The organism is Alkalihalobacillus bogoriensis ATCC BAA-922 (assembly GCF_000621445.1).
GTDB lineage: Bacteria > Bacillota > Bacilli > Bacillales > Bacillaceae_F > Bacillus_AO > Bacillus_AO bogoriense.
In genome coordinates this window covers 1-54,328 of record NZ_JHYI01000033.1, presented here as the reverse complement: position 1 = coordinate 54,328, position 54,328 = coordinate 1, and the positions used below count along the sequence as shown (strand labels likewise).

56 protein-coding genes, 1 tRNA gene, 3 rRNA genes and 1 other annotated feature are annotated in these 54,328 nt (G+C 37.4%); of the genes, 59 read left to right on the top strand and 1 reads right to left on the bottom strand.

Going from position 1 to position 54,328, the window contains the following annotated elements; genetic code table 11:
- From T323_RS0113115 to rsmI, 11 genes are all read left to right on the top strand, one after another.
- Nucleotides 1-131 (top strand): 23S ribosomal RNA (locus tag T323_RS0113115); the annotation flags it as partial.
- 97 nt (nucleotides 132-228) lie between these two features.
- A 5S ribosomal RNA gene (rrf, locus tag T323_RS0113110) occupies nucleotides 229-344 on the top strand.
- Nucleotides 345-777: 433 nt separating this feature from the next.
- A complete protein-coding gene (locus T323_RS28425) occupies nucleotides 778-981 on the top strand; it encodes a sigma factor G inhibitor Gin (RefSeq protein WP_169737901.1) in 204 nt (67 codons plus the stop codon).
- 92 nt (nucleotides 982-1,073) lie between these two features.
- Entirely contained in the window at nucleotides 1,074-2,504 is a 1,431-nt protein-coding gene (locus T323_RS0113105) for an aminotransferase class I/II-fold pyridoxal phosphate-dependent enzyme (RefSeq protein WP_035178633.1), read from the top strand.
- 15 nt (nucleotides 2,505-2,519) lie between these two features.
- Nucleotides 2,520-3,152, top strand: coding sequence for a dTMP kinase (tmk, locus tag T323_RS0113100; RefSeq protein WP_026673702.1), 633 nt, complete (start codon nucleotides 2,520-2,522; stop codon nucleotides 3,150-3,152).
- A gap of 44 nt (nucleotides 3,153-3,196) precedes the next feature.
- Nucleotides 3,197-3,526 (top strand): cyclic di-AMP receptor DarA, encoded by a 330-nt coding sequence (darA, locus tag T323_RS0113095; RefSeq protein WP_026673701.1) that lies wholly within the window; start codon nucleotides 3,197-3,199, stop codon nucleotides 3,524-3,526.
- Nucleotides 3,527-3,545: 19 nt separating this feature from the next.
- Entirely contained in the window at nucleotides 3,546-4,532 is a 987-nt protein-coding gene (holB, locus tag T323_RS0113090; protein ID WP_026673700.1) for a DNA polymerase III subunit delta', read from the top strand.
- Between the two features lie 4 nt (nucleotides 4,533-4,536).
- Nucleotides 4,537-5,364, top strand: a complete 828-nt coding sequence (locus T323_RS0113085; RefSeq protein ID WP_026673699.1) for a PSP1 domain-containing protein — start codon at nucleotides 4,537-4,539, stop codon at nucleotides 5,362-5,364.
- A gap of 15 nt (nucleotides 5,365-5,379) precedes the next feature.
- Nucleotides 5,380-5,733, top strand: coding sequence for a DNA replication initiation control protein YabA (gene yabA, locus T323_RS0113080; RefSeq protein WP_026673698.1), 354 nt, complete (start codon nucleotides 5,380-5,382; stop codon nucleotides 5,731-5,733).
- Nucleotides 5,734-5,786: 53 nt separating this feature from the next.
- Nucleotides 5,787-6,533 carry a tRNA1(Val) (adenine(37)-N6)-methyltransferase gene (locus T323_RS0113075; protein ID WP_035178631.1) on the top strand — a complete coding sequence of 249 codons (747 nt, stop codon included), beginning with the start codon at nucleotides 5,787-5,789 and terminating at the stop codon, nucleotides 6,531-6,533.
- Nucleotides 6,534-6,535: 2 nt separating this feature from the next.
- Entirely contained in the window at nucleotides 6,536-7,405 is an 870-nt protein-coding gene (gene rsmI, locus T323_RS0113070) for a 16S rRNA (cytidine(1402)-2'-O)-methyltransferase (RefSeq protein ID WP_026673696.1), read from the top strand.
- 41 nt (nucleotides 7,406-7,446) lie between these two features.
- Here the strand turns inward: rsmI and abrB are convergent, their stop codons facing one another.
- A complete protein-coding gene (gene abrB, locus T323_RS0113065) occupies nucleotides 7,447-7,734 on the bottom strand; it encodes a transition state genes transcriptional regulator AbrB (protein ID WP_026673695.1) in 288 nt (95 codons plus the stop codon).
- Between the two features lie 430 nt (nucleotides 7,735-8,164).
- Nucleotides 8,165-8,398 (top strand) — a binding site (T-box leader).
- 57 nt (nucleotides 8,399-8,455) lie between these two features.
- On the opposite strand from abrB, the gene metG reads away from it, so the two are divergent.
- The 48 genes from metG to T323_RS0112825 form a co-directional block, all read left to right on the top strand.
- Entirely contained in the window at nucleotides 8,456-10,447 is a 1,992-nt protein-coding gene (gene metG / locus T323_RS0113060; protein WP_026673694.1) for a methionine--tRNA ligase, read from the top strand.
- A 64-nt stretch (nucleotides 10,448-10,511) separates the two neighbouring features.
- A complete protein-coding gene (locus T323_RS0113055; RefSeq protein WP_026673693.1) occupies nucleotides 10,512-11,279 on the top strand; it encodes a TatD family hydrolase in 768 nt (255 codons plus the stop codon).
- 229 nt (nucleotides 11,280-11,508) lie between these two features.
- Nucleotides 11,509-12,732 (top strand): G5 and 3D domain-containing protein, encoded by a 1,224-nt coding sequence (locus T323_RS0113050; RefSeq protein ID WP_026673692.1) that lies wholly within the window; start codon nucleotides 11,509-11,511, stop codon nucleotides 12,730-12,732.
- Between the two features lie 139 nt (nucleotides 12,733-12,871).
- A complete protein-coding gene (gene rnmV / locus T323_RS0113045) occupies nucleotides 12,872-13,432 on the top strand; it encodes a ribonuclease M5 (protein WP_026673691.1) in 561 nt (186 codons plus the stop codon).
- On the top strand, nucleotides 13,425-14,300 hold the full coding sequence (gene rsmA, locus T323_RS0113040) for a 16S rRNA (adenine(1518)-N(6)/adenine(1519)-N(6))-dimethyltransferase RsmA (RefSeq protein ID WP_026673690.1): 876 nt from the start codon (nucleotides 13,425-13,427) through the stop codon (nucleotides 14,298-14,300). The genes rnmV and rsmA overlap by 8 nt, the downstream gene beginning before the upstream one ends.
- Nucleotides 14,301-14,350: 50 nt before the next feature.
- Nucleotides 14,351-15,214 (top strand): sporulation peptidase YabG, encoded by an 864-nt coding sequence (yabG, locus tag T323_RS0113035; protein WP_026673689.1) that lies wholly within the window; start codon nucleotides 14,351-14,353, stop codon nucleotides 15,212-15,214.
- Between the two features lie 270 nt (nucleotides 15,215-15,484).
- Nucleotides 15,485-15,745 carry a biofilm formation stimulator Veg gene (veg, locus tag T323_RS0113030; protein WP_026673688.1) on the top strand — a complete coding sequence of 87 codons (261 nt, stop codon included), beginning with the start codon at nucleotides 15,485-15,487 and terminating at the stop codon, nucleotides 15,743-15,745.
- A 99-nt stretch (nucleotides 15,746-15,844) separates the two neighbouring features.
- The gene (locus T323_RS0113025; RefSeq protein WP_026673687.1) at nucleotides 15,845-16,018 is read left to right on the top strand and encodes a small, acid-soluble spore protein, alpha/beta type; all 174 of its coding nucleotides are present in this window, start codon (nucleotides 15,845-15,847) and stop codon (nucleotides 16,016-16,018) included.
- 253 nt (nucleotides 16,019-16,271) lie between these two features.
- On the top strand, nucleotides 16,272-17,135 hold the full coding sequence (gene ispE / locus T323_RS0113020; RefSeq protein WP_026673686.1) for a 4-(cytidine 5'-diphospho)-2-C-methyl-D-erythritol kinase: 864 nt from the start codon (nucleotides 16,272-16,274) through the stop codon (nucleotides 17,133-17,135).
- A gap of 60 nt (nucleotides 17,136-17,195) precedes the next feature.
- On the top strand, nucleotides 17,196-18,065 hold the full coding sequence (gene purR / locus T323_RS0113015; RefSeq protein ID WP_026673685.1) for a pur operon repressor: 870 nt from the start codon (nucleotides 17,196-17,198) through the stop codon (nucleotides 18,063-18,065).
- Nucleotides 18,043-18,420, top strand: a complete 378-nt coding sequence (locus T323_RS0113010) for a RidA family protein (protein ID WP_026673684.1) — start codon at nucleotides 18,043-18,045, stop codon at nucleotides 18,418-18,420. Before purR ends, T323_RS0113010 begins: the two co-directional genes overlap by 23 nt.
- A gap of 262 nt (nucleotides 18,421-18,682) precedes the next feature.
- The gene (gene spoVG / locus T323_RS0113005; RefSeq protein WP_026673683.1) at nucleotides 18,683-18,976 is read left to right on the top strand and encodes a septation regulator SpoVG; all 294 of its coding nucleotides are present in this window, start codon (nucleotides 18,683-18,685) and stop codon (nucleotides 18,974-18,976) included.
- A 305-nt stretch (nucleotides 18,977-19,281) separates the two neighbouring features.
- Nucleotides 19,282-20,667, top strand: coding sequence for a bifunctional UDP-N-acetylglucosamine diphosphorylase/glucosamine-1-phosphate N-acetyltransferase GlmU (gene glmU / locus T323_RS0113000; RefSeq protein WP_026673682.1), 1,386 nt, complete (start codon nucleotides 19,282-19,284; stop codon nucleotides 20,665-20,667).
- 19 nt (nucleotides 20,668-20,686) lie between these two features.
- Nucleotides 20,687-21,637, top strand: a complete 951-nt coding sequence (locus T323_RS0112995) for a ribose-phosphate diphosphokinase (RefSeq protein ID WP_026673681.1) — start codon at nucleotides 20,687-20,689, stop codon at nucleotides 21,635-21,637.
- A 70-nt stretch (nucleotides 21,638-21,707) separates the two neighbouring features.
- Complete coding sequence (locus T323_RS0112990; RefSeq protein ID WP_026673680.1) at nucleotides 21,708-22,352, top strand: 50S ribosomal protein L25/general stress protein Ctc; 645 nt, start codon at nucleotides 21,708-21,710, stop codon at nucleotides 22,350-22,352.
- A gap of 79 nt (nucleotides 22,353-22,431) precedes the next feature.
- The gene (gene pth / locus T323_RS0112985; RefSeq protein WP_026673679.1) at nucleotides 22,432-22,989 is read left to right on the top strand and encodes an aminoacyl-tRNA hydrolase; all 558 of its coding nucleotides are present in this window, start codon (nucleotides 22,432-22,434) and stop codon (nucleotides 22,987-22,989) included.
- Nucleotides 22,990-23,068: 79 nt separating this feature from the next.
- Nucleotides 23,069-23,299, top strand: coding sequence for an anti-sigma-F factor Fin (gene fin / locus T323_RS0112980; protein WP_026673678.1), 231 nt, complete (start codon nucleotides 23,069-23,071; stop codon nucleotides 23,297-23,299).
- A gap of 175 nt (nucleotides 23,300-23,474) precedes the next feature.
- On the top strand, nucleotides 23,475-27,011 hold the full coding sequence (gene mfd / locus T323_RS0112975) for a transcription-repair coupling factor (RefSeq protein ID WP_026673677.1): 3,537 nt from the start codon (nucleotides 23,475-23,477) through the stop codon (nucleotides 27,009-27,011).
- 199 nt (nucleotides 27,012-27,210) lie between these two features.
- Nucleotides 27,211-27,750 carry a stage V sporulation protein T gene (spoVT, locus tag T323_RS0112970; protein WP_026673676.1) on the top strand — a complete coding sequence of 180 codons (540 nt, stop codon included), beginning with the start codon at nucleotides 27,211-27,213 and terminating at the stop codon, nucleotides 27,748-27,750.
- 270 nt (nucleotides 27,751-28,020) lie between these two features.
- Nucleotides 28,021-29,625, top strand: coding sequence for a putative polysaccharide biosynthesis protein (locus T323_RS0112965; RefSeq protein ID WP_035178626.1), 1,605 nt, complete (start codon nucleotides 28,021-28,023; stop codon nucleotides 29,623-29,625).
- Entirely contained in the window at nucleotides 29,622-31,091 is a 1,470-nt protein-coding gene (gene yabN, locus T323_RS0112960) for a bifunctional methyltransferase/pyrophosphohydrolase YabN (RefSeq protein ID WP_026673674.1), read from the top strand. The genes T323_RS0112965 and yabN overlap by 4 nt, the downstream gene beginning before the upstream one ends.
- Before the next feature lie 14 nt (nucleotides 31,092-31,105).
- Entirely contained in the window at nucleotides 31,106-31,372 is a 267-nt protein-coding gene (locus T323_RS0112955; RefSeq protein WP_026673673.1) for an RNA-binding S4 domain-containing protein, read from the top strand.
- Nucleotides 31,373-31,459: 87 nt separating this feature from the next.
- On the top strand, nucleotides 31,460-31,771 hold the full coding sequence (gene yabP, locus T323_RS0112950; RefSeq protein WP_051556519.1) for a sporulation protein YabP: 312 nt from the start codon (nucleotides 31,460-31,462) through the stop codon (nucleotides 31,769-31,771).
- Nucleotides 31,768-32,364 (top strand): spore cortex biosynthesis protein YabQ, encoded by a 597-nt coding sequence (gene yabQ, locus T323_RS0112945; protein WP_026673671.1) that lies wholly within the window; start codon nucleotides 31,768-31,770, stop codon nucleotides 32,362-32,364. The genes yabP and yabQ overlap by 4 nt, the downstream gene beginning before the upstream one ends.
- Nucleotide 32,365: 1 nt before the next feature.
- Nucleotides 32,366-32,746, top strand: coding sequence for an FtsB family cell division protein (locus T323_RS0112940; protein WP_026673670.1), 381 nt, complete (start codon nucleotides 32,366-32,368; stop codon nucleotides 32,744-32,746).
- A 74-nt stretch (nucleotides 32,747-32,820) separates the two neighbouring features.
- The gene (locus tag T323_RS0112935; protein ID WP_026673669.1) at nucleotides 32,821-33,276 is read left to right on the top strand and encodes a S1 domain-containing RNA-binding protein; all 456 of its coding nucleotides are present in this window, start codon (nucleotides 32,821-32,823) and stop codon (nucleotides 33,274-33,276) included.
- A gap of 132 nt (nucleotides 33,277-33,408) precedes the next feature.
- Nucleotides 33,409-33,485, top strand: a tRNA-Met gene (locus T323_RS0112930).
- A gap of 339 nt (nucleotides 33,486-33,824) precedes the next feature.
- Nucleotides 33,825-36,317 (top strand): stage II sporulation protein E, encoded by a 2,493-nt coding sequence (gene spoIIE, locus T323_RS0112925; protein ID WP_026673668.1) that lies wholly within the window; start codon nucleotides 33,825-33,827, stop codon nucleotides 36,315-36,317.
- Nucleotides 36,318-36,395: 78 nt separating this feature from the next.
- Nucleotides 36,396-37,136, top strand: coding sequence for a VWA domain-containing protein (locus T323_RS0112920; protein ID WP_026673667.1), 741 nt, complete (start codon nucleotides 36,396-36,398; stop codon nucleotides 37,134-37,136).
- Nucleotides 37,102-38,070, top strand: a complete 969-nt coding sequence (gene prkT, locus T323_RS0112915; protein WP_026673666.1) for a serine/threonine protein kinase PrkT — start codon at nucleotides 37,102-37,104, stop codon at nucleotides 38,068-38,070. Before T323_RS0112920 ends, prkT begins: the two co-directional genes overlap by 35 nt.
- Nucleotides 38,071-38,090: 20 nt before the next feature.
- Nucleotides 38,091-38,849, top strand: a complete 759-nt coding sequence (locus T323_RS0112910) for a threonine/serine exporter family protein (RefSeq protein WP_026673665.1) — start codon at nucleotides 38,091-38,093, stop codon at nucleotides 38,847-38,849.
- A gap of 13 nt (nucleotides 38,850-38,862) precedes the next feature.
- Nucleotides 38,863-39,309, top strand: a complete 447-nt coding sequence (locus T323_RS0112905; protein WP_026673664.1) for a threonine/serine exporter family protein — start codon at nucleotides 38,863-38,865, stop codon at nucleotides 39,307-39,309.
- Nucleotides 39,293-40,675, top strand: a complete 1,383-nt coding sequence (gene tilS / locus T323_RS26670) for a tRNA lysidine(34) synthetase TilS (RefSeq protein WP_035178623.1) — start codon at nucleotides 39,293-39,295, stop codon at nucleotides 40,673-40,675. The genes T323_RS0112905 and tilS overlap by 17 nt, the downstream gene beginning before the upstream one ends.
- A 47-nt stretch (nucleotides 40,676-40,722) precedes the next feature.
- Nucleotides 40,723-41,262: a hypoxanthine phosphoribosyltransferase gene (gene hpt, locus T323_RS0112895; protein WP_026673663.1), complete on the top strand. Its 540-nt coding sequence runs from the start codon at nucleotides 40,723-40,725 to the stop codon at nucleotides 41,260-41,262.
- Between the two features lie 69 nt (nucleotides 41,263-41,331).
- Entirely contained in the window at nucleotides 41,332-43,365 is a 2,034-nt protein-coding gene (gene ftsH, locus T323_RS0112890) for an ATP-dependent zinc metalloprotease FtsH (RefSeq protein ID WP_026673662.1), read from the top strand.
- Between the two features lie 164 nt (nucleotides 43,366-43,529).
- Nucleotides 43,530-44,297, top strand: coding sequence for a type III pantothenate kinase (locus T323_RS0112885; protein WP_026673661.1), 768 nt, complete (start codon nucleotides 43,530-43,532; stop codon nucleotides 44,295-44,297).
- 22 nt (nucleotides 44,298-44,319) lie between these two features.
- On the top strand, nucleotides 44,320-45,201 hold the full coding sequence (gene hslO, locus T323_RS0112880; RefSeq protein WP_026673660.1) for an Hsp33 family molecular chaperone HslO: 882 nt from the start codon (nucleotides 44,320-44,322) through the stop codon (nucleotides 45,199-45,201).
- A gap of 111 nt (nucleotides 45,202-45,312) precedes the next feature.
- Nucleotides 45,313-46,236, top strand: coding sequence for a cysteine synthase A (cysK, locus tag T323_RS0112875; protein WP_026673659.1), 924 nt, complete (start codon nucleotides 45,313-45,315; stop codon nucleotides 46,234-46,236).
- Between the two features lie 150 nt (nucleotides 46,237-46,386).
- On the top strand, nucleotides 46,387-47,796 hold the full coding sequence (locus T323_RS0112870) for an anthranilate synthase component I family protein (RefSeq protein ID WP_026673658.1): 1,410 nt from the start codon (nucleotides 46,387-46,389) through the stop codon (nucleotides 47,794-47,796).
- Nucleotides 47,797-47,798: 2 nt separating this feature from the next.
- The gene (gene pabA / locus T323_RS0112865) at nucleotides 47,799-48,386 is read left to right on the top strand and encodes an aminodeoxychorismate/anthranilate synthase component II (RefSeq protein ID WP_026673657.1); all 588 of its coding nucleotides are present in this window, start codon (nucleotides 47,799-47,801) and stop codon (nucleotides 48,384-48,386) included.
- Nucleotides 48,383-49,237: an aminodeoxychorismate lyase gene (gene pabC, locus T323_RS0112860; protein WP_026673656.1), complete on the top strand. Its 855-nt coding sequence runs from the start codon at nucleotides 48,383-48,385 to the stop codon at nucleotides 49,235-49,237. The genes pabA and pabC overlap by 4 nt, the downstream gene beginning before the upstream one ends.
- Nucleotides 49,234-50,055: a dihydropteroate synthase gene (gene folP / locus T323_RS0112855; protein WP_051556518.1), complete on the top strand. Its 822-nt coding sequence runs from the start codon at nucleotides 49,234-49,236 to the stop codon at nucleotides 50,053-50,055. Before pabC ends, folP begins: the two co-directional genes overlap by 4 nt.
- 1 nt (nucleotide 50,056) lies before the next feature.
- Complete coding sequence (folB, locus tag T323_RS0112850; RefSeq protein WP_026673654.1) at nucleotides 50,057-50,425, top strand: dihydroneopterin aldolase; 369 nt, start codon at nucleotides 50,057-50,059, stop codon at nucleotides 50,423-50,425.
- Nucleotides 50,418-50,945: a 2-amino-4-hydroxy-6-hydroxymethyldihydropteridine diphosphokinase gene (gene folK / locus T323_RS0112845; protein ID WP_026673653.1), complete on the top strand. Its 528-nt coding sequence runs from the start codon at nucleotides 50,418-50,420 to the stop codon at nucleotides 50,943-50,945. Before folB ends, folK begins: the two co-directional genes overlap by 8 nt.
- Nucleotides 50,897-51,097, top strand: a complete 201-nt coding sequence (locus T323_RS0112840; RefSeq protein WP_026673652.1) for a helix-turn-helix domain-containing protein — start codon at nucleotides 50,897-50,899, stop codon at nucleotides 51,095-51,097. Before folK ends, T323_RS0112840 begins: the two co-directional genes overlap by 49 nt.
- Nucleotides 51,098-51,129: 32 nt before the next feature.
- Nucleotides 51,130-52,128, top strand: a complete 999-nt coding sequence (gene dusB, locus T323_RS0112835; protein WP_026673651.1) for a tRNA dihydrouridine synthase DusB — start codon at nucleotides 51,130-51,132, stop codon at nucleotides 52,126-52,128.
- 115 nt (nucleotides 52,129-52,243) lie between these two features.
- On the top strand, nucleotides 52,244-53,746 hold the full coding sequence (lysS, locus tag T323_RS0112830; RefSeq protein WP_026673650.1) for a lysine--tRNA ligase: 1,503 nt from the start codon (nucleotides 52,244-52,246) through the stop codon (nucleotides 53,744-53,746).
- Between the two features lie 345 nt (nucleotides 53,747-54,091).
- Nucleotides 54,092-54,328 (top strand): 16S ribosomal RNA (locus tag T323_RS0112825); the annotation flags it as partial.

Below are 54,328 nucleotides of genomic sequence, written 5' to 3'. Positions count from 1 at the left end.
CCCTCAAGATGAGATTTCCCATGGAGTTAATCCAGTAAGACCCCTTAGAGATGATGAGGTTGATAGGTCTCGGGTGGAAGCATGGCGACATGTGGAGCTGAGAGATACTAATCGGTCGAGGACTTATCCAAGAATAAAAAAGGCGAAGTCTTTTTGACATAATTCAATACACACACTATCTAGTTTTGAGGGAATCATTTAGATGAACTCAATTTTTTAAATATTAGGTTTAGTGACGATAGCGATGAGGTCACACCCGTTCCCATGCCGAACACGGAAGTTAAGCTCATCAGCGCCGATGGTAGTTGGGGGCTTCCCCCTGTGAGAGTAGGACGTTGCTAAGCCAATGGAAAACACATGATGTCAGTAGACGTCATGTGTTTTTTTCTATCGGACATCTATTCCGCTATTTTATAAAAAACAAGCCTTTTTCTAATCGTATCGGACATCTGTTCCGTTACTTCAGTAAAATGAGGGCGTTCCATGCCCGTTCAGGGGAAATAACGGAACAGACGTCCGATCGCATCCTGAAAACAGCCCTTTCTCGTAAAATAGCGGAACAAATGTCCGTTAGCCTCACCCTTCCTGTCAGCTCGCATCCGTGACACTAAGCCCCCACCTCAATCAAAGATAATATGAAACTTTTGTTATATAGACAGACACACTATCCATGATAAACACATATAGTTAAACAACATAGGAATTAAAATATGAAGTTAGTAAGTAAGTATAGATTTTCATATTTTCGGTAATGAATGAGTAGTGGAGGTGAAAAGTGTGAAACCATTAGCACAAACTACTTCATTAAGATTAGAAAAGTGTATCGTCTGTAATCAATCCCATCATAATGGTATTCATTTGTTTAGTCATTTTATTTGTTCTAGCTGTGAAAGAAGAATGGTAGAAGCCGAACCTCATGAGGAATACTATAAGTATTGTTTAGAAAAATTAAGGATTATTAAAATACCGAAGAGTGGATAAAAAGAACAAGACAACATGCTTGTTCTTTTTTTCTATCATCCAACTAGAAAAATCATTTATAATAGAAAGTAAACGAACAGAAAGGTATCATTATGGTAGAAATTCCTTTATATAATAGATTATTAACACATAGTCAACAAACGGTAGCATCTTTTCACGTACCTGGACATAAGAATGGGCATGTTTTTTTTGAAGAGGCGATAAAAAGCTATATGCCATTATTACAACTTGATGTAACAGAACTTTCGGGATTAGATGACCTTCATGATCCATCTAGTGTCATACAAGAAGCACAACGGTTATGTGCCTCTTTATACGGTGTAAAGCATTCCTATTTTTTAGTAAATGGCTCTACGGTTGGTAACTTAGCTATGATTTTAGCAGCTTGCGGTGAACATGATAACGTATTAGTACAAAGAAATAGTCATAAATCCATTTTTCATGGAATTCGCCTAGCGAAAGCAAATCCCATCTTTTTAACACCGATGTATGATGAACAGTTGAATATGGCGACTGGATTATCATTAGACATGGTAAAAGAAGCGATTGAAAAATACCCGTCAGCAAAAACGTTGATTATGACAAGTCCTAATTACTTTGGTGTTACTCTTGATGTTAGTGAGGTCATTTCGTACGCTCATGAAAAAGGGCTAATAGTACTTGTTGATGAAGCACATGGTGCCCACTTTCATTTAGGACAACCATTTCCGACATCGTGTGTTCAATGGGGAGCTGACGTTGTTGTACAATCCGCACATAAAACATTACCTGCTATGACGATGGGATCCTATCTACATATAAATAGTGAACGTATTAATCCAAATCGAATTCAAATGTATCTTTCGATGCTCCAGTCCAGTAGTCCATCGTATCCGATTATGGCATCGCTAGATTTAGCAAGGGCATATTGTGAAAGTGTAACAGCCGAAACAATAAATGAAATTTTTATGTCGATTATAGAATTTAAGACAGAACTTCAAACGATACCACAACTCGAAGTAATAGAATCGAACGCCACATACTTGCAAATGGACCCATTAAAAATTACAGTAGAAACGAGATGTGAAAAAAATGGTGTAATCTTACAACGGCGATTAGAGCAAGAAGGAATCTATACGGAATTGGCAAATGATTCTCAGCTTCTCTTTGTACTACCGTTAGCGCCTTTAAGAAATGGCAAAGAGATAGCGGCAAAAATAAAAAAAGTCGTTTCCCCTTATCAGGTAAACGAACAAAAGCAAATTAAAAAAATGAAATTAAATGAAACAAAAATAAGTAATCTTCATATTCCCTGGGAGCAATTAGAGGGATGGAAACAAAAAAGTGTATCTCTAGAAGAAGCAATAGGTAAAATTGCTGGAGAGGATGTCATTCCTTATCCTCCAGGCATACCTATATTATTAAAGGGCGAAATCATTACACATGAAATAGTCAATGAGATAAAGTATTTACAAAACGCTAATGCAACTTTTCAAGGCTTTTGTAATGAACAACGAGAACTTAAAATATATCGTGAACCGTAGAAACGAGGAGCAAGCATGAACAAAGGTATTTTTATTACGATTGAGGGCGGAGAAGGAGCAGGAAAAACAACTATATTAAAAAAAGTAGCTGACCAATTACAACACCAAGGGATTAAAACGATCGTAACACGAGAACCCGGTGGAATAAAAATTGCTGAAGCGATCCGCTCTGTTATTTTAGATAAGGCAAATACAGCAATGGATGCAAGAACAGAAGCATTGCTCTATGCCGCAGCAAGAAGACAGCACTTAGTTGAAAAAGTCATCCCAGCCATAAATGATGGTTACGTTGTTTTGTGTGACCGATTTATTGATAGTAGTTTAGCTTATCAAGGCGTAGCAAGGGGTATAGGAATACATGAGGTAAGGACCATTAATGAATTTGCCATTGAAGGATATATGCCTGACCTGACATTGTTTTTTGATATTGACCCTAGTGAAGGGCTTAAACGCATTTCAAAAGATTCGAATCGCGAAATCAATCGGCTGGATCTAGAAGCAAATGCATTTCATGAAAAAGTAAGAAAAGGATATGAACAAGTAGTCAATGAATATAGGGAACGAATTATTGTCATAGATGCAAATCAACCGGTGGACGTAGTTTTTAAAGAGGCGATGGCTGTGATTGAAAATCGAATCTTGCAATAAGCTTCAATTTGCATGATAATAGTGGACAATAAGGAGAGATGAAGATGAAGTTAATTATTGCTGTAGTTCAGGATAAAGACAGTAATCGTTTGTCAGAGGCACTAATTCATACAAATTTTCGTGCGACAAAATTAGCAAGTACAGGTGGTTTTCTAAAAGCAGGAAACAGTACTTTTTTAATTGGAACAGAAGATGAACATGTTGACGAAGTGTTAAAAATTATAAAAGAAAATTGTAAAAGTAGAGAACAATTGGTTGCACCTATTTCACCGATGGGTGGAAATGCAGATTCCTATGTACCTTATCCTGTAGAAGTTCAAGTTGGTGGAGCTACGGTCTTTGTTCTTCCAGTTGAGCAATTTGAACAATTTTAAGTAAGAAGAAGGTAGTATAATGAGCTGGAAAACACTCGAACAATCTCAAGAAAAAGTTGTAAAAATGTTAACGAATAGTATTCATAGAGACCGACTCGCCCATGCTTATATTTTTGAAGGTGCACGAGGAACAGGAAAAAAAGAAGTAGCTTTTCAATTAGCGAAAAGCTACTTTTGTAAAGAGCGGACAAGCGTGGAACCTTGTCAACGCTGTTCTGATTGCAAAAGAATAACAAGTAAAAACCACCCAGATGTCCATCTTATCTCTCCGGACGGCCAATCGATAAAAAAACAACAAGTGGAACATTTACAAAAAGAGTTTTCATATCGTGGTGTTGAATCTAAACAAAAAGTATATATCGTTGAACATGCTGAAAAGATGACAGCTAGTGCAGCCAATAGTTTACTAAAGTTTTTAGAAGAACCAAACTCTCCGACTATTGCCATTTTGCTTACGGAAAATATCCACCAAATTCTACGAACCGTCTTATCAAGAAGTCAAGTCTTAACATTTGCGCCTTTAAAGCGAGAGCAATATGTGGATCAACTTGTTGAAAGTGGAATGACGAGAGCAATGGCAGTTTGTTTAGGGACAATCACGACAAATATTTCCGAAGCTGAAAAATTTTCTCAAGATGACTGGATTGTACAAGCACGAAATGTAGTGTTACAATTAACGGAAGAGGTACATTCTCGACCTCAACATGTATTATTTACATTACAAGAAAAATGGCTGCCTCTTTTCCAAGGAAAAGACCAAGCGGACATAGGGTTAGAATTATTGCTCTTATGGTACAGAGATTTATTATATATACAAATGGACAACAAGGCTGAGTGCGTATTTGTTGACCAAGTAGAACGGCTTGAGCAACAGGCATTGTATTCGTCGCAAGATAAAATTCAAAGGCAAATGACGGCGATATTTGAAGCAAAGCGACATTTGCATGCTAATGTGAATCCACAACTTTTAATGGAAAAACTGTTGTTTAAGTTACAGGAGGGATAATACTTTGCATCACGTCGTAGGTGTTCGGTTTAAAAAAGCAGGGAAAATCTATTACTTTTCTCCTGGTGAACTTGAGTTACCAAAAGGCGAGTGGGTGATTGTCGAAACATCACGAGGGATTGAGTACGGTAAAGTCGTGATTGAGAAAAAAGAAGTTAGTGACCAAGATGTAGTCTTGCCATTAAAACAAGTCATTCGCATTGCTGAAACAAAGGATAAAGTAATAGTAGAAGAAAATAAACAGGCGGCAAAAGATGCCTTTGGGTTATGTATTGAAAAAATAAATGAACATAATCTTGATATGAAATTGGTCGATGTAGAATATACGTTTGACAGAAATAAAGTGTTGTTTTACTTTACAGCGGATGGTCGAATAGATTTCCGTGAATTAGTAAAAGATTTGGCTGCCATTTTTAGAACAAGGATTGAGCTCCGTCAAATTGGTGTTCGTGATGAAGCGAAAATGCTTGGTGGGATAGGCCCGTGTGGACGTATTTTATGTTGTTCATCTTTCCTAGGAGATTTTGAGCCGGTATCTATTAAAATGGCAAAGGACCAAAATTTATCATTAAATCCAGCAAAAATTTCAGGGCTGTGTGGCAGACTTATGTGCTGTTTAAAATATGAAAACGACCATTATGAATCAGCCAAACAAGCACTTCCCGATATTGGGAAAGAAATTGCAACACCAGATGGTCGTGGTCGTGTCGTTGGTTTGAATATACTCGAAAGTTTAGTTCAAGTTGATGTTTTTGAGCAAGAACGTGTATTGGAATATTCACTACAAGAGCTAATAGACAAAGGAGCAGTTCCGACGCAAACCACAGAATAATGAGGTGGGCTTATCGTGGGTAAACAAGAAATTTTTTCTCAAGTTAGTCATATTGAAGAAAGAATAGGTGCATTGCACAAGGATTTAAAAGAATTAAAGGAACAACTGGCATTTCTAATTGAAGAAAATCATCATTTAAAAATAGAAAATGATAATTTAAGAAAACGATTAGATGAGCCCGTTGAAACAAAAAAGACAAACGAAGTAGCAACGGAAGACAAAGACCGACAAAAGCTCATTTTTGGCGAAGGATATGATAACTTAGCGAGGCTGTACCAAGAAGGGTTTCATATTTGCAATACTCACTATGGAAGCATCCGCTCGGACGGAGATTGTCTATTTTGCCTTTCATTTCTTAATCAAAAATAAAACGGTCTTTCTTTATGAAAGACCGTATTTTTTATCCAAAAAGGAGAAAAAAGATGGAAAGAGTGGACTATCTTCCATATGGAAAGCTAAAAATAATTCAAAGTTCTCATGTTTTTTCATTTTCGATTGATGCCGTATTATTAGCGAGGTTTGTATCGGTTCCCATTCAAAAAGGAAAAATAATTGACTTATGTACGGGAAATGCAGTCATCCCGTTGTTGTTAAGTGAACGGTCAAAAGCAAGCATAGTAGGGGTAGAAATTCAAGAAACGTTGTATAACATGGCCATTCGAAGTGTTCACCTTAACAAACTCAAATCAAAAATTAATATCATTCATGCCGATATTAAGGAACTTTCACAGTACATAAAAGGTGGAGAGTTTGATGTAGTTACTTGTAATCCCCCTTACTTTGAAGTGAACAATGAAACCGACTATAATCAAAATAAACACTTAGCTATAGCAAGGCATGAGTTGTTTTGCACACTAGAAGATGTCATTTTGGAGTGTAGTCGACTCGTTAAACAAAAAGGAAAAGTCGCACTTGTTCACCGTCCTGAGAGACTAGGTGAAATTATCACATTAATGAAAATGTATCGGATTGAGCCGAAACGAATTCAATTTGTTCATCCTAGAAGTGATAAAGACGCAAATATCGTGTTAGTGGAAGGCATTAAAGATGGTCAAAAGGGGTTTAAATGTTTACCACCTATTTTTGTTTACGACGTTAACCAGCAATATACAGAGCAGTTTAAACAATGGTATGGGATTGAAATAAAGAGCGAAAGCGAAGGTGAATGACAATGTGGCAGCAACAAAGCTATAAAACGGATGGGTATGGGGGCGTTTTATATTTAGTTCCAACTCCAATTGGAAATTTAGAAGATATGACATTTCGAGCAATTCGAACATTGAAAGAAGTTGATCTTATTGCTGCGGAAGATACAAGGCAAACAATAAAATTACTAAATCATTTTGAAATTCAAACAAAACTAATTAGCTATCACGAGCATAATAAAGAAACGAGTGGTGAAAATATTATTTCTCAAATTAAAGAAGGAGCTAATGTAGCGCTTGTCAGTGATGCCGGAACGCCAGCCATATCAGATCCAGGATATGAGTTAGTTCGAGATTGCATTAAAGCAAACATTGCGGTTATTCCTTTACCAGGAGCAAATGCGGCGATAACCTCTTTTATTGCCTCAGGCTTTCCAACGAATCATTTTTTATATTATGGGTTTGTGGAACGGCAAAAAAAACACAAGCAAGCAGAACTTAATACATTAAAAGCCATTCCAGTTCCGATTATCTTTTATGAGGCTCCACATCGCCTGAAGGAAACATTACATATTATGAGGGATGTGTTTGGAAACCGAAATATTGTGATTTGTCGAGAATTAACAAAAAAATATGAAGAAATTATTCGCGGAACGATGGATGAAGTTATCCAATGGTGTGAAGTTGGAACGATTAAAGGAGAATTTTGTTTTATTGTTGAAGGAAATCTAGCAGAAGCCGAAGAAGAACAGGATTCCTGGTGGACAAATCTAACGATTGAACAACATGTCAATCATTATGTCTCTCTTCATATGGATACAAAAGAAGCAATTAAACAAGTGGCAAAGGAAAGAAATTTACCAAAACGCGAAGTGTATAGTGTTTTTCATACATAAAAAAAGGAAGACCATCGAAGAGGATGGCCTTCCTTTTATAATTATTTAGAGGCTTTTTCTACAAATGATTGAAGTTCATTAATAATTTCTTTTGCACCTTGTGGACTTAAAATAATTTTGCCTTGGGCAAGTGATAAGTTATCGTCTGATACCTCACCAGTGATTTGACATGTCATATTTGGTTTATATTTCTTTAAAATAATACGGTCGTTATCAACATAAATTTCTAAAGCATCTTTCTCGGCGATGTCAAGAGTACGACGTAACTCGATTGGAATAACAACGCGGCCTAACTCGTCAACTTTACGTACAATACCTGTAGATTTCATAATGTTTTCTCCTCCCAAAGATAAAACGCATTTTTTATTTGATGTTGCGTCAATTTTCGACAAATTTTTCTTACAAACTTAGAATACCAATGTTTCCAAAACAAGTCAATTTATTTTTTTTGCGATTTTGTTACAATTTCAAATATTTTTTTGAAAAAGGTTAGTAAATAAGCAAAATATACTGTAGTATAATCAAGTCCTTTCTAAGAATAATCCATGAACTAGGAAAACTTGTTAAAAGCTTACAAACTAATTACCCTGTTATACTGGAAATGAAACATGTTTTTTAAAGTATAATTCGACAAAATTCGCATAATACTTTTGTCGCAATGTCGAATTCATGTCGAGTATATCTCTTCCCTTGACACATATAGTGAGATTCGGTATATTTTTGGTAAAGATGTGGAATGATTGAAATAGTTTACATACACCAAATCCGATGACGGGATGAGTACATTAATTTCCTTATTTTCAGAGAACTGGGGTAGCTGAAAACCAGTATAAGGTGTTATTGGAACATGGTCCTTTGAGGAATTGCTTTCGAGTTGGGTTCAATAAGGGAGCAACGTGATCTAGCGTTAATAGAAGTCTTTGACTATAAGCTGTTATTTGTGAAAATAACAGAAAATAGGGTGGTACCGCGTGAGCTTCTCTCGTCCCTTGCTGGATGAGAGTTTTTTTTGTATGTATAAAAGTCAAAATTCAAGGAGGAATTGATGAAATGAGTAATAATAAGACGTTTTATTTAACAACCCCAATTTATTATCCAAGTGATAAACTGCATATTGGTCATGCCTACACAACGGTAGCAGGTGATGCTATGGCAAGGTATAAAAGATTACGTGGGTATGATGTTATGTATTTAACTGGCACTGATGAGCATGGTCAAAAAATTGAAAGGAAAGCAAAAGAGAAAGGGGTGACGCCCCAACAATTTGTCGATGAAATTGTCAGTGGTATTCAAAACCTTTGGAACAAACTTGATATTTCTTATGATGATTTTATACGAACAACAGAAGAAAGACATAAAAAAGTTGTCGAACAAATTTTTGAAAAGCTCGTTGAAAATGGAGATATTTATCTTGATGAGTATGAAGGATGGTATTCTGTCCCTGATGAAACGTATTATACAGAGCGTCAATTAGATAACCCTATTAAAGATGAGAGTGGTAAGGTTATCGGAGGACAAAGTCCAGATAGTGGCCACCCTGTTGAAAAAGTAAGAGAGCAGTCCTATTTCTTTAGAATGAGTAAATATGCAGACAGATTATTAGAGTATTACGAACAAAACCCACAATTCATTCAACCAGAGTCAAGGCGAAATGAAATGATTAACAACTTTATAAAACCTGGTCTAGAAGATTTAGCCGTGTCTAGAACCTCATTTGAGTGGGGAGTTAAAATACCTAGTAATCCTAAACATGTTGTTTATGTTTGGATCGATGCTTTATCTAACTATATTACAGCTTTAGGCTATGGAACCGAAAACGATGAGAAGTATAAAAAGTATTGGCCAGCTGACGTACATTTAGTAGGGAAGGAAATTGTTCGTTTCCATACGATTTATTGGCCAATTATGCTAATGGCTCTAGACTTACCTTTACCTAAAAAGGTCTTTGGTCATGGGTGGCTACTTATGAAAGATGGAAAAATGTCAAAGTCCAAAGGCAATGTTGTTGACCCTGTTCCATTAATTGATCGCTATGGATTAGACGCTCTTCGGTATTATTTACTACGAGAGGTTCCTTTTGGGTCAGATGGTGTATTTACACCAGAAGGATTTATTGAGCGCATCAATTATGATCTAGCAAATGACCTAGGAAATTTACTTAACCGAACAGTAGCGATGGTATTAAAATATTTTGATGGCCAGTTACCGTCATATCAAAAGGATGTTACACCTTTTGACAGTCAGCTCGTTGATATTGTACAATCCACGGTTACAAAAGTAGAAAATGCGATGGAAGACATGGAGTTCTCTGTTGCGCTAACAGCGATTTGGCAGCTTGTTAGCCGAACAAATAAATATATTGATGAAACACAACCATGGGTTCTAGCCAAAAGTGAGTCAGGTAAAGAACAACTCGGGTCAGTTATGTATCATTTAGCGGAATCACTGCGTCATATATCGATTATGATTCAGCCGTTTATGACAGAGGCTCCCGCAAAAATGTGGGAACAGCTCGGTTTAGATCCTGCTGCGCAAACATGGGATACGCTAAAAACATTTGGTTTCATTAAAGGTGGAACAACGGTGAAAAAAGGTGAACCCATCTTTCCTCGACTAGATGCGAAAGAAGAAATTGCATATATCGTTGATAAAATGGGTAGTACTGTTAAAACAGAAGAGAAAGTAAAGCAAGAAGCTGTGGAAGAAGTTGAGCAAATTCCAGAAATAACAATTGATGATTTTATGAGTGTCGATTTAAGGGTAGCTGAAGTCATTCATGCTGAACCGGTTAAAAAAGCTAATAAATTATTAAAAATTCAATTGGATTTAGGTTTTGAAAAAAGACAAGTCGTATCGGGTATTGCAAAATACTATAAGCCTGAGGACCTAATTGGTAAAAAAGTAATTTGTGTCACGAATTTAAAACCAATTAAATTACGTGGTGAATTGTCTCAAGGAATGATTTTAGCTGGTTCAAGTGGAGATGAATTAACATTAGCGACAGTTGAACAAAGTTTACCAAATGGAGCAAAGGTAAAGTAATAATGTAGAAAAAACGTGAGAGCGATTATGCTCTCACGTTTTCCTAACAGAAAGAGGGATTCCAATGTTATTTGATACACATGTACATTTAAATGCAGACCAATTTAAAGATGATATTGTCACTGTTATCGAACGTGCAAAGGATGCAGGCGTCCATAATATGGTTGTTGTTGGCTTTGATGAAATTACGATAAATCGGGCTTTAGAACTAGTTGAAAAATACGACTGGCTTTATGCTGCTGTCGGATGGCATCCCGTTGATGCGATAGATTTTAATGAACAATATTTAAATTGGCTTGAACAGTTATCTTCTCATCCTAAAGTTGTTGCTTTAGGGGAAATGGGCTTAGATTACTATTGGGATAAATCTCCTAAAGATGTGCAAAAAGAAGTGTTCCGAAAACAAATTCAGTTAGCCAAAAAAGTGAAATTGCCAATTATTATTCACAATCGCGAAGCTAGTGAAGATATTGTGACGATTCTTAAAGAAGAAAACGCACAAGAAGTTGGTGGTATTATGCATTGTTTTAGTGGGAGTTTAGAAACGGCGAAGCAATGTTTGCAGATGAATTTTCATATTTCCTTTGGAGGGCCTGTAACGTTCAAAAATGCAAAGAAGCCAAAAGAAATTGCCAAACAAATCCCACTCGATAAATTGCTAATTGAAACAGATTGTCCATATTTAGCGCCTCATCCGTATCGTGGTAAACGAAATGAACCTGCTTATGTAAAACTCGTAGCAGAACAAATTGCTGAATTAAGAGAAATGTCTGTAGAAGAGTTAGCGAAAATAACTACAGCAAATGCAAAAAAATTATTTGGCATTTCTTGATAGAGAATATTGTAAAATTTTAATAGAGCTTGTCTCATTTTCTTTTTATTCGAAATGGTTCTACATACTAGAGCCTATGCATAGATTGGACTTGTCGATAAGTTTTTGTTTCTTTTTTTTGAAACATTAGCGATAATAATAATCAAGCCAAAAAAACCAAAATCAATTGGCTTGACAAAGTGAGGTGAAGTGTTTATAATTCGTACCTTGAGGAGGGTGAATAGTTAACATGGAACCCAGTAGGACAAATAAACTTTTTTCTTTTTTCAAAAATAGGAAAAAGTTATCCATTACTGCCGCTAGTTTAGTAGTTGTTATGCTTGTAGTTTCACTAGTAGTTTATGAAACTTCGAAAGCAATGGTGACAATAAACATCGACGGGGAAGAAACTATTTTAACAACTCATGCTTCAACCATTGCTGAGTTACTGGCTGAAAATGAATGGGAGATAAATGAACATGATAAGATTACCCCATCACTTGAAACAGCTATTTCGAGCAATATGGAAGTAGAGTGGAAAAAAGCAAAACTTGTGACCCTTACTGTTAATGATGATTTACAAACAGTATGGACAACAGCTGATTCAGTAAATGAACTCTTTGAGGAATTAGCTATTGAGGTAAAAGAACAAGATGAAATTAATCCTAGTCTAGATACAGAAATTACTCCAGATATGAATGTCTCATATGAATCTGCATTTTTGGTACAACTCATTAGTGATGGAGAACAACAAGAGATTTGGACAACTTCGACTACTGTCGCTGACTTTTTAGAGAAAGAAAATATAGCCCTAGGTGAGCTAGACCGAGTTGAACCAGCCAAAGATGAGCTGTTGGATAAAGAAACGAAAGTGGATGTTATTCGCGTAGAAAAGGTCACCGATGTAGTGGAAGAAAAGATTGCCTTTGCGACTGTAACAAGAAAAGACGATTCACTTGAAAAAGGGAAAGAAAATGTCGTTGAGTCAGGTCAAGAAGGTCTTGTGAAGAAACATTATGAAGTCATTTTTGAAAATGGGGAAGAAGTTTCTAGAGAACTTGTCAAAACAGAAAATGTTCGAGATAGTAAAGATCGAATCGTTGCTGTTGGAAACAAACAACCCCCTGCCCCTGTAAGCAGAAGTTCTTCGCCTTCGTCATCATCGTCTTCAGGTGGAGGAGAAGGGAAAACAATTACGGTTACGGCAACAGCTTATACAGCTAATTGCTCCGGTTGTAGCGGGATAACAGCTACAGGAATTAATTTAAACAATAACCGTAATAAGAAAGTAATCGCTGTTGATCCAAGCGTGATTCCACTCGGTTCACGAGTGCATGTCGAAGGCTATGGTGAAGCGATAGCTGGTGATACAGGTGGTAATATTGTCGGCAATAAAATTGACGTCCATGTCCCTACTCGTTCAGAAGCACAACGTTGGGGTGTTCGTACAGTTAAGGTCACAATTTTAGATTAATGGCTCATTTGCACAGAGGAAAACTCTGTGCTTTTTCTTTTGCTTTTTTATACAAAATCATAAACAAATAGTTTTCTTTTTCTAATGATTAGACGACAATAGAGAAAGAAAAGTTTCATTTTTATTGGAGGCTTTAATGATGAAAATAAAAGAAGTAATCGTTGTAGAAGGTCGTGATGACTCTGTAGCGATAAAAAGAGCTGTAGAAGCCGATACGATTGAAACGAATGGCTCAGCTATCGGTGAAACTGTTTTGAAGCGCATTGAGCTTGCTCAGGAGCGTAGAGGTGTGATTATTTTTACCGATCCTGATTATCCAGGTGAACGGATTCGAAAAATTGTGAGTCAGCACGTCCCTGGTTGTAAGCATGCCTTTATACAAAAAGAAGAGGCATTATCAAAAAACGGAAATGATTTAGGTGTAGAAAATGCATCACCAGAAGCCATTCGAAAAGCTTTAGCCGAAGTGAAACAAGAGATGATTGAACCTGTACAAGCCATTACGTGGGAAGATTATGTTCAAGCGGGTTTAACGAGTGGGGAAATGGCGCGAAAACGTCGTGAAAAACTAGGAAAAAAACTTAATATTGGCTATGCGAATGGGAAACAACTATTCAAAAGGCTAACGATGTTTCAAATTACAGAGAAAGAGTTTGTTGACAAAGTGAAAGAAATTTTATTGGAGGAACAGAATGAATAAAGATATTGCAACACCACTTCGAACAAGAGCGATATTAGAAAAATATAATTTTTCATTTAAAAAAAGTCTTGGACAAAACTTCTTAATTGATTTAAATATATTACATAATATTGTAAGTGCAGCAAACGTTCAGTCAGAGACAGGTGTCATTGAAATAGGACCTGGTATTGGTGCATTAACAGAACAACTGGCCAAGAAAGCAAAAAAAGTTGTAGCTTTTGAAATCGATAACCGATTAATACCGGTTTTAGCAGACACACTTTCCCCATATAATAATGTGAAGGTTATTCATCATGATGTGCTTAAAGCAAATGTTCATGAAGTCATTCAAGCGGAGTTTGAGGAGCAGCAACAAATTATGGTTGTTGCAAATTTGCCATATTATGTAACGACCCCAATTTTAATGAAATTGTTAGAAGAACAACTTCCGATTCAGGGTATTGTCGTAATGATTCAAAAAGAAGTAGCTGAGCGAATTGCGGCAAAGCCTGGAACGAAAGACTACGGCTCGTTATCAATTGCAGCACAATACTATGCAACGGCCAAAACAGTGATGACCGTCCCAAAAACAGTTTTCGTCCCACAACCTAACGTTGATTCCGCCGTCCTACAGCTTATGATTAGAGAACAACCCCCTGTACAATTAGAAGACGAAACATTCTTTTTTGAAACGGTCAGAGCTTCCTTCACTCAACGTCGGAAGACGATTTATAATAATTTGCTCCACCATTTTGGTAAAGACAAAAAAGAAGAAATAGTATTCGTATTATCAGAAGCTGAAATTGACCCCAGTCGAAGGGGTGAAACATTATCTATTGAGGAATTTGCTCTGTTAAGTAATACATTATATTCCAGAATGAAGAAATAGCACCGTTTTCCTCTTTCTCACATATCTTATCAGGTGAGGAGGAGTGTTTCATGAAGCTGAATATTGGAGATATAGTTGGGCGTAAATCTTATAAATGTGATTTGCTCTTTCGAGTAACCGCAATTCATGATGATACCGTGGAACTTAGTGGTGAAGCAGTAAGGTTACTGGCTGACGCACCTTTAGATGACATAGTACTCATTTCTGATAGTGAGAGAAAAGCAAGAAGAGAGAAGGAGAAGGAACAAGAGGAAAACTGTTACCACCTTTTCCGTCAAGATTATCGCCTTCATAAGCAGCGTGGCGAATATGAAACAACATCTGGCTACGCAACAGAAGATGCTTTTTTTGAAATGCGGGGACGTGTACTTCATGTTGATGGTGACCGAAGTTATTTACAAAAATGTACTGACGTATATAATAAGCTCGGAATACCGGTATACGGTGTTCATATCAAGGAAAAAGAAATGCCGGAGCAAATGGAGTCACTCGTTAAGATGGTAAGGCCGGACATTCTTGTTATAACCGGTCATGATGCCTACTTAAAGTCTAGAGGATCACGCAAAGATGTTAAATCTTATCGACATTCAAAATATTATGCTGACGCTGTTCGTGAAGCTAGAAAAGTTGTTCCTCACTTAGATGACTTAGCTATCTTCGCTGGAGCATGTCAATCTCATTTTGAATCGATTATTAAAGCAGGAGCGAATTTTGCAAGCTCACCAGAAAGGATTAATATTCATGCGCTTGATCCTGTGTACCTTGTTTCTAAAGTGAGTTTAACTCCTTTTATGGATCGTGTCGGTATTTGGGAGGTCCTTCGCAATACGATAACGGGTGACCGAGGAATAGGTGGAGTGGAGACAAAAGGATTTCTCCGAAGAGGAATGCCATTACAAGATGATATAGATTAACAAAGGGAACCATTGATTTGAAGAAAATCAATGGTTCTTATGCGTAAAAATGGAGAGGTGAGTAAATTGTCGAAAAATCTGACGAATTTATACATATTTACTTTTAATATAGAAATACTAAGAGTACAAATAGCATGGATGTAGAAAAAATCGAAAAAACAAACTTTGTCGTTGACAAAAATCTCAGATTGCTGATATAATTCTTAGTTTATTTGACAAAATTCGCTGTTACATGCTATAATTCTACGTACAGTGAGGTGGGATGTATAAATGGGAAAAACGTTGATTGAGATTAAGCGTGAGTTAGACGCAAACGTAGGAAAACGGATTTCGATTAAGGCCAATGGTGGTCGTAGAAAAACGATTGAACGCTCAGGCTTCTTAGAAGAAACATACCCGTCTGTGTTTATTATTAAATTGGACGAGCAACAAAACTCGTTTGAACGGGTTTCATACAGCTATGCAGATATATTAACGGAAACTGTTGAATTAACAGTGTTTGATGACGAAAATCCATTAGTCGGAGTTTAAGTCAGGTAAGATTAGTATAAATTGGACTGTTACAGTAATGTAATCTGTCACATACTAAACATGTCGTAACACGATCTCGAAAAAGGGGTTGTTGTTTCTATGAGCAGAAGACGCGGAGTTATGTCGGAACGCTTTAAAGAAGAACTTGCAAAAGAACTGGGATTTTACGATACAGTTCAAAAAGAAGGCTGGGGCGGAATAAGAGCACGGGATGCCGGTAATATGGTAAAACGAGCAATTGAAATAGCCGAAAAACAGCTGCAACAACAATAATAACGATATGTTACGACAGCCGAGGCGATACGCTTCGGTTTTTTATTTTCATATTTTCGTAAAAACTATTGCTATCCATTAGTAAATATAGCGCGATGGAACGAGCTTGTGACTAGATTTTAGTCCGATAAAAATAACAAAGTATATGACGACAGCTTAATTTTTTTCTTTTCAATTGCTACGGGGTGGTATGGAAAGGAAACTAATGATAAAATAACCTAAGCAAATGGAACGATAAAAGGTGGAAGGTCTTGTGAAAATTTCGGTTAAAGCACCAGCAAAAATAAATTTGTCTCTTGATGTTCTACATAAACGTGAAGATGGCTTTCATGAAGTAGAAATGATTATGACAACAGTTGATTTAGCAGATCGGATTGATTTACTTGAATTAAAAGAGGATAAAATTTTAGTTGAAGTATCAGAGGGATTTGTGCCTAATGATAGCCGCAACTTAGCATATCAAGCGGCAGATAAATTAAAGCAACGATACCATATTAAAAAAGGTGTTTCTATTTATATTTCAAAAAATATCCCTGTTGCTGCAGGACTTGCTGGTGGGAGTAGTGATGCTGCAGCCACTCTACGAGGGTTAAATGATTTATGGGAATTAGGCCTTTCTCTCGATGACTTAGCTTCAATTGGTACCGAGATTGGTTCGGATGTTGCCTTTTGTGTGTATGGTGGCACAGCTCTTGCTACTGGACGAGGGGAAATCATTCATTCTATTGCTTCACCACCACCATGTTGGGTTATTTTGGCGAAGCCACCTATTGGTGTTTCAACCGCAGATGTGTATCGCCGTTTGCAAGTAGACAAAATTCAACACTGTGATACACAAAAAATGATAGCAGCGATTGAACGAAAAGATTATAAAGGCATATGTGATAACTTACATAATGTGTTAGAAGACGTGACATTTTCTTTATACCCACAAGTTGAGCATATTAAAGCTCAAATGAAACGATTTGGTGCCGATGGCGTACTTATGAGTGGTAGCGGACCAACGGTATTTGGTCTTGTTGAAAAAGAGTCTAGAGTTCACCGAATTTATAATGGACTTCGAGGATTTTGTAAAGATGTGTATGCAGTTCGATTGATTAGTCACCCCCACTCTTGATAAAATACGGATAAAAATGGTATATTACAACTAAATATTCGGATTTTGCTGGAGGGTATAATGAAAAAATTAAAACGTAGTGGCAGACTCGTTGATATGACTAATTTTATGTTACAAAACCCCCATAAATTAATCTCATTAACACATTTTTCTGAGCGTTATCAATCAGCTAAATCGTCAATAAGTGAAGATTTAGCGATTATAAAGGAAATTTTCGAAAGTCAAAGCATTGGTTCGTTATTAACGATTCCTGGAGCAAGTGGGGGAGTAAAGTTTATCCCTATGGTGAATAAAAAAGAAGCTTCCATGAAGATTGAAGAGCTTTGTCAAATGCTAGCGGTTTCAGATCGGATTTTACCAGGTGGCTATTTGTATATGATGGATATATTAGGAAACCCTAAATTAATGCATGAAATCGGTCGTCTCTTTGCAACTTTTTTTGCGACAAAAGGGATCGATGCAGTTATGACTGTGGCAACAAAAGGGATTCCTATTGCCTATGCAGTAGGGCACTATCTAGATGTACCGGTGAGTATTGTTCGACGAGACCATCGAGTTACAGAAGGCTCAATGGTGAGTATTAATTATGTGTCAGGCTCATCAAAACGGATTCAAACAATGTCGCTTGCAAGAAGAAGTCTTGAACCCGGAGCGAATGTTCTTATTATTGATGATTTTATGAAAGCGGGCGGAACTGTTCGGGGTATGATGGATTTATTGGAAGAGTTTCAAGCAAATGTCATTGGCATTGGTGTACTCGTTGAATCAGAAGGGGAAGAAGAACGGTTAGTTGACAACTATATTTCCATTACACGGTTATCAAAAGTTGACGTCAAAGAAAAGGAAATTTCCGTTGAACCAGGCAATTTTTTAGAAGAATTTACTTTAAATATGGAGGAATTACAATATGAAAATCGTACATACGAATAAAGCACCACAAGCAATTGGACCATACTGTCAAGGGATGATCGTTAATAATATGTTTTATTCTTCAGGACAAATTCCATTGACAGCAGAAGGAACATTAGTCGATGGGGATATTGAAGAACAAACACATCAAGTTTTTAAAAACTTAAAAGCGGTATTAGCAGAAGCAGGATCATCGCTTGAAAATGTTGTTAAGGCAACAGTGTTTATAAAAAATATGGACGAGTTTCCATTGCTAAATGAAGTGTATGGTGAGTATTTTCATACACATAAACCAGCTCGTTCATGTGTTGAAGTAGCTAGACTTCCAAAGGATGTTCTTGTTGAAATCGAAGTTATTGCATTAGTAAAAGAATAACAATACCTTACATTTTAAGGTTCCGAGCTGTCGAGAAAGAATCGACAGCTTTTTCGTATTAAAATGATGGGTGGAAAAGACAAAATAAGATTATTTTAAAGGAAAACGCCAGTCAATACGACTTGAAAATATGAACATTTTGTGAACAATGAATAAAAATCATAAAAATGTTAGAATTTTCTTTTATATAAGAAGGAGATTTCTTTTTTTAGGCGAATTAAAACGGTATGATTTATTTATTGTAAAAAAGGTGGTGACATTCATGGAAGTGACAGATGTGAGACTACGCCGTGTTAACACGGAAGGAAGAATGCGTGCAATTGCATCCATTACGATTGATAATGAGTTTGTGGTTCATGACATTCGAGTGATTGATGGAAACAATGGGTTATTTGTAGCAATGCCAAGTAAACGTACTCCAGATGGAGAGTTTAGAGATATTGCACACCCAATCTCTTCTCATACAAGAGAAAAAATTCAAACAGCCGTACTTGCTGAATACGAGCGTGCTGGTGAATTAGAAAAAGTCGAATTCGAAGAAGCAGGTGCTTCTTAAACCTATTAATAGAAATAACGATTTTGTCAGAAATGGCAAAATCGTTATTTTATTTTTTTATCATTTAATAAATTATAGAAAACTTGGGAATAGCAGCTTTGAAAGTTTGTTCTAGCAGAGCGAAGGTTACGGACCTGCGCGTTTTACCCCAAAAAGAGCACTTGGGCTTCACTGTTAAAAGCGAGCAGGGCTTCGTACTTCGCTGGAAACGAAAAATATGTACAACGTAATCCATTAAGATTTCCTTGAAATAAATGAATATTTAAGATATATTCGTAAGGGAAAACGAACAGTGGAGGATGATTATGAGCAATAAGTTTGCGGTAATTCTGGCAGCTGGTCAAGGAACTAGAATGAAATCCCAATTATATAAGGTGCTGCATCCAGTATGTGGTAAACCGATGGTCCAGCATGTTGTAGATGAGGTTACTACATTAGGCTTATCTGAAATTGTGACCATTGTTGGTCATGGGGCTGAAAAAGTGAAAGACCAGTTAGGTCAGAGTGTTACATATGCACTTCAAGAGGAACAACTAGGAACTGGGCATGCTGTAATGCAAGCCGCATCGTTGTTAGAAGGGAAAGAAGGAACAACTCTCGTGTTATGTGGAGATACGCCTTTAATCACGAAGGAAACAATGAATGCTCTACTTGAACTCCATGAAAAAGAAGATGCAAAAGTGTCGATATTAACCGCACATACAACGAATCCTACAGGATATGGACGGATCGTTAGAAGTGAGGATGGCTTTGTTGAACGTATAGTGGAACAAAAAGATGCAACAGAAGAAGAACAACAAATTCAAGAAATCAACACAGGAACATATTGTTTTGATAATATTGCGCTTTTTCAAGCATTAAAAAAAGTGACAAATGAAAATGCTCAAGGAGAGTATTATTTACCAGACGTCATTGAAATATTACAACAAGAAGGGGAAAATGTTGTAGCTTACCAAACACCATTGTTCGAAGAGACGCTAGGAGTTAATGATAGAGTGGCACTAGCTGAAGCAGAAAAAATTATGAAAAGAAGAATAAACGAATATTGGATGAAACAAGGTGTAACGATTGTTGACCCAGATGCTACGTATATTGAAAAAGACGTTATAATTGGGCAAGATACGGTTCTTTGTCCTGGTGCGATGATTCGAGGAAATAGTAGGATTGGCTCAGATTGTATCATTGGGCCCCATAGTGAAATACTATCAAGTACGATAGGTGATAAAACCGAAGTGAAACAATCGGTTGTGAGAGATAGTCATGTTGGCTCAAGTGTAGCTGTTGGTCCTTTTGCACATATTCGACCGGAATCTAATATCGGTGATGATGTTAAAATAGGAAATTTTGTTGAAATTAAAAAAACAAGCTTTGGCAAAGGAAGCAAAGCCCCACATCTCAGTTATATTGGAGATGCTGAAATTGGGGAACGAGTCAACTTAGGGTGTGGTTCGATTACGGTCAATTATGATGGTTCGAATAAACATAAAACAAAAGTAGGGGATGATGCTTTTGTTGGTTGTAATTCAAATTTAGTCGCACCAGTAACAGTAGGGAAAAATGCGTATATTGCTGCAGGTTCGACCGTGACTGACGATGTACCAGATTCTGCGCTATCGATTGCACGCTCAAGACAAACAAATAAAGAGGGCTATGTGCAAAAAATAAAAGAAAAAAAGAACAAAGATAAATAGGTGGAGGTAACGAAGCGAAATGGCGAAATATGGTGATCCGCATTTAAAGGTGTTTACATTAAATTCAAATCCAGACTTAGCTTATGAAATTACACAACATATTGGGGTAGAAATGGGCAAGAGCTCTGTATCGCGCTTTAGCGATGGAGAAGTTCAAATTAACATTGAGGAAAGTATTCGAGGTTGTGATGTATACCTTGTCCAATCTACATCGGCTCCTGCTAATGAACATATTATGGAATTACTCATCATGATTGATGCACTAAAAAGAGCATCTGCTCGTACAATTAATATTGTGCTCCCTTATTACGGGTATGCTAGACAAGATCGAAAAGCTCGTTCACGAGAACCGATTACAGCAAAACTTGTCGCAAACCTTTTAGAAACAGCAGGCGCTACTCGTGTATTGACATTAGATTTACATGCGACACAAATTCAAGGTTTTTTCGACATTCCAGTTGACCAATTAATGGGGGTTCCGATTTTAGCGGATTACTTCACAGAAAAGCAACTAGAAGATATTGTTGTCGTATCACCAGACCATGGCGGTGTAATCCGTGCACGTAAAATGGCTGACCGCTTAAAAGCACCAATCGCAATTATCGATAAAAGACGTCCAAAGCCTAATGTATCAGAAGTGATGAATATTGTCGGACATATTGAGGGGAAAACGGCTATCATTATTGATGATATTATCGATACAGCAGGAACGATTACGTTAGCAGCTAATGCATTAATTGAACATGGTGCAAAAGAAGTATATGCTTGCTGTACTCATGCTGTTTTGTCAGGACCAGCAATAGAACGAATTCAAAATTCAAAGATAAAAGAATTAGTCATTACTAATACAATACGCCTTCCTGAAGAGCGCAAGATTGATAAAATTACACCTCTATCTGTGGGGCCATTAATGGCAGAAGCGATTATACGTGTACATGAACAAGCATCTGTCAGTACGCTATTTGATTAAGATGATGTTTAAAAACCTCTATTTAGGGAACGTTTATAAAGAGCCCAAAAAATAAATAGAGGTGATTAAAATGGCTACGGCATTACAAGCAAAAGTAAGAACAGACTTAAAACGTTCTGCTACAAAAGAATTTCGTCAAAATGGACAAGTTCCTGGCGTTATTTATGGAAAGAAATTAGATAGTAAACCGATTGCTGTTGATAGTGTTGATTTTATAAAACTTATTCGCGATAATGGACGTAACGGAATTATTTCATTAGGGGTAGATAATAACAATCATCAAGTCATGGTTTCGGACATTCAAACAGACCCTTTAAAAGGAGAAGTCGTTCATGTCGACTTTTTTGAAGTCGATATGAAGTCTGAAATTGATGCAGATGTTCGTGTTACACTAGAAGGAGAAGCACCTGGAGAAAAAGACGGTGGAATTGTTTCTCACCTTCTATATAATGTAACGGTCCGGTGCTTACCAAACGAAATTCCAGAAGAAATTAAAGTTGACATTTCACATCTTTCAATCGGTGATTCGATTCAAATCAGTGATATTGTACAAAGTGTCAACGTAGACATAGTAAATGAACCTGAGGAAACGATTGTGACCGTACAAGCTGCTGCAGCGGAAGAAGAGCCAGGTCAAGGCCAAGAGCATGCTGAAGAAGTAGAACAGGCAGCAGAAGAACAAACGGAAACTGAAAATAGCGAAGAGCAACAGTAACTAACGAGGAAAGGTATAGCCTGAAATGGCTATGCCTTTTTTGACGAAAGTTACGATTGTTCCAGATTGGGGGAAAACAATGAAACTAATTGTCGGTTTGGGAAATCCAGGAGCTCAGTATGATAAAACAAGGCATAATGTAGGCTTTGACGTGATTGATCGATGTGCCGAATTGTTTAAAATAGAGGTAAGTGAAAAGAAATGGAAAGGTGTATTTGGCTCGACGGTAATTGGTGGAGAAAAGGTATTTTTATTAAAACCACTTACATACATGAATTTATCAGGAGAAAGTGTTCGTCCTTTATTAGATTATTATAATATGACAAATGATGACCTTCTTGTTATATATGATGACCTTGACTTGCCAGTTGGAAAAATCCGTTTGCGACAAAAAGGGAGTCCAGGAGGGCATAATGGGATGAAGTCAATTATTGCTCATTTAGGTACAAATGAATTTAAACGAATTCGAGTTGGAATAGACCGACCTGCTCCAGGTATCCCGATAACGAACTATGTTCTAGGTAAATTTACACCTGATGAAAAGGAACCAATCCTAGAAGCAATTGAGCAATCAGCAAAAGCATGTGAAGCTTGGATAGAAAAGGATTTTCTCCAAGTGATGAACGAATTTAACTAACAGAAAATGTGAATAATTAATCTCCTTGAGGTTATACTAACCATAAAAATATGCATTTTTTTCAAGGAGGATTATTATAATGACTATATATTATCGTTGCCGTCACTGTCAGCTTCATGTAGGCAGTATTCAAGAAGAGCAAATTTCATCAGAGCAATTAGGATTTGACCACTTAACCGGTGAAGAGCGTCATGATATGATTACTTATGATAGCAACGGTGATATTCATGTAAAGGTCATTTGTGAAGACTGTCAAGAAGCGTTAGAACGGAATCCATTGTTTCACGAACAAGAAACGTTTATTCAATAATGACATGACTTTACAGCTTTGGTATAAGTAGTGCCAAAGCATTTTTTCTTTTTATTTTTTTCCTTTACTAGGCAAAAGTAAGGATTTTTATGTTTATCATATTTAAAGAGAGGAAAACAATGAGCTTCATAGAACATACTACTATAGTAGATATAGGAATCTAGGGGGAACATCAATGTTAGGTTTGCAACATTATTTTTTAGATAATGATGATATAAAAGCGGTTTCCGATAGTGTAACCGCTAATTTAAAAGAGCAAATGGTAGCGGGTTTAACGGGTTCTGCGCGAACTTTGTTTATGTCTGCTTTGTATAAAGAAACAAAGAAAACACAACTTGTAGTCACACATAATTTATTTCAAGCTCAAAAACTCTATGAGGATTTAACGGGTTTAATGGGCGGAGAAGAAGTATTTCTTTACCCCGTTAACGAACTTATTTCCTCAGAAATTGCTATCGCTAGTCCAGAAATGAAATCACAACGGATAGAAGTATTAAATAAACTAACAAGCAATTTTTCAGGTATTATTATTGTCCCGATGGCTGGACTAAGAAGATTATTACCACCAAAGGAATTATGGATCAAGAGCCAATGTCATTTTACTGTCGGAGGAGACATTGACATTGAATCAATGCTTTCAACATTAATTACAATTGGTTACCATAGAGTCGACATGGTGTCGGCACCAGGTGAATGTAGTATCCGTGGGGGAATCATTGATATTTACCCTTTAACAGAAGAGTTACCCATTCGAATTGAATTATTTGATACTGAAATTGATTCGATTCGATATTTTAACGTTGATGATCAACGCTCCCATGGAAAGGTACAAGAGGTCACAATCGGTCCAGCGAGTGAAGTTATCTTGTTAGAAGAGCATTTTCAGACTGGGGCAAAAAACTTAGAAGAGAAACTAGCGTCCAGTTTAAAAAAGATAAAAAATAATAAAGTAAAAGAAAAAATGACCCAACATATCACTTATGAAATCCAGCAATTGAAAAGTAACACTACTTTTCAGGGTATGTATAAGTATATGTCTCTTTATTATGGAGCGGAAACAAGTCTCGTTGATTACTTAGATCAATCAAGTATTATGGTAATTGATGAAATTAGCAGAGTTCAAGAGATGGCGGAAAGTCTTGATAAAGAAGAAGCCGAATGGTTAACCGCTTTGCTTGAACAAGGAGAAATGGTTAGAGATGTACATATATCTAAAGAGTTTGAGCAATTAGTTATTCGCTCGGCTAATCCAATTATCTATATGTCTTTGTTTCTCCGACATGTACCATTGACGAACCCTCAAAATATTATTAATGTCAATTGCAAGTCGATGCAAAATTTCCATGGTCAGCTTCATTTATTGAAAAGTGAAATTGAAAGATGGATAAAAACAAAGCATAGCATTGTGTTTTTAGCAACGAATCAAGAAAGAGCCAAAAGACTTCAACATGTTTTAGAAGATTACAAGATTGAAGCAACGATTGTAGAGTCGAGAAATAAACCGATACCTGAAAGCGTTCAAATTATAATAGGTGATTTAAATAGTGGATTTGAGTTACCGCTACAAAAGCTCGTTGTCTTAACTGAAGAAGAAGTGTTTACAAAAAAAGCAAAACGAAAGCAACGCAAACAAAAAATCTCAAATGCAGAGCGAATAAAAAGCTATTCCGAACTTCAAGTAGGCGACCTTGTTGTTCATGCCAATCACGGAGTCGGAAAATATTTAGGAATTGAAACATTAGAAATTAATGGTACACACAAAGATTATTTACATCTTCGTTATGCTGGAAATGACAAGTTGTATGTACCTGTTGAACAAATTGACCAAGTGCAAAAATATGTAGGTTCAGAAGATAAAGATCCAAAAATATATGCGTTAGGCGGAAATGACTGGAAAAAGGTAAAGAAGAAAGTCCAATCTTCTGTTGAGGATATCGCAGATGATTTAATTAAACTGTATGCTGAACGAGAAGCAAGTAAAGGTCATGCATTTGCAAAAGATAGTATGGAACAGCAAGAGTTTGAATCCGCCTTTCCTTATCAAGAAACAGAGGACCAACTTCGTGCTATAAATGAAATTAAAGAAGATATGGAACGAGAACGACCGATGGATCGACTTCTATGCGGGGACGTTGGTTATGGAAAAACAGAAGTTGCTATTCGTGCTGCATTTAAAGCGATTATGGATGGAAAACAAGTCGCTATTTTAGTTCCAACTACGATACTCGCGCAACAGCATTATGAAACGATTCGAGAACGCTTTGCTGACCATCCAATAGGAATTGGAGTACTTAGTCGTTTTAAAACAAAAAAAGAGCAAACAGAAACGATAAAAGGTTTAAAAAATGGGACCGTGGATATTGTAGTTGGAACCCACCGACTATTATCTAAAGATATCGAGTACAGAGATTTAGGGCTACTCATTGTAGATGAAGAACAACGCTTTGGAGTTACTCATAAAGAAAAAATTAAACAATTAAAAGCAAATATCGATGTGTTAACATTAACGGCTACGCCGATCCCTCGGACTTTGCATATGTCAATGTTAGGTGTTCGAGATTTGTCTGTCATTGAGACGCCACCAGAAAACCGCTTTCCTGTGCAAACATATGTTGTTGAATATAATGCGTCATTAGTAAAAGAGGCGATTGAACGGGAATTGACAAGAGGTGGGCAAGTATATTTTCTCTATAACCGTGTCGAGTCTATTTCGAAAATGGCTGAACAAATTTCAAGTTTGGTTCCGGACGCGAAAGTGTCTTTTGCGCATGGACAAATGAATGAACGAGAACTTGAATCAATTATGATTGATTTTCTTGAAGGACAAAGTGATGTTCTCGTCACTACAACAATTATAGAAACAGGTGTAGATATTCCTAATGTCAATACACTGATTATCCATGATGCAGATAGGATGGGTTTATCACAGCTTTACCAAATTCGAGGTCGGGTTGGCCGGTCGAATCGAGTAGCGTATGCGTATTTTACGTATCAAAAAGACAAAGTATTGACAGAAGTCGCAGAAAAACGTCTACAAGCGATTAAAGAATTTACTGAACTTGGGTCAGGCTTTAAAATTGCAATGCGTGATTTAACGATTCGAGGAGCGGGTAACTTGTTAGGTGCACAACAACATGGTTTTATTGAGTCTGTTGGGTTTGACTTATACTCTCAAATGCTAAAAGAAGCCATTGAAGAAAGAAAAGGAGAAAAACCAAAAGAACCTGCATTTACTGTTGAAATTGATCTTATGGTGGATGCGTATATTCCGGAGAGTTACATTCAAGATGCAAAACAAAAAATTGAAATGTATAAACGATTTAAAGCGGTGGAGCAACAAACAGACATTGATGACCTACAGGAAGAGTTAATTGACCGTTTTGGTGATTATCCGATTGAAGTCGAGTATTTGTTAGAAATCGCATCGATAAAGCTGTTAGCGGAAAAAGAAAAGGTTGAAGAAATATCACAATCGAAAGACCAGTGTAGCTTATTACTCTCAGAGGCTGAATCAGAAAAAGTAGATGGAGCTAAGCTATTTGAAGTCGTAAATGGGATCGGACGGACGGTTTCGTTAGGGACATCAGGCAAAAAAATTAAAATGAATATTAAAACAAAAGGAATGTCAGAAAAAGAAATGCTTAAAATCTGCAAAGAAATCGTTGAAAAAATACCGCTTGTAAAAAAGAAAAAAGCAGTTTCTCAAAAGTAACGTCAGTCGGCGACCTCATGCAAACAGTGGGTAATCTTGGTAGTGGTGGTAAACATAATAAATCAGTAAAATTTGCAAATAAATGAATAGAACTCTCTGAACTATAGATAATATAGACAAGACGGAAAGAAGTGAAGAAAGTTGTTGAAATTACCATTACCAAACGCTATTACATCATTAGAAAGTGAGGCATCGAGGTATGAAAGCAACTGGAATAGTTCGTCGCATTGATGACTTAGGTCGTGTTGTAATACCAAAGGAGATTCGACGCACGTTACGAATCCGTGAAGGAGATCCATTGGAGATTTTCGTAGACCGAGATGGTGAAGTGATACTAAAGAAATACTCGCCAATTTCTGAACTCGGAGATTTTGCGAAAGAGTATGCAGAGGCACTTTACGATAGTTTGAATCACACGGTTCTCATTGCTGACCGCGATACATACATTGCTGTATCAGGTGGTTCAAAAAAGGAATACTCAAACAAGAGTATTGGTGAATTAGTCGAGTCTACAATGGATGATCGTAAATCACGTGTAGAAGCAAGCGGTGGAGAATTTAACATCGTAGGCGACCATAAAGAAGACTGTAAAGGTCTAGTCATCTCACCGATTATTGCTAATGGAGACCCAATTGGGGCAGTAGTTATGTTAAACAAGGAAGACAGCTTTACTGGTGAAGTAGAGCAGAAGCTTGCTGAAACCGCAGCGGGATTCCTTGCTAGACAAATGGAACAATAAGAAGAAGGGAAGGAGGCTTACACCTCCTTCCTTTTTCTTGTTCAAAGATAAGAAATAATAAAAATTTTGGTCTAGCAATGAAGCTTTGAAGCTTATTCTAGAAGAGCACTTGGGGTAAGCGGGCAGGGCTCCGCACTTCGCTTGAAACGAAAAGACGCATCCGCGTTTCTCTTATTACGTGGAAGGTATGTAGCTTCCAAATGTAAAGCAAGACAAGGTTATGTTATAATAACGTAAGTTTAGGGAAAAGTTGGAAGGGGAAGATTGGAAGTGAATAAGGGCCGTTTTGGTTCATTTTGGCAAGGCGCTGTTTTGTTATCTGTAGCTGCTCTGATAGCAAAAGTCTTGAGTGCGGTCTACCGAGTACCATATCAAAATATAGCAGGAGATATTGGGTTTTACGTATATCAGCAAGTTTACCCTATATATGGTATAGCGTTTATGCTTTCAATGTATGGATTTCCCGTTATTATCTCAAAGTTAATATCTGAGCAAAATCATTCCGACAGTTCCTTTCAACAAAAGGAACGAATTATAAATGTGGCCCTTTATACATTAAGTACTTTCTTTCTTGTATTCAGTGTTTGTCTTTATAGTGGGGCACCGATGATTGCTACGGTTATGGGGGATAATGATTTAATCGTTCCTCTCCAAGTAGCGGCAGGAGCTTTTTTATTTGTTCCTATTCTCTCTGTTTTACGAGGGTATTTTCAAGGGAATGGTCAAATGCTGCCTACTGCCGTTTCTCATGTTAGCGAACAGCTTGTCCGCGTCGTACTCATTTTAGTTTTTGCTTTTTATTTTATGACTTCTGGTTCAGGGGAATATGCGGCGGGAACAGGTGCGGTAGCCGGCTCTGTGTTAGGGTGTTTAATGAGTGTTATCGTCCTTCTTTTCTATTTTATAAAGCATGAAACAAGAAGCTGGTCTTTTAAAGTTGAGTTAAACGAAACAACGTGGAATCTTGCGAAACGAATAATGAAAGATGGTGTATTTTTAAGCTTTAGTGCTCTTATCCTTGTTTTTTTTCAATTCATTGATTCGTTAACAGTGTTGCGTGTGTTACAGCAAAGCGAAGTTCCGATAGAAATAGCAAAGCAAGCTAAAGGGGTATATGATAGAGGACAACCATTGCTTCAGTTTGGAACGATTATAGCAACATCAATGGCATTGTCAATCGTACCTGCTCTCTCCCAATTAGCTATGGAACGGAAAAAGGCAAAAATGTATGCGGAGCTTTCATTACGACTAACGTTTATTATTGGAATGGCAGCTACAGTTGGGCTGTTTATTATTATAGAGCCAACAAACCAAATGTTATTTACAGATACATCTGATTCCAATGTCCTTGGAGTGCTAGGTATGACCATTCTGTTTAGTTCGATATCGTTAGTGACCGCTGCGATATTACAAGGCTACGGTCATATGAAACAAGTAGCCATTCATATGACAGTGGGGATGATTATAAAATTATTGTTGAATTTACTCCTACTTGTTCCTTTTGGGACAATGGGTGCAGCGATAAGTACAGTAATGGGGTTTTTTGTGATTGCTTTTTTAAATGTTTATAGCCTCGTAAGACAAAAAGAAATGATGATACCAAAGAAACAACACGGAATGGCAATCATAAGCGCTGTTCTTGTAATGGCTATTTTCACATGGGGCTGGAAGGAAATATTATATTTCGTTATACCACTAGATGAAAGTCGCGGGTTTTCAGCAATTGTTGCAATAACAAGCGCTTGTATCGGTGCGGTTGTTTTATGTTTTTGTTTATTACGGTGGCACGCTTTTACTAAAGATGAACTATCGAAAATTCCTAAAGTAGAAAAAGTCTATAAAGTTGTTCAAGGCAAAAAGGAGGAAGTAACGTGAAGCAGTTAACAATAGTTGGTTTAGGCGCAGGTGAGTTAGATCAAATCACTGTTGGCATTTATCGACAATTAAAAGAAACGAAACACGTGTATGTACGTACGAAACATCATCCGGTTTTACAGCAACTTGAAAAAGAAGGGATAAGCTTTCAATCGTTTGATGACACATATGAAGCGCATGATTCGTTTGAAGCCGTGTATGAAACGATCAGTGAAAAGATTATCGAGCTAGTAAAGCACGAAAATATCCTCTATGCTGTACCAGGACACCCTCTCATTGCAGAACAGACAGTACAATTATTAATAAAAAAAGGAAAAAGCCTTCCTTTTAATATAAACATTATAGGTGGACAAAGTTTTCTAGATGCGATGTTTGCTTCTTTACAGATTGACCCGATTGAAGGTTGTCAAATTGTAGATGGGACAGCATTGCAAAAAGATATGCTTCAAGTCCGTCAGCATATTGTGATTTCACAAGTGTATGATGCTTTCATTGCTTCAGAAGTGAAACTAACATTAATGGAGTTGTTACCAGATGATTACCCGGTTAAAGTTGTGACCGGAGCGGGTATGACGACGGAATCCGTAGTTACGGTTCCACTTTTTGAACTAGATCGAGCTGTAGAATTATCGAATTTGACTGCCGTTTATGTACCTCCTGTAGAAGATGAGACATTGTTATATCAAGACTTTTCCAAGCTGCGTGACGTGATTCGTATGTTAAGGGGACCAAATGGCTGTCCATGGGATAAAGAACAGACACACGAATCACTTAAACGCTATTTAATTGAGGAAGCATATGAAGTACTAGAAGCTATCGATGAACAAGATGATGACCATCTTGTGGAAGAATTAGGAGATGTCCTTCTTCAAGTCATGTTGCATGCTCAAATTGGAGAAGATGAAGGCTGGTTTTCAGTAGATGATGTCATTCGCACGTTAACAGAAAAAATGATTCGTCGACATCCCCATGTGTTTGACACAGTAAATGTCGAAAACACCCAACAGGTTGTAAAAAACTGGGAAGAAATAAAAAAGGCTGAAAAGGAGGCAAGTGGGAATCAAGATGTCAATTCTGTATTAAAAGCCGTTCCTAAAGGATTACCCGCTTTGATGAAAGCCAATGTGATTCAAAAGCAAGCAGCAAAAGTTGGTTTTGATTGGGACGATGTTGCTCCAATTTGGATGAAGCTACAAGAAGAAATAGCCGAGTTTTTTTCAGAAATAAAGTCGGATGACAAAACCAAAATGACAAAAGAGCTTGGTGACGTTCTTTTTGTTATCGTGAATCTAGCCCGGTACTATAACATTGATGCTGAAGAGGCACTTCAATTAACAAATGAAAAATTTAAAAAACGGTTTCAACTTATTGAACAAGAGTTGTCACAACAAGGATTAGATATTAAAAATGTACCATTAGAAACATTGGATGAAATATGGGAAAAAACAAAACTAAAGTATAAATAAGTGAGGAAAATCAAATGAGATTAGATAAATTTTTAAAAGTATCGCGTTTAATTAAAAGAAGAACATTAGCAAAAGAAGTAGCAGATAAAGGAAGAATTACTGTAAATGGACAAGTAGCGAAAGCAGGAACCGACTTAAAAGTAGGAGACCAGTTAGTGGTTCGTTTTGGTCATAAGCTTGTTACAGTAACGGTCGACCAATTAAAAGAAACGTCGAAAAAAGAAGAAGCAGCCATGATGTATACGATTGTAAAAGAGGAGACTTTATCGGAGGAACAATAATTGAATTAGATTTCTTCTGAAGGCTTGTTCTATTCTAGTAACCCCGATCATAAAAATGAGGTAAAAGCCTTCAAGGGGGAATCGAGTATGGATCATAATTATGACTTTGGAACACCAATGGGACATGGACGTGTAACAAAGGAACATGACATTACACTCAAAGGAAGAAAAAAGCTAGATATTACAGGTGTTAAACAAGTAGAAAGCTTTGATAATGAAGAGTTTTTATTAGAAACAGAAATGGGCTTTCTATCAATACGCGGACAAAACCTCCATATGAAAAACTTAAATGTTGAGCAAGGATTAGTTTCCATTGAGGGACGGATTTATGATCTTGTTTATTTAGACCAGTCTCAAGGGGAGAAATCCAAAGGGCTCTTTGGTAAGTTATTCAAGTGACACTTACAGTACAATTGAATACAATGCTATCAATGGTAGCAATGGGGATATGGATCGGTATGGCCATTGATACGTACAGCCGATTTATGAAGCAGAAACAGTCTTTTAGCTGGGTAACAGCCCTGAATGATTTTTTGTTTTGGACAATTCAGGGGCTGATTGTCTTCTATGTCCTCTTACAAATCAATCATGGAGAAGTTCGCTTTTATATTTTCATAGCATTACTTTGTGGATACGCAGCATACCGCGGGTTATTGGAAAAGCATTATCGCTCTTTACTTGAAAAAATCATTCATATGACAATTATGATTTATCGTTTTTTTCGTTCGCTGCTCTTTACACTAATTGTAAATCCGTTAAAATGGTTATTGAAAGTCTTGTTCACCTTATGTATGATGGTAATAACGTCCTTATTAACGATAATGTTGTTTTTCGGAAGAGTATTGTTGAAACCATTACAGTGGATCGGTCTCTTGATGTATAAAGGATTCAGAATACATCATGTCGTGGCAAAAGCAAGACAATCCGCCCTTTATAAGAAAGTGGTTTCAATCATTGCGCACATGAGGAAAGGAAAGAACAAGGAGGATTAGCATGATTTCGGAGCGGAAACGAAATATAAGAGAACTAGATTCTTCTTATAATCGCAAGTATGAAAAAAATAATGAAGAAGTAAAGCGAAAGAAACGAGGTCTAATCCGACGTCTTTCAGCTTTATTTATTATTGGTGCTGCTGTTGGTTCAGTAACTATTATGACAATTCATACACAAGCGAAGTCACTGAATGAAATAGAAGAGCAAAAGCAAGTATTAGAACAAGAGTTAAAACAGTTAGAAGCGGAGCAAGCTTTTTTAGAACAAGAAATTATTAATTATAACGACATGGAATATATAGCCGAAATTGCTCGCCGTGATTATTTCCTTTCAAAAGAAGGGGAGATTTTATTTAAATTGCCAAAAGCTTCATCTGATTGACACTGTTTTTTTGAATCGGGTATAATAAATTAAAATTAAATATATTTATTTTTTTAAGGAGGAGCAATTTTTTCATGTCAATCGAAGTAGGCAGCAAGTTGCAAGGTAAGGTAACAGGTATTACCCATTTTGGGGCATTTGTGGAGCTGCCAGGTGGTACAACTGGTCTTGTCCATATTAGTGAAGTCGCTGATAACTATGTTAAGGACATTAACGAGCATCTGAAAGTAGGAGATGAAGTTCTTGTTAAAGTTGTTAATGTTGAAAAAGATGGGAAGATAGGTTTGTCCATCCGGAAAGCTCAAGAACGCCCGAAAGAAACAACAACGGATCGTCCACCTCGTCCACCACGTGCCGGTGGGAAGTTCAACAATAGTGGATCTCGCGGACCACAAAGAAATCAACAACGCCCGTCATTGTCCTTTGAAGATAAAATGAGTCGTTTCTTAAAAGACAGTGAAGAGCGCCTATCTGTTTTAAAACGCAATACAGAATCTAAGCGTGGTGGTCGTGGCGCACGTCGTGGTTAGGCTTGCTGGCTCACTTTTTATAAGATAAAAAAGCAAAGACGAGTAAGAAATTCACACTTGTCTTTGTTTTTATTTTTTTATTTGACATCTGTGTTTAGATGTTATATATTATTAATTGTCGCAAAACAACATGGCGGTGTAGCTCAGCTGGCTAGAGCGTACGGTTCATACCCGTGAGGTCGGGGGTTCGATCCCCTCCGCCGCTACCAATACATAAGTGAATCAACTACATCTTCTAGGATGTAGTTTTTTTGTGTTTTCTAAAGGTTGTTTTGTTAATTCCTCAAACCGGTAATCACAACAAAGGTGCGAAAACAGTATTTCTAAAATATTCTATGAATAAACACAAAAATTCCTACAATGTTTTAGCTATTCACCCTTCTTTTTGCACAATTCCCTTCATATTATGTACAAGCATGGAAATCTGTCATTGATTCACACGAAAGGAGTCGAACACTTTTTTTCAGTCGACTTCTTATTTTGACAAAAAATGAAAGCATAATCTGTTTATAATGAAACCACGAAAAAAATCAGATGGGGTGTTATAGATGAAGGGTAAAGTAACAAAAGATGTAGTAGAGCCTATGCGAGACTGGCTTTATATGGATCGGTTCTTTTCTATTGTTACAGCGATGAGTGACAAGGCGAAGCACCGGTTAGACTGGTTATTATTTCAGTGGGGCCTTCTCTTATTTATTGTCGGCTTTTTGCTTGGACGAGCTATGATACTTTCTGAAATTACACCGTTTATACTGCCGTTTGTTGCAGTTGTATATGTTTTAAAGAAAGAAAAAGTAGGTATGGCAGCCTTAGCTGTGTTACTAGGTGCACTCACAAGTGTGATACATAATGGGTGGTTTGTGGTCTTATCGATTTTCTTTTTTCTTCTTATATATAAAGCAGCCTCTGCTTTTTTAGAGGAATCTACTAAAAGTCTCCCGTATCTTGTCTTTTTTGGCTCAATATCAGCACGATTATTTATTACGTATATCACAGTTGGTCATATAACGGGATACTCGTGGATGATGGCAACGGTAGAAGCAGGATTAAGTTTTATCTTGACGATGATTTTCCTTCAGTCTATACCATTGCTAACGAGTAAAAAAATACATCAACCTTTAAAAAATGAAGAGATGGTTTGTCTCATTATTTTGTTAGCTTCCGTTATGACCGGTACAATTGGCTGGATGATATATGATATGACAGTGGAACATATTTTAGCACGATATTTAGTTGTTTTATTTGCTTTTGTTGCAGGAGCAGCGATTGGATCTACAGTTGGGGTCGTTACAGGATTGATATTAAGTTTAGCAAGTGTCGCGAGTTTATATCAGATGAGCTTATTAGCTTTTGCAGGTTTACTTGGTGGGTTATTAAAAGAAGGAAAAAAAGTCGGTGTTAGCATTGGGCTCCTAATCGGAACTCTATTAATTGGACTTTATGGTGAAGGTGGCGGGCAGATTTCGGTAACGTTAGCGGAAACAATGGTAGCTATTTTACTTTTTGTTATTACGCCGAAATCTTGGACAACGAAGCTTGCTCGCTTTATTCCAGGGACAGTCGAGCATTCAAAAGAACAACAACAATATTTACGTAAAATACGAGATATTACAGCAGGTAGAGTAGAACAGTTTTCTCATCTGTTCCATACTTTATCAGATAGCTTTTCTGCAAATGGTATTCATGTGGAACCTGATGAAAAAGATAAAGAAGTAGATTATTTCCTGAGCAATGTAACTGAAAAGACTTGTCAAACGTGCTTTAAAAAGGAAAGGTGCTGGGTACAAAACTTTCAAAAAACATATGACTCAATGCAAAATTTAATGGTTGATGCAGAAAAGTCAGGTGGTGTCCAAAATCCATCGCTTTTACTAGAGTGGAAAAAGTATTGTGTCAAACATGACAAAGTAGTTACAGCAATACAACAGGAGATTGGACAATTTCAAGCCCACAAAAAATTGAGAAAACAAGTGTTGGAAAGTAGAAAATTAGTAGCTGACCAATTACTTGGTGTTTCACGTGTGATGGGGGATTTTGCGAAAGAAATTCAAAAAGAAAAAGAAGCGCATTATATGCAAGAAGAGCAAATGTTAGATGCGTTACGCGGTGTCGGACTTGAAGTGGGGCATATTGATATTTATCGATTAGAAGAAGGAAATATAGAAATTGAAATGAGTATAGCTCAAGGTCACCACGGACAAGCTGAAAAGATCATTGCACCGATGTTATCTGATATTTTACGAGAGACGATTATTGTGAAAAGTGAAGATAACCAATTTTATCCAAACGGGTATAGCCATGTATCCTTTGGTTCAGCTAAAAAATATGTTGTGGATGTAGGAGTGGCGAATGTTGCAAAAGGTGGAGGTTGGATATCTGGAGATAGCTACTCTACGATTGAACTTGGTTCTGGTAAACATGCTGTAGCGATAAGTGATGGTATGGGAAATGGAGAAAGAGCACATTTAGAGAGCAATGAAACATTACAGTTGCTGCAAAAAATACTCCAATCCGGAATAGAGGAAACAGTCGCAATAAAATCTGTCAATTCAGTGCTTTCGCTTCGGACAACGGACGAAATTTTTTCAACGTTAGATTTAGCAATGATAGACTTACAAGATGCCAGTGCGAAGTTTTTAAAAATAGGTTCTATTCCTAGCTTTATCAAGCGTGGTTCATCTGTATTAAAAATAGAAGCTAGCAATTTACCAATGGGGATGATTCAAGAATTTGATGTCGATGTCGTCAGTGAGCAATTAAAGCCGGGAGATTTACTCATTATGATTAGCGATGGCATTTTTGATGCACCGAAACATGTGGAAAATAAGGAGTTATGGATGAAGCGAATCATTTCTGAAATTGATACAGAAAATCCGCAAGAAGTTGCTGATACGATATTAGAACGGGTCATTCGTTCAAGTTCGAATGTTATCGGAGATGATATGACAATTGTTGTGACAAAGCTGAAACGAAATACACCAAAGTGGGCAGCGATTCCAATGTATAAATCGACAAAAATAGTAAAAAAGAAAGCTCAATAAATATTAATAGTTACGTATAAACCCTATTCAAATGGTGAATCATGGTAACATTCAGACATTTTGGAGGGGATTAGTAGTATGGGAAAAGGAACGTTAAAGCAAATTCTCTTATTAACGGATGGTTGTTCGAATCAAGGTGAGGATCCAGTTGCCATTGCTTCATTAGCGAAAGAGCAAGGGATTACTGTAAATGTTATCGGTGTAGTCGATGATAGTCATATGAGCGAACAAGGAATAAAGGAAGTTGAAGAAATTGCACTAGCGGGTGGTGGTGTTAGTCAAGTCGTCTATGCAAAACAATTAGCAAAAACCGTACAAATGGTTACAAGAAAAGCGATGACCCAAACATTGTATGGTGTTGTTAATAAAGAATTACAACAAATATTAGGCAAAGAACAAGATATGGAAGATTTAGCTCCCGAAAAACGCGGACAAGTAATGGAAGTTGTTGATGAGTTAGGTGAGACGATTGATTTAGAAGTTCTTATCTTAGTGGATACGAGTGCAAGTATGAAAAATAAATTACCGATGGTTCAAGAAGCATTAACGGATTTATCGATAAGTTTAACTTCTCGTATGGGAGATAATCGGTTTGCTCTTTATAGCTTTCCGGGCAAACGAAAAGAAATTGACCGTTTATTAGATTGGACACCAAAACTAGATTCATTAACGGGGATGTTTCATAAGCTTTCATCAGGAGGGATTACACCAACTGGCCCTGCTTTACAAGTGGCGTTGCACAAGTTTGAGAAAAATAGCTCAAGAAGGAGTATGATTTCTCGTGATGATGAACAACTCTATGAAGAGTCAGGCATGTAAACTAGCAAATGGAACAAAGTTTGTTGGAAAATGGCATCGGAAGCCTTATAAAATTATTAAACCGTTAGGATCAGGTGCAACAGGTACTGTGTACTTAGCCCATTGTGCTGATGGCGAAGTCGCATTAAAAATTGGTGTAAACAATATGGCAATTACATCTGAGGTAAACGTGCTGAAGCATTTTTCAAAGGTCCAAGGCCAAGTACTTGGGCCTTCTTTGTTAGATGTTGATGATTATGTCACACAAGAAGGGGTCCTCCCCTTTTATGCGATGGAATATTTGAATGGTGAAGGTATACTTCCGTTCATTCAAAAACGAGGAGAAGAGTGGCTCGGTATTTTTATCGTTCAACTGTTAGGTGACTTAGATCGACTCCACCGAGCGGGTTGGGTGTTTGGAGATTTAAAGCCCGACAACCTTCTTATTGTTGGTCCACCTTCTCGGATTCGGTGGATGGATGTAGGTGGAACGACATTGCTTGGTCGTTCTGTTAAGGAATATACCGAATTTTATGACCGGGGATATTGGGGGCTTGGAACCCGAAAAGCAGAGCCAAGCTATGATCTATTTGCAGTCGCAATGATTATGATAAACTGTTTTTATCCAAAAAGGTTTGACAAAAAAGGGGAAAAACCGCTACAACAATTAAAAGCTGCTATTGATGGGAAGGCGCAGCTTCAACCGTACCGAATGGTTATTATGAAAGCTTTACAAGGGAAATATGAAAATGCTCAAGATATGAGAAAAGAGGTAGTGGACATAGTCAGTAATAAAACAACATACAAACATAAACCACAACCCGAAACAAGAAAAACATATAAGAAAAAAGTGAAGCAGAAAAAAGAAAAATCCTCTTTTTTTGTTGAAATCTTTCTCATTATCTCTTTCCTTCTTTTAGCATATATCCTATACTTATTTGGACAATTAATGTAGCTGTTTATGGGGGGATGCTTATGACAAAAGCAGACCGAATTATGGATATTTGTTTACTCGCAGGAGAAACGATGCTCATTTACGGAGCGGAAACGTATCGAGTAGAAGAAACGATAGAAAGAATGGCAAAAGCCGGTGGTGTTGCTAATGTCCATAGTTTTGTAACGACAACAGGAATCTTTCTTTCCTTTGATGATGAAGGGAAAGGTGACATGATGCAGATGGTCCGAATTGATGACAGAATTTATGATTTAAATAAAGTGTCATTAGTGAACCAAGTTTCAAGGGAATATGTTTCATCGGAAATAGATGAGCAAAAAGCTTATGAAAAATTACTAGAAATTGCAAAAGCACCAATGAACTATCCGCCTTGGCTTATTCACATTGCTTCTGGTATGGCTGGTGCGGGTTTCTCTTATTTGTTTGGTGGAGGCATTCGCGACATGCTTCCGGCGTTTTTGGCGGGTTTTATTGTAAGTTTAGCGTTATTTACCTTTCAGGACTATTTAAAAGTGAAATTTTTTGCAGAATTTATTGCGGCTTTTATCGGAGGAGCAACAGCAATTTTTCTTGTTTATATTGGCTTGGGGATAAATCTTGACCAAATTATTATTGGAACGTTAATGCCACTAGTTCCAGGGGTGCCTTTAACAAATGCAGTCCGAGATTTAATGTCTGGAGACTATGTTGCTGGTGTAAGTCGAGGGGCTGAAGCAATGCTAACCGCTTTATCGATTGCAACGGGAATCGCACTTGCCATTGGGTTGTTTTTAGCGTAAGGGGGGAGTTAGCATGTGGTTAGAAATTATAATGTGTTATATTGCAACATTTTCATTTGGTATTCTTTTTAATGTGCCTACCCGAGCGCTTTACTTTGGAGCGTTACTTGGATGCTTATCGTGGGTGTTGTTTCAATTTCTCCCTAGCTTTGGTGTAACGTTAATTTTAGCTACAGCTATAGCTTCGTTAACAAGTGCAAGTTTATCGCATATTTTAGCGAAACGTTTTCGTATTCCTGTTACAATGTTTAGTATTCCTGCTATAATTCCACTCGTTCCGGGAAGTAAAGCTTATTTTACAATGAGGGCATTTGTCGAAAGAGATTATGTGTTAGGATTAGAGCTTGGAATTGACACGATGTTTCAAGCTGGTGCGATTGCTGCCGGATTAGTATTTGCCTTGTCCATTTTTTCTTTTAGGAAAGGAGGAATTGGACAACGATATGAACCAAGTCGTTAGTAAGAACATTCATACCTATATGAAACAAGATGACATTGTTGTTGTCGGTGTTTCTGGTGGACCTGATTCGTTAGCCCTTCTTCATTATTTATGGAAGTATGAAAAGCAATTCAAGATAATATGCGCCCATGTTGACCATCAATTACGAGGGGAAACTTCATTTGAAGACTATAAATTTGTAGAGCGTTTTTGCCAACAACGGGGAATTATATTTGAAGGCTCACGTATAGATGTAAAAACGTACAAAGAAGAACAAGGGGTTAGTACGCAAGTGGCAGCTAGACATTGTCGGTATCAATTTTTTGAAATGGTCATGGCTAAACATAATGCAACATATTTGGCATTGGGTCATCACGGAGATGACCAAATCGAAACGATCGTAATGAACCAAGTAAGAGGAACCGTTGGTGTGGGGTTAGCAGGAATCCCAGTTACCCGTGAATTTGGAATGGGTAAAATCATTCGTCCTTTTTTAGGAATAACAAAAGCCGAAATAGAGCAATATTGTAAAGAAGAGAATCTTCTACCAAGAACAGATGAGAGTAATACGTCACTCCTTTATACGAGAAATCGCTTTAGAAAAGTTATTCTTCCTTTCTTTAAAGATGAAAATCCTAATGTTCATACCCATTTTCAAAAACAAAGTGAATGGATCCAAGAAGACGAAATGTTTCTTGAAAAACTAACGACGGAAGCTTTAAAGGAAGCAATCATTGAAAAAAAGCCTGAATATATTAAAATCGATGTGATGAAAGTAAGGGAAATGGCAATCCCTTTACAAAGGAGAGGGATTCATCTAATATTAAAATATCTTTACGGGAAAATTCATCCATCTATTAAAATGATACATATTGAACAAATCATTGATGTGTTACATGCTACCCATCCTTCAGGGCAAGTTTCACTTCCAAATGGAATGAAAGCCATTCGTTCGTATAACCATTGTTCATTTACATATGTTACAAATCATGAGAAAAGGACAATAGGAAGAACATGGACGATTCCTGGGAGCATAACATTGGATTCAGGCGTATTAACGGGTCAACGCATACCATCTTCTGAAGTAAGTGGAGAAAATGGGAAAAATGTATTGATTGTCGATGCAAATGCAATATCCCTCCCCCTCTATGTAAGAACAAGGCAGGAGGGAGATAAAATTGCTCCAATGGGAATGACAGGTTCAAAGAAAATTAGTCGCATCTTTATTGACAATAAAGTAGATACTGAAAAAAGAGACAATTGGCCAATTGTGACAGATGCAGATGGAGATATCATTTGGGTTCCTTGTTTTGTTAAATCAAGAAAGGGTATGATAGATGAAGCATCAACATCATGTCTTGTTCTAACCTTTAAAGCTTATCATTGATGGGAGTCTATTTATAGCGATACATACGGGAGGCATTTTATTCAATTATGAGAGAAGATATTCAAGAAGTGTTAATTTCGGAAGAGGAAATACAAATAAAAGTACAAGAGTTAGGGAAACAGCTAACAGAGGAGTACCGAGATAAAAACCCTCTGGTGATTGGTGTGTTAAAAGGAGCTATGCTCTTTATGGCTGATTTAACAAAACGAATCGACACCTATATTGAAATGGACTTTATGGATGTTTCAAGCTATGGTTCGGGCGTTGTTTCAACAGGAGAAGTTAAGATTATTAAAGATTTAGACACATCTGTAGAAGGCCGAGATGTGTTAATCGTAGAAGACATCATAGATAGCGGACTAACATTGAGTTATTTGGTTAAACTATTTCATTATCGAAAAGCAAAATCAGTAAAAGTTGTCACACTATTAGACAAACCTGAGGGAAGAAAAGTCGATTTAACGCCAGATTTAGCGGGTTTTATCGTTCCTGATGCCTTTGTTGTCGGGTATGGACTAGATTATGCTGAGCGATATCGAAACCTCCCGTATATTGGGATACTAAAGCCTGAGATTTACGGGGCGTAATTATTGTGAACGTGCTACCATTTATGATACTATAAGTTAAGTTTGAACGTACGTGGGAGGAGGTCAGGAATGAATCGAATATTTCGCAACACAATATTCTATTTATTAATTTTTTTAGTCATAGTAGGAATAGTAAGTTTCTTTAGTGTAGACCAAACACAAACAGAGCCATTAACGACAGACCAGTTTTTTGAACGTTTAGAAGCAAACCAGGTGGAATCGTTTACAGTTAAACCTGAACGCCAAGTATATGTAGTCCGTGGCCAACTTGTGAACGCTGAGGAAGGTGCTTTTTTCGAAGCAAATCTTCCTAGAACAGAACAAGTATTTGACATTATACTAGCGGCAGAAGGACCAACTGGTGAGTCTCTATGGGATACAGAACCTGCCGATGAAACAAGCGGTTGGGTTACGTTCTTTACGGGAATTATTCCGTTTATCATTATCTTTATTTTGTTTTTCTTCTTATTAAGCCAAGCTCAAGGCGGCGGTAGCCGTGTCATGAACTTTGGAAAAAGTAAAGCGAAGATGGTTCAAGATGATAAGAAAAAAGCAAAATTCAAAGATGTCGCTGGTGCTGATGAGGAAAAGCAAGAGTTGGTCGAAGTCGTAGAATTTTTAAAAGATCCACGGAAGTTTTCCGCGATTGGAGCAAGGATACCAAAAGGGGTTTTACTAGTTGGACCTCCTGGTACGGGTAAAACATTATTAGCTCGTGCCGTTGCTGGTGAAGCGGGAGTACCATTTTTCTCTATAAGTGGTTCTGACTTCGTTGAAATGTTTGTAGGGGTCGGTGCGTCTCGTGTCCGTGACTTATTTGAGAATGCAAAGAAAAATGCCCCTTGTATTATTTTTATCGATGAAATTGATGCTGTTGGTCGTCAACGTGGCGCAGGTCTCGGTGGAGGACATGATGAGCGTGAACAAACATTAAACCAATTGCTCGTTGAGATGGATGGTTTTAGTGCAAATGAAGGTATCATAATTATTGCAGCGACAAACCGTGCAGACATTCTTGACCCAGCCTTGTTACGTCCAGGCCGTTTTGATAGACAAATTATGGTTGGGCGTCCAGACGTTATTGGACGTGAAGCGGTTTTACATGTTCATGCGAAAAACAAGCCTCTTGGTGATGATGTGAATTTAAAAACAATCGCCACACGTACCCCTGGGTTTTCTGGCGCAGATTTAGAAAATTTATTAAATGAGGCAGCACTTATTGCGGCAAGGCAAAACAAGAAAAAAATTAATATGATTCATATTGAAGAGGCAATTGACAGAGTGATTGCTGGTCCAGCGAAAAAGAGCCGTGTCATTTCTGAAAAGGAAAAGAAAATTGTGGCATGGCACGAAGCCGGGCATACTGTTGTTGGTGTGAAATTAGAAAACGCAGATATGGTTCATAAAGTTACAATCGTTCCGAGAGGTCAAGCTGGTGGATATGCGGTTATGCTTCCGAAAGAGGATCGTTATTTCATGACTAAACCAGAGCTCTTAGATAAGATTGTTGGCTTACTTGGTGGTCGAGTTGCTGAGGAGATTACGTTCCAAGAAGCGAGTACGGGAGCTCATAATGACTTCCAACGAGCAACAGGAATTGCTCGCAAAATGGTAACAGAATATGGAATGAGCGAAAAACTCGGTCCAATGCAGTTCGTGTCTGGAAGTGGCGGCCAAGTATTTTTAGGTCGTGATATTCAAAACGAACAAAACTACAGTGATCAAATTGCATATGAAATTGATTTAGAAGTTCAAAAAATAATAAAAGATTGTTATGATCGTTGTAAACAAATTCTTACTGAAAACCGGGAAAGTCTTGATTTAATTGCTAAAACCTTAATGGACCTTGAAACATTAGATGCAGAGCAAATTAAGTCTTTAATTAATGAAGGAAAGTTACCAGAAAATCACCATACAAACCTTGTTCATACAGATGATCAAAAAGATGAGGATGTTAAAGTAACGATTTCTTCAAAAAAAGAAGATGAAAAAGACGAATCTAATGTCATTTCTAGTCATGTCTATGATAAAAAAGAAGAGCAGCAAGACACAACAGAAAAGACAAACACGGAAACAGAAGAAGACAAAGACAGTAAAAAGTAAAAACAGAGGATGTCCAAACGTCTTGATGACTGTAGGGCATCCTTTTTATTATTGGTTGAGCGCAACAATATAGTTGTAAAACGAAAACAATGAAGAGGTCAAATTGGAAGAAATCCGTAAAAACAGATATAATCTTGTTGAGACTAATGATAATGGGTGATGAAATGATTTTTGTTGTCGATGTTGGAAACACGAATATCGTATTAGGTGTATATGAAGATAACGCGTTAAAATACCATTGGCGAATTGCAACCAGTAAACAAAAAACAGAAGATGAGTACGGCATGGTAATAAAAAACTTATTTGACCATGAAGGGGTTCTATTTTCTGATATTGATGGAATTATTATTTCTTCTGTTGTCCCTCCAATTATGTTTGCTTTAGAGCAAATGTGTAAAAAATATTTTAAGCAAGAACCAATTATAATCGGACCTGGAATTAAAACAGGATTAAATATAAAATATGAAAATCCACGAGAAGTGGGAGCTGACCGAATTGTTAATGCGGTTGCGGCGATTCATGAATATGGTGGCCCTCTTGTCATTGTTGATTTCGGAACCGCAACGACGTATTGTTATGTTAATGAAGAAAAACAATATATGGGTGGAGCGATTGCCCCAGGAATTGGCATCTCTACAGAAGCGCTCTATACAAGGGCGTCTAAATTACCGCGGATTGAAATTACCAAACCTCCACACGTAATTGGGAAAAATACTGTCCATGCGATGCAAGCAGGAATTTTTTATGGCTATGTTGGACAAGTTGATGAAATTGTACGACGAATGAAAGAACAGTCTAAAGTCGAACCTAAAGTCATTGCTACTGGAGGATTAGCTACACTTATTGCGGAGGAATCCCGCACAATTGATATTGTTGACCCGTTATTAACATTAAATGGACTGCATTTAATATATTGGAAAAACAAAGCATAAGTGTAGAAAGGAAGAGGATATAATGGGAGATTATTTAGTAAAAGCGCTAGGTTTTGATAATAAAGTAAGAGCATATGCGGTCCGCACGACAGAGATGGTCAATGAGGCCGTAAGACGACAAAAAACATGGCCGACAGCGTCTGCTGCTTTAGGTAGGGCGATGACAGCAAGTACGATGATGGCTGCGATGTTAAAAGGAGACGATAAGCTAACTGTAAAAATTGAAGGTGGCGGACCAATTGGCGCCATTATTGTTGATAGTAATGCGTATGGAGAAACAAGAGGATACGTATCAAATCCGAATGTGCATTTTGAATTGAATGCACAAGGGAAATTAGATGTGGCGAAAGCTGTCGGGAATACTGGGTACTTATCCGTTGTAAAGGATTTAGGAATGAAAGAGCATTTTACCGGAAGTGTTCCAATCGTTTCAGGCGAGTTAGGAGAAGACTTTACGTATTATTTTGCTTCTTCTGAACAAACCCCATCGTCTGTTGGTGTTGGAGTACTAGTCAATCCAGATGAGTCGATTTTAGCTTCGGGTGGATTTATTATTCAGATGTTACCTGGGGCAGACGATGAGGTTATTGACTTGATTGAAAAACGGTTATCTCAGCTACCACCAATATCTAAGCTTATTGAAGCAGGGATGCCACCTGAGGAAATGATTGCGGCTTTACTTGGTGATGATAATGTTAAAATATTAGATAAATCGAATGTTGTTTTTTCCTGTCAATGTTCAAAAGAAAGGATAGCCAATGCCTTAATCAGTCTTGGTAAACAAGAACTTGATGACATGATTGAACAAGATGGTGGTGCCGAAACACGATGTCATTTTTGCAATGAAGTTTATACGTTTTCGATCGAAGATTTACGGGCATTACAAGAAGAAGCCACACAATAACAATCGATCCATCATTTAGAAACTTTTTTATTGACGAGAGAAACGCGGTCTGTTACTATAATCTTAACAAAACCAATGAATTTACTTGGTATTAAAGGAGGACGTATTAATATGAGAGTAGCAAATTCAATTACTGACCTCATTGGCCAAACACCATTAGTAAAATTAAACCGTCTCGTTCCAGACGATTCTGCAGATGTATATTTAAAATTAGAATTTTTTAATCCAGGAAGTAGTGTAAAAGATCGTATTGGTTTAGCGATGATCGAAGCTGCTGAAAAAAAAGGAGATTTAAAACCTGGTGATACGATTGTTGAGCCTACAAGTGGAAATACAGGAATCGGTCTTGCGATGGTTGCTGCTGCAAAAGGGTATAAAGCAAAACTTGTTATGCCAGAAACAATGAGTATGGAGCGTCGTAATTTATTACGTGCATACGGAGCAGAGCTAGTATTAACACCTGGGCCAGAAGGAATGGGTGGAGCAATCCGTAAAGCAACAGAGCTAGCAAAAGAAAATGGATATTTCATGCCTCAGCAATTTGAAAATGAAGCCAATCCTGCTATTCATCGTGAAACAACAGGAAAAGAACTACTTGAACAAGTAGAAGGACAAATTGATGGATTTGTATCCGGTATTGGTACAGGTGGAACCATTACTGGTGCTGGTGGATTTTTAAAAGAGCATTTTCCTAACTTGAAAATTTATGCAGTTGAGCCAGCTGACTCCCCAGTATTATCAGGTGGAAAGCCAGGTCCGCATAAAATTCAAGGCATTGGAGCGGGATTCGTTCCTAGTATTTTAAATACAGAAGTGTATGACGCAGTAATTAAAGTATCAAATGAAGAAGCTTTTGATTATGCTCGTCGTGCCGCTCGTGAAGAAGGGATTTTAGGTGGAATTTCTTCAGGAGCAGCGATTTCCGCTGCTCTTCAAGCAGCAAAAGAATTAGGAAAAGGGAAAAAAGTAGTGGCTGTTATCCCGAGTAATGGTGAGCGCTACTTAAGTACTCCTTTATACCAGTTTGAAGATTAATTATGAGTAAATTAAGCAGATTCTCTTCGTAACAAGAGGGTCTGCTTTTTTTCATCGGATGTTTGTTGTAAAATAACAGTAATAAAGAGTGGGAGAGTGAGATTTTTGCTACAACAACAGGATACGACCCATGCAGTCAAACGGCATAAGATGACGACGACGATTGCCATACCGAGAGAGCAATGGTTTCGTGCCTATCAATATTTAGGGAAAGAAGAATCCCACCATGTCTTGTTAGAAAGTGGACGAGGAGGACAGTTTTCAATTATAGGGTTACGCCCTTTTGCCATTGTAAAAGGAAAGGACAAGCAGTTTTCAGTAACGATAAAGGAAAAAACAACCGTAGAAGAAGGCACTCCTTTTACCTTATTACAAGAGTGGATGGACCGTTATTCCACACCTTTAATCGAGGATGGCCCACCGTTTCAAGGTGGTGCGATAGGGTATATAAGCTATGATATGGTTCGTCACTTTGAAAAACTAGATAATAGAACAGCGGATGATTTACAAACGTATGATTTTTATTTCCTTGTATTTGATGATGTATTCGTTTATGAACCGGAAAAAGAAATATTGACAATGATCACCCATTACACAGAAGGTAGCCATCTAGAAGCAAAGACTCGTCTTGAACGGTATAAAAAACAGTGGGAAGCAAAGTATCCTAACATCATTTGGGAACGAAAAGAGACGCCTACTAAGCAAAGAAGTGCAGGGGCATCTTTTACCGAAGAGGAATTCACGAATGCTGTTTCGAAAATACAAGAATACATTGCGCAAGGCGATGTCTTTCAAGTGAATTTATCGGTACGGCAAGAGAGCCCCCTTGTAACGGATCCCTTTCATATTTATGAAAAGCTACGAGAGTTAAATCCATCTCCTTATATGGCCTATCTTCATAGTGATGAGTTTCAAATTGTAAGTGGTTCACCAGAGCTTTTAGTGAAAAAGAAAGGCAACGACATTAGTACAAGGCCAATAGCAGGAACACGATCCCGTGGGATGAATGAGGATGAAGATGAAAGATTAGCAAAAACATTAATTGAAAATGAGAAAGAACGAGCAGAGCATATTATGCTAGTCGATCTAGAGCGAAATGACCTCGGTCGTGTCTGTGCCTATGGAACAGTTGAAGTCGATGAACTAATGGTCATTGAAAAATATTCACACGTGATGCATATTGTTTCCAATGTAAGAGGGACTTTAGCGGAGGGGAAGAGTGGATACGAAGTCATTGAAGCGACGTTTCCTGGTGGTACGATAACGGGTGCTCCTAAAGTAAGGACAATGGAAATAATAGAAGAGCTTGAACCTGTACGTCGGGGAATTTATACTGGATCTATCGGATGGATTGGATTTAATGGAGATTTAGAATTAAACATTGTCATCCGTACCCTTCTTGCTAAAGACGGTATCGCGTATGTGCAAGCCGGTGCAGGCATTGTTATCGATTCCGATCCAAAAGCGGAATATAAAGAATCCTTAAAGAAAGCAAGAGCGTTATGGAAAGCGAAAGAGATGAGTGAAGAAGAAACTGTAGATGAGCTGAGGAGGAAATAATAATGATTTTAATGATTGATAACTATGATTCGTTTACGTACAACTTAGTCCAATATTTAGGGGAAATGGGTCATGAACTAGTAGTTAAACGAAATGACCAAATTACAATAGCGGAAATCGAACAACTTAACCCAGACTATATTATGATTTCTCCTGGACCATGTAGTCCAAATGAAGCTGGAATCAGTTTGGAGACGATTGAGTATTTTGCTGGTAAAATCCCGATTTTTGGTGTTTGCTTAGGACACCAATCAATTGCTCAAGTATTCGGAGGAGATGTTGTACGTGCTGAAAAACTAATGCACGGAAAAACATCAAAAATGACTCATGATGGTAAAACGATTTTTGCCGGGATTTCATCGCCGTTTACAGCTACAAGATATCATTCATTAATTGTCAAACGTGAAACGTTGCCGGATTGCTTTGAAATTTCTGCAGAGACAAAAGAAGGAGAAATCATGGCTATTCGTCATAAGACATTGCCTGTGGAAGGGGTCCAGTTCCATCCTGAATCAATTATGACTGAAGACGGAAAGAAACTTCTTCTTAATTTTTTGGAAACACATAGTAAGGAGCGTAACCGGACGTGAAGGTTTATTTAAACGGAAACATTGTCGACGGGGCTTCTGCTCAAATTTCAATTTTTGATCATGGGTTTATGTACGGATTGGGCGTATTTGAAACTTTTCGAATCTATGAAGGTCATCCATTTTTATTGGATGACCATTTTCAACGTTTGCAAAAGAGTCTGGTCCAGTTAGGAATCGAGTGGAGATATGAGAAGAAAAAGATATGTGCGATACTAGAAGCACTTCTATATGCAAATGACCTACAAGAAGCATATGTGAGATGGAATGTATCAGCAGGTGTTGGACCATTAGGATTGCATACAGGCGATTATGAGGAACCGACAACGATTGTTTATATGAAACCTATTCCATCCTATATGCCAGCAGAAAAACAAGCGGTACTTTTACAAACGAGACGAAACAGTCCAGAAGGTAAACAACGATTAAAGTCTCACCATTACATGAACAATATATTAGGGAAACGAGAATTAGGGCAAAATATTGGAGATGAAGGCATTTTTTTAACAAAGGAAGGCTATATCGCAGAAGGAATAGTATCTAATGTGTTTTGGGTGAAGAATGATATATTATATACCCCATCATTAGAAACAGGAATATTAGATGGCATCACTCGACAATTTGTATTTACCTTAGCAAAGAAAGAAAAGATTAATGTCGTTGAAGGTTGTTTTTTCGAAGATGCACTGTTAGAAGCAGATGAAATGTTTATTACAAATTCGATTCAAGAGATTGTAAAAATTACAAAGTACAAGGAGAAATCATTTTCTTTTAATGATGGAATAACAGAAAAACTCCAAAAGCAATTTAATGATTGGAAAACAAAGCTATGGAGTAAAGGAGAGTTAGGATGAGCATACAGACGAATGAAATTATTGCCACAAGTTTCACAAACCGTACGTATATCATGGGGATTTTAAACACAACTCCAGACTCGTTTTCAGATGGGGGAAAATACAATACGATTGAGCAAGCGATCATTCATGCAAAACAAATGATATCAAATGGAGCTGACATTATTGATGTTGGTGGGGAATCGACTCGACCGGGTGCAGAGAAAGTAGATGTAAAAGAAGAGTTAGATCGTGTGATTCCGATAATAAAAGAGCTAGCGAAAGAAATCGATGTGCCGATTTCAATTGATACATATAAAGCCGAAGTGGCAAGGCAAGCACTGGAAGTGGGCGCCTCTATTATTAATGATGTTTGGGGAGCAAAAGCTGATCCTAATATGGCGTTTGTAGCTGCAGACTTTCAAGCACCGATCGTGTTAATGCATAACCGTGATAATCAACAATATACCGATTTAATGGAAGATATGAAAGCTGATTTACAAGAAAGTATTGATTTATGTAAACGAGCAGGAGTAAAGGATGAACAAATTATATTAGACCCTGGAATTGGCTTTGCCAAGTCTTATGAACAAAATCTTGAGGCTATGCGGAGGCTTGATGAGTTAACTTCTTTTGGCTATCCGGTCCTTTTAGGTACATCGAGAAAATCATTTATCGCAAAAACACTCGATGTACCAGTAAATGAACGAGTGGAAGGAACGGGAGCAACCGTATGCTTAGGAATTGCAAAAGGGTGTACGATTGTGCGCGTGCATGATGTGTTACAGATGAAAAGAATGGCTACAATGATGGATGCAATGCTTGGGAGGAAGGGATGACATGGATAAAATCCATATTGAACGAATGAAGTTTTATGGCTATCATGGAGTGTTACCTGAGGAAAATACATTAGGTCAGCGTTATATTGTTACTGTCCAGTTAGAACTTGATTTACAAAAAGCAGGTCAAAGTGACGACTTAAAGGAAACGGTTAATTATGCTGATGTATATAAAGCGACTCAGGCGATTGTTGAGGGTAAACCATATCAATTAGTGGAAACGCTAGCTGAAAAAATTGCAGATAGTTTGTTATCTACATTTGAAAAAGTACAGCAATGTACAATAAAAGTTATCAAGCCGGACCCACCAATTGCGGGTCATTATGAATCAGTAGCTGTAGAAATTACAAGGAGTCGGTCTTTTGGATAATATCGTTTATATTGGATTAGGTTCAAATGTAGGAGACCGTGAAAGCCACCTTCACTTTGGTGTCTCGGCACTAGAACGCGATCCAAATTGTAAAGTAGTTGAAACATCTTCCATTTACGAAACAGTGCCTGTAGGTTATATTAATCAAGGTCCATTTTTAAATATGATTGTCGTTATACAAACAATGTATAAAGCAGATGAAGTATTATCTTTATTACAAAGAATTGAAAAACAAGCAAAGAGAAGTCGAGAGATTCGTTGGGGACCTCGAACGTTAGATCTTGACATTTTACTCTATAATCAAGAAAATATTAAGATGGATGTTCTGCAAGTTCCCCATCCACGAATGGCTGAACGAGCTTTTGTAATAGTACCTTTACATGAAGTGAACCCCAACTTATATTTGTCAAATAAAGAACAAACGGTTGAGCAAATATATGGTTTTTTACCAGATAAAGAAGGTGTAAAGATATGGAGAAGGAGAAATGGGGAAGAAAAATCCGTGCTTTTCGAAAGTTAAAAGGTTATACACAAGAAAGCTTTGCAAAAGCACTAGGTGTGTCGATTTCATTACTAGGTGAAATTGAAAGAGGATCCCGTGTTCCGAGTGAAGAGTTTATTGAAAAAGTGGTCACATTGTTAAAGATTGAGAAAGACGATTTATTATCATAAAGGAAAAATAAAAAAGAAATGGAGGTGTAACAATGTTTAAAATTGGAGATGTGCAATTAAAAAATCGAGTGGTATTAGCGCCGATGGCAGGTGTATGTAACCCTGCATTCCGGTTAATTGCAAAAGAGTTTGGTGCGGGTCTCGTTTGTGCTGAGATGGTTAGTGATAAAGCGATATTATATAAAAATGAGAAATCATTAAATATGCTTTATGTTGATGAGCGTGAAAAACCATTAAGTTTGCAAATATTTGGTGGTGAAAAAGAAACGCTTGTGGCAGCAGCGATGTTTGTAGATCAAAATACTAATGCAGATATTATTGATATTAATATGGGCTGTCCTGTACCGAAAATTACAAAATGTGATGCCGGTGCAAAATGGTTACTTGACCCAAATAAAATTTATGATATGGTTTCTGCTGTCGTCGAAGCTGTAGAGAAACCAGTGACGGTTAAAATGAGAATGGGCTGGGACTCAGATCATATTTATGCGGTTCAAAATGCTCAAGCTGTTGAACGAGCAGGAGGTAAAGCTGTTGCGCTACATGGAAGAACGCGAGTCCAAATGTATGAAGGTACAGCAAATTGGGATATCATTAAAGAAGTAAAACAATCTGTTTCGATTCCGGTTATTGGCAATGGAGATGTTAAGTCACCTGAAGATGCTAAAAGAATGTTAGATACAACAGGTGTTGATGGTGTCATGATTGGTCGTGCTGCATTAGGAAACCCATGGATGCTTTATCGAACGGTACACTATTTAAGTAAAGGCGAGCTGCTTCCTGATCCGGGTCCGCGTGAAAAAATAGATGTTTGTATGATTCATTTAGACCGTCTCATTGCTCTAAAAGGAGAGTTTGTGGCTGTTCGTGAAATGAGAAAACATGCAGCATGGTATTTAAAAGGAATCCGTGGCAATGCTAGTGTAAGAGATAAAGTGAACTATTTTGAAACACGTGATGATGTAGCAAAAGCCTTATATGAATTTGTTGATGAAGTAGAAGCTAAACAACAAGAAGTTGCAATTGTGTAATTAAAGGGCTACGAAGAATGCTACTGCCAGTCACAACAACTGGCAGTTTTTCTACATATAGATGGATGTATTATAGATTATGGACCAAACAAAAATATGATTGAGGAGTGGTGAAATGAGTCAAGAAGTGGAAGTGTCGGATTTGTTAGGGGTGCGTAGAGAGAAATTAAAGCAGATGCAAGACCGTGGAATTGACCCTTTCGGTGGTAAGTTTGAACGAACTCATACTGCAAAAGAAATGAATGTGCAATTTGGTGATCAATCAAAAGAACAGTTGGATGAAAATGAAAACCATGTGACGTTAGCAGGAAGAGTGATGACTAAGCGTGGAAAAGGAAAAGCGGGTTTTGCGCATATTCAAGATTTAACGGGCCAAATTCAAATTTATGTTCGAAAAGACGCAGTTGGCGATGAGGCGTATGATATCTTTGATACGATCGATATTGGCGATATTGTCGGAGTATCTGGTGTTGCTTTCAAAACAAAAGTAGGAGAATTATCAATTAAAGTTAAGACTTTTACTTTATTGTCTAAATCATTGCGTCCTTTGCCGGACAAGTTTCATGGATTGAAAGATATTGAACAGCGTTATCGCCAACGTTATGTAGATTTAATTGTAAATCCAGAAGTGAGAGACACGTTTGTCGTCCGAAGTAAAATCCTTCAATCGATGAGAAGATATTTAGATAGTCGAGGGTACTTGGAAGTTGAAACACCGACAATGCACTCGATTGCTGGTGGTGCATCAGCACGTCCTTTTATTACTCATCACAATGCTCTTGATATGAAGTTATATATGAGAATTGCCATTGAACTTCATTTAAAAAGACTTATTGTTGGTGGTTTAGAAAAAGTGTATGAAATCGGAAGGGTTTTTCGTAATGAAGGAGTTTCAACAAGGCATAATCCAGAGTTTACAATGATTGAACTATATGAAGCTTATGCAGATTATCAAGATATTATGAGTTTAACAGAACAATTAATCGCTCATATTGCACAAGAAGTCTTAGGAACTACAAAAGTCACGTACGGCGACTATGAAGTGGATTTACAACCTGAGTGGAAACGTCTCCACATGGTCGATGCAATTAAAGAATATGCGGGTGTAGATTTCTGGCAAGAAATGAGTGACGAGGAAGCGAGAAAAATTGCAAAAGAGCATAAAGTTCCTGTGAAAGAGACAATGACATATGGTCATGTTGTAAATGAGTTTTTTGAACACTTTGTTGAAGAAAAATTAATCCAACCAACATTTATATACGGGCATCCTACTGCTATTTCTCCTTTAGCAAAGAAAAATCCAAAAGATGAGCGTTTTACGGACCGCTTTGAATTGTTTATTGTCGGCCGTGAACATGCGAATGCTTTTACAGAGTTAAACGACCCAATCGACCAAAGAGGACGATTTGAAGATCAATTAAAAGAACGTGAGCAAGGCGATGATGAAGCTCATATGATGGATGAGGACTTCATTGAAGCACTTGAGTATGGAATGCCACCAACTGGGGGACTAGGTATAGGGATTGACCGGCTCGTTATGTTATTAACAAATTCACCATCTATTCGTGACGTATTGTTGTTTCCGCAAATGAGACATCGAGAAACAACGGAAGAATAAAGAACGAAAACAATCTCTTCCTTATGGGAAGAGATTGTTTTCACATGGAAATACAGGAGAAAGATACCTCTAGTTTTATTTAAAATAGTGTGTATAATAAAGGTTACTGCTTACGAGCAAATCATTGTTTTACTGTTTTATCCATGAGATATAAGCAGTCAAAAAAAACATCGCAAAAACAGTTGACATATAAAAATGTTTTTGTTATGATATTCAAGTCGCTGTTAGACACATGGTGTCTGACACCGCAAATAGCTCTTTGAAAACTGAACAAGAAAAAGCCAAGCGAATTAAAGAGATAGTAATATCTCGTCAATGAATTATTTTTGAGCTATATCAAACACTTTTATGGAGAGTTTGATCCTGGCTCAGGACGAACGCTGGCGGCGTGCCTAATACATGCAAGTCGAGCGGACTGATGGGAGCTTGCTCCCTGATGTTAGCGGCGGACGGGTGAGTAACACGTGGGCAACCTGCCCTGTAGACTGGGATAACATCGAGAAATCGGTGCTAATACCGGATAATAGATGGAATTGCATAATTCCATTTTAAAAGATGGCTTCGGCTATCACTACAGGATGG

Coding starts and splice junctions, on each gene's coding strand:
- T323_RS0113105 (WP_035178633.1), top strand. CDS start 1,074: ATGGTAGAAATTCCTTTATATAATAGATTATTAACACATAGTCAACAA.
- tmk (WP_026673702.1), top strand. CDS start 2,520: ATGAACAAAGGTATTTTTATTACGATTGAGGGCGGAGAAGGAGCAGGA.
- darA (WP_026673701.1), top strand. CDS start 3,197: ATGAAGTTAATTATTGCTGTAGTTCAGGATAAAGACAGTAATCGTTTG.
- holB (WP_026673700.1), top strand. CDS start 3,546: ATGAGCTGGAAAACACTCGAACAATCTCAAGAAAAAGTTGTAAAAATG.
- T323_RS0113075 (WP_035178631.1), top strand. CDS start 5,787: ATGGAAAGAGTGGACTATCTTCCATATGGAAAGCTAAAAATAATTCAA.
- rsmI (WP_026673696.1), top strand. CDS start 6,536: ATGTGGCAGCAACAAAGCTATAAAACGGATGGGTATGGGGGCGTTTTA.
- abrB (WP_026673695.1), bottom strand. CDS start 7,734: ATGAAATCTACAGGTATTGTACGTAAAGTTGACGAGTTAGGCCGCGTT.
- metG (WP_026673694.1), top strand. CDS start 8,456: ATGAGTAATAATAAGACGTTTTATTTAACAACCCCAATTTATTATCCA.
- T323_RS0113055 (WP_026673693.1), top strand. CDS start 10,512: ATGTTATTTGATACACATGTACATTTAAATGCAGACCAATTTAAAGAT.
- T323_RS0113050 (WP_026673692.1), top strand. CDS start 11,509: ATGGAACCCAGTAGGACAAATAAACTTTTTTCTTTTTTCAAAAATAGG.
- rnmV (WP_026673691.1), top strand. CDS start 12,872: ATGAAAATAAAAGAAGTAATCGTTGTAGAAGGTCGTGATGACTCTGTA.
- rsmA (WP_026673690.1), top strand. CDS start 13,425: ATGAATAAAGATATTGCAACACCACTTCGAACAAGAGCGATATTAGAA.
- yabG (WP_026673689.1), top strand. CDS start 14,351: ATGAAGCTGAATATTGGAGATATAGTTGGGCGTAAATCTTATAAATGT.
- veg (WP_026673688.1), top strand. CDS start 15,485: ATGGGAAAAACGTTGATTGAGATTAAGCGTGAGTTAGACGCAAACGTA.
- T323_RS0113025 (WP_026673687.1), top strand. CDS start 15,845: ATGAGCAGAAGACGCGGAGTTATGTCGGAACGCTTTAAAGAAGAACTT.
- purR (WP_026673685.1), top strand. CDS start 17,196: ATGAAAAAATTAAAACGTAGTGGCAGACTCGTTGATATGACTAATTTT.
- T323_RS0113010 (WP_026673684.1), top strand. CDS start 18,043: ATGAAAATCGTACATACGAATAAAGCACCACAAGCAATTGGACCATAC.
- spoVG (WP_026673683.1), top strand. CDS start 18,683: ATGGAAGTGACAGATGTGAGACTACGCCGTGTTAACACGGAAGGAAGA.
- glmU (WP_026673682.1), top strand. CDS start 19,282: ATGAGCAATAAGTTTGCGGTAATTCTGGCAGCTGGTCAAGGAACTAGA.
- T323_RS0112995 (WP_026673681.1), top strand. CDS start 20,687: ATGGCGAAATATGGTGATCCGCATTTAAAGGTGTTTACATTAAATTCA.
- T323_RS0112990 (WP_026673680.1), top strand. CDS start 21,708: ATGGCTACGGCATTACAAGCAAAAGTAAGAACAGACTTAAAACGTTCT.
- pth (WP_026673679.1), top strand. CDS start 22,432: ATGAAACTAATTGTCGGTTTGGGAAATCCAGGAGCTCAGTATGATAAA.
- fin (WP_026673678.1), top strand. CDS start 23,069: ATGACTATATATTATCGTTGCCGTCACTGTCAGCTTCATGTAGGCAGT.
- mfd (WP_026673677.1), top strand. CDS start 23,475: ATGTTAGGTTTGCAACATTATTTTTTAGATAATGATGATATAAAAGCG.
- spoVT (WP_026673676.1), top strand. CDS start 27,211: ATGAAAGCAACTGGAATAGTTCGTCGCATTGATGACTTAGGTCGTGTT.
- T323_RS0112955 (WP_026673673.1), top strand. CDS start 31,106: ATGAGATTAGATAAATTTTTAAAAGTATCGCGTTTAATTAAAAGAAGA.
- yabP (WP_051556519.1), top strand. CDS start 31,460: ATGGATCATAATTATGACTTTGGAACACCAATGGGACATGGACGTGTA.
- T323_RS0112940 (WP_026673670.1), top strand. CDS start 32,366: ATGATTTCGGAGCGGAAACGAAATATAAGAGAACTAGATTCTTCTTAT.
- T323_RS0112935 (WP_026673669.1), top strand. CDS start 32,821: ATGTCAATCGAAGTAGGCAGCAAGTTGCAAGGTAAGGTAACAGGTATT.
- spoIIE (WP_026673668.1), top strand. CDS start 33,825: ATGAAGGGTAAAGTAACAAAAGATGTAGTAGAGCCTATGCGAGACTGG.
- T323_RS0112920 (WP_026673667.1), top strand. CDS start 36,396: ATGGGAAAAGGAACGTTAAAGCAAATTCTCTTATTAACGGATGGTTGT.
- prkT (WP_026673666.1), top strand. CDS start 37,102: ATGATGAACAACTCTATGAAGAGTCAGGCATGTAAACTAGCAAATGGA.
- T323_RS0112910 (WP_026673665.1), top strand. CDS start 38,091: ATGACAAAAGCAGACCGAATTATGGATATTTGTTTACTCGCAGGAGAA.
- T323_RS0112905 (WP_026673664.1), top strand. CDS start 38,863: ATGTGGTTAGAAATTATAATGTGTTATATTGCAACATTTTCATTTGGT.
- tilS (WP_035178623.1), top strand. CDS start 39,293: ATGAACCAAGTCGTTAGTAAGAACATTCATACCTATATGAAACAAGAT.
- hpt (WP_026673663.1), top strand. CDS start 40,723: ATGAGAGAAGATATTCAAGAAGTGTTAATTTCGGAAGAGGAAATACAA.
- ftsH (WP_026673662.1), top strand. CDS start 41,332: ATGAATCGAATATTTCGCAACACAATATTCTATTTATTAATTTTTTTA.
- T323_RS0112885 (WP_026673661.1), top strand. CDS start 43,530: ATGATTTTTGTTGTCGATGTTGGAAACACGAATATCGTATTAGGTGTA.
- hslO (WP_026673660.1), top strand. CDS start 44,320: ATGGGAGATTATTTAGTAAAAGCGCTAGGTTTTGATAATAAAGTAAGA.
- cysK (WP_026673659.1), top strand. CDS start 45,313: ATGAGAGTAGCAAATTCAATTACTGACCTCATTGGCCAAACACCATTA.
- T323_RS0112870 (WP_026673658.1), top strand. CDS start 46,387: ATGACGACGACGATTGCCATACCGAGAGAGCAATGGTTTCGTGCCTAT.
- pabA (WP_026673657.1), top strand. CDS start 47,799: ATGATTTTAATGATTGATAACTATGATTCGTTTACGTACAACTTAGTC.
- folP (WP_051556518.1), top strand. CDS start 49,234: ATGAGCATACAGACGAATGAAATTATTGCCACAAGTTTCACAAACCGT.
- folB (WP_026673654.1), top strand. CDS start 50,057: ATGGATAAAATCCATATTGAACGAATGAAGTTTTATGGCTATCATGGA.
- T323_RS0112840 (WP_026673652.1), top strand. CDS start 50,897: ATGGAGAAGGAGAAATGGGGAAGAAAAATCCGTGCTTTTCGAAAGTTA.
- dusB (WP_026673651.1), top strand. CDS start 51,130: ATGTTTAAAATTGGAGATGTGCAATTAAAAAATCGAGTGGTATTAGCG.
- lysS (WP_026673650.1), top strand. CDS start 52,244: ATGAGTCAAGAAGTGGAAGTGTCGGATTTGTTAGGGGTGCGTAGAGAG.